Source organism: Catenulispora pinistramenti (genome assembly GCF_018274385.1).
Lineage (GTDB): Bacteria > Actinomycetota > Actinomycetes > Streptomycetales > Catenulisporaceae > Catenulispora > Catenulispora pinistramenti.
This window is the reverse complement of sequence record NZ_JAAFYZ010000037.1, coordinates 1-57,671: the sequence shown is the minus strand read 5'-3', so window position 1 is coordinate 57,671 and position 57,671 is coordinate 1. Positions and strand designations below refer to the sequence as shown.

The 57,671-nt window shown below is 70.3% G+C and carries 48 protein-coding genes (1 of these 48 running past the window's edge); 16 read left to right on the top strand and 32 right to left on the bottom strand.

Annotated features, from left to right (window positions below):
* The 14 genes from KGQ19_RS13720 to purD all read right to left on the bottom strand — a co-directional run.
* On the bottom strand, positions 1-1,597 hold the 5' portion of the coding sequence (locus KGQ19_RS13720; RefSeq protein WP_212009499.1) for a cell wall-binding repeat-containing protein. 1,001 nt of this gene lie to the left of the window's left edge; 1,597 of the gene's 2,598 nt are visible here — the first part of the coding sequence; it begins with the start codon at positions 1,595-1,597; the stop codon falls past the left edge of the window.
* A gap of 166 nt (positions 1,598-1,763) precedes the next feature.
* Positions 1,764-4,145 carry a phosphoribosylformylglycinamidine synthase subunit PurL gene (gene purL / locus KGQ19_RS13715; protein ID WP_212009498.1) on the bottom strand — a complete coding sequence of 794 codons (2,382 nt, stop codon included), beginning with the start codon at positions 4,143-4,145 and terminating at the stop codon, positions 1,764-1,766.
* Entirely contained in the window at positions 4,142-4,846 is a 705-nt protein-coding gene (gene purQ / locus KGQ19_RS13710; protein WP_212009497.1) for a phosphoribosylformylglycinamidine synthase subunit PurQ, read from the bottom strand. The genes purL and purQ overlap by 4 nt, the downstream gene beginning before the upstream one ends.
* On the bottom strand, positions 4,846-5,142 hold the full coding sequence (gene purS / locus KGQ19_RS13705) for a phosphoribosylformylglycinamidine synthase subunit PurS (RefSeq protein ID WP_230418602.1): 297 nt from the start codon (positions 5,140-5,142) through the stop codon (positions 4,846-4,848). The genes purQ and purS overlap by 1 nt, the downstream gene beginning before the upstream one ends.
* A gap of 30 nt (positions 5,143-5,172) precedes the next feature.
* Entirely contained in the window at positions 5,173-6,285 is a 1,113-nt protein-coding gene (locus KGQ19_RS13700; RefSeq protein ID WP_212009495.1) for a TDT family transporter, read from the bottom strand.
* Between the two features lie 97 nt (positions 6,286-6,382).
* On the bottom strand, positions 6,383-7,270 hold the full coding sequence (locus KGQ19_RS13695) for a phosphoribosylaminoimidazolesuccinocarboxamide synthase (RefSeq protein ID WP_212009494.1): 888 nt from the start codon (positions 7,268-7,270) through the stop codon (positions 6,383-6,385).
* Positions 7,271-7,349: 79 nt separating this feature from the next.
* Positions 7,350-8,186: an ABC transporter permease gene (locus KGQ19_RS13690; RefSeq protein WP_212009504.1), complete on the bottom strand. Its 837-nt coding sequence runs from the start codon at positions 8,184-8,186 to the stop codon at positions 7,350-7,352.
* An 11-nt stretch (positions 8,187-8,197) separates the two neighbouring features.
* On the bottom strand, positions 8,198-9,175 hold the full coding sequence (locus tag KGQ19_RS13685; protein ID WP_212009503.1) for an ATP-binding cassette domain-containing protein: 978 nt from the start codon (positions 9,173-9,175) through the stop codon (positions 8,198-8,200).
* 11 nt (positions 9,176-9,186) lie between these two features.
* Complete coding sequence (locus KGQ19_RS13680) at positions 9,187-10,077, bottom strand: DUF4097 family beta strand repeat-containing protein (RefSeq protein ID WP_212009493.1); 891 nt, start codon at positions 10,075-10,077, stop codon at positions 9,187-9,189.
* A 132-nt stretch (positions 10,078-10,209) separates the two neighbouring features.
* Positions 10,210-10,740, bottom strand: a complete 531-nt coding sequence (locus tag KGQ19_RS13675) for a type II toxin-antitoxin system TacA family antitoxin (RefSeq protein WP_212009492.1) — start codon at positions 10,738-10,740, stop codon at positions 10,210-10,212.
* A gap of 328 nt (positions 10,741-11,068) precedes the next feature.
* Positions 11,069-12,379: an adenylosuccinate lyase gene (gene purB, locus KGQ19_RS13670; RefSeq protein ID WP_212009491.1), complete on the bottom strand. Its 1,311-nt coding sequence runs from the start codon at positions 12,377-12,379 to the stop codon at positions 11,069-11,071.
* Positions 12,380-12,580: 201 nt separating this feature from the next.
* On the bottom strand, positions 12,581-14,224 hold the full coding sequence (locus tag KGQ19_RS13665) for a hypothetical protein (RefSeq protein WP_212009490.1): 1,644 nt from the start codon (positions 14,222-14,224) through the stop codon (positions 12,581-12,583).
* 168 nt (positions 14,225-14,392) lie between these two features.
* Positions 14,393-15,841: a M48 family metalloprotease gene (locus KGQ19_RS13660; RefSeq protein ID WP_212009489.1), complete on the bottom strand. Its 1,449-nt coding sequence runs from the start codon at positions 15,839-15,841 to the stop codon at positions 14,393-14,395.
* A 165-nt stretch (positions 15,842-16,006) separates the two neighbouring features.
* Positions 16,007-17,260 carry a phosphoribosylamine--glycine ligase gene (purD, locus tag KGQ19_RS13655; protein ID WP_212009488.1) on the bottom strand — a complete coding sequence of 418 codons (1,254 nt, stop codon included), beginning with the start codon at positions 17,258-17,260 and terminating at the stop codon, positions 16,007-16,009.
* A gap of 61 nt (positions 17,261-17,321) precedes the next feature.
* Here purD and KGQ19_RS13650 point away from each other — a divergent pair, with 61 nt between their 5' ends.
* Entirely contained in the window at positions 17,322-17,834 is a 513-nt protein-coding gene (locus KGQ19_RS13650; RefSeq protein WP_230418600.1) for a MarR family winged helix-turn-helix transcriptional regulator, read from the top strand.
* The gene (locus KGQ19_RS13645) at positions 17,831-19,363 is read left to right on the top strand and encodes an MFS transporter (protein WP_230418599.1); all 1,533 of its coding nucleotides are present in this window, start codon (positions 17,831-17,833) and stop codon (positions 19,361-19,363) included. Before KGQ19_RS13650 ends, KGQ19_RS13645 begins: the two co-directional genes overlap by 4 nt.
* An 80-nt stretch (positions 19,364-19,443) precedes the next feature.
* Here KGQ19_RS13645 and KGQ19_RS13640 read toward each other — a convergent pair whose 3' ends face one another.
* The 11 genes from KGQ19_RS13640 to KGQ19_RS13590 form a co-directional block, all read right to left on the bottom strand.
* Positions 19,444-20,016: a hypothetical protein gene (locus KGQ19_RS13640; RefSeq protein ID WP_212009487.1), complete on the bottom strand. Its 573-nt coding sequence runs from the start codon at positions 20,014-20,016 to the stop codon at positions 19,444-19,446.
* 89 nt (positions 20,017-20,105) lie between these two features.
* On the bottom strand, positions 20,106-21,791 hold the full coding sequence (locus KGQ19_RS13635) for a hypothetical protein (RefSeq protein WP_212009486.1): 1,686 nt from the start codon (positions 21,789-21,791) through the stop codon (positions 20,106-20,108).
* 106 nt (positions 21,792-21,897) lie between these two features.
* Positions 21,898-23,259 (bottom strand): aspartate aminotransferase family protein, encoded by a 1,362-nt coding sequence (locus KGQ19_RS13630; protein ID WP_212009485.1) that lies wholly within the window; start codon positions 23,257-23,259, stop codon positions 21,898-21,900.
* Positions 23,260-23,371: 112 nt separating this feature from the next.
* Entirely contained in the window at positions 23,372-24,655 is a 1,284-nt protein-coding gene (locus KGQ19_RS13625; RefSeq protein ID WP_194893941.1) for an adenylosuccinate synthase, read from the bottom strand.
* Positions 24,656-24,826: 171 nt separating this feature from the next.
* On the bottom strand, positions 24,827-25,930 hold the full coding sequence (locus KGQ19_RS13620; RefSeq protein WP_212009484.1) for a hypothetical protein: 1,104 nt from the start codon (positions 25,928-25,930) through the stop codon (positions 24,827-24,829).
* Positions 25,927-26,457, bottom strand: coding sequence for a SigE family RNA polymerase sigma factor (locus KGQ19_RS13615; RefSeq protein WP_212009483.1), 531 nt, complete (start codon positions 26,455-26,457; stop codon positions 25,927-25,929). Before KGQ19_RS13615 ends, KGQ19_RS13620 begins: the two co-directional genes overlap by 4 nt.
* 116 nt (positions 26,458-26,573) lie before the next feature.
* On the bottom strand, positions 26,574-29,699 hold the full coding sequence (locus KGQ19_RS13610; protein ID WP_212009482.1) for a hypothetical protein: 3,126 nt from the start codon (positions 29,697-29,699) through the stop codon (positions 26,574-26,576).
* An 8-nt stretch (positions 29,700-29,707) separates the two neighbouring features.
* Complete coding sequence (locus KGQ19_RS13605) at positions 29,708-31,687, bottom strand: HSP90 family protein (RefSeq protein WP_268907818.1); 1,980 nt, start codon at positions 31,685-31,687, stop codon at positions 29,708-29,710.
* 83 nt (positions 31,688-31,770) lie between these two features.
* Positions 31,771-31,980 carry a DUF397 domain-containing protein gene (locus KGQ19_RS13600; RefSeq protein WP_212009480.1) on the bottom strand — a complete coding sequence of 70 codons (210 nt, stop codon included), beginning with the start codon at positions 31,978-31,980 and terminating at the stop codon, positions 31,771-31,773.
* A 240-nt stretch (positions 31,981-32,220) separates the two neighbouring features.
* On the bottom strand, positions 32,221-32,427 hold the full coding sequence (locus KGQ19_RS13595) for a DUF397 domain-containing protein (RefSeq protein ID WP_212009479.1): 207 nt from the start codon (positions 32,425-32,427) through the stop codon (positions 32,221-32,223).
* Positions 32,424-33,398, bottom strand: a complete 975-nt coding sequence (locus KGQ19_RS13590) for a helix-turn-helix domain-containing protein (protein WP_212009478.1) — start codon at positions 33,396-33,398, stop codon at positions 32,424-32,426. The genes KGQ19_RS13595 and KGQ19_RS13590 overlap by 4 nt, the downstream gene beginning before the upstream one ends.
* 392 nt (positions 33,399-33,790) lie before the next feature.
* Between KGQ19_RS13590 and KGQ19_RS13585 the strand changes: the two genes are divergently transcribed.
* The gene (locus tag KGQ19_RS13585; RefSeq protein WP_212009477.1) at positions 33,791-33,994 is read left to right on the top strand and encodes a hypothetical protein; all 204 of its coding nucleotides are present in this window, start codon (positions 33,791-33,793) and stop codon (positions 33,992-33,994) included.
* 318 nt (positions 33,995-34,312) lie between these two features.
* On the opposite strand, the gene KGQ19_RS13580 is transcribed toward KGQ19_RS13585, so the two are convergent.
* Together KGQ19_RS13580 and KGQ19_RS13575 are read right to left on the bottom strand one after the other, a co-directional pair.
* The gene (locus KGQ19_RS13580) at positions 34,313-35,356 is read right to left on the bottom strand and encodes a hypothetical protein (protein WP_212009476.1); all 1,044 of its coding nucleotides are present in this window, start codon (positions 35,354-35,356) and stop codon (positions 34,313-34,315) included.
* A gap of 128 nt (positions 35,357-35,484) precedes the next feature.
* Positions 35,485-37,713, bottom strand: a complete 2,229-nt coding sequence (locus tag KGQ19_RS13575) for a (Fe-S)-binding protein (RefSeq protein WP_212009475.1) — start codon at positions 37,711-37,713, stop codon at positions 35,485-35,487.
* Positions 37,714-37,838: 125 nt separating this feature from the next.
* Here KGQ19_RS13575 and KGQ19_RS13570 point away from each other — a divergent pair, with 125 nt between their 5' ends.
* The 3 genes from KGQ19_RS13570 to KGQ19_RS13560 all read left to right on the top strand — a co-directional run bounded on the left by KGQ19_RS13570 (position 37,839) and on the right by KGQ19_RS13560 (position 40,715).
* Complete coding sequence (locus KGQ19_RS13570; RefSeq protein ID WP_230418607.1) at positions 37,839-38,777, top strand: MurR/RpiR family transcriptional regulator; 939 nt, start codon at positions 37,839-37,841, stop codon at positions 38,775-38,777.
* A gap of 100 nt (positions 38,778-38,877) precedes the next feature.
* Positions 38,878-39,393: an ArsR/SmtB family transcription factor gene (locus tag KGQ19_RS13565; RefSeq protein ID WP_212009474.1), complete on the top strand. Its 516-nt coding sequence runs from the start codon at positions 38,878-38,880 to the stop codon at positions 39,391-39,393.
* The gene (locus KGQ19_RS13560; RefSeq protein WP_212009473.1) at positions 39,393-40,715 is read left to right on the top strand and encodes an MFS transporter; all 1,323 of its coding nucleotides are present in this window, start codon (positions 39,393-39,395) and stop codon (positions 40,713-40,715) included. The genes KGQ19_RS13565 and KGQ19_RS13560 overlap by 1 nt, the downstream gene beginning before the upstream one ends.
* An 11-nt stretch (positions 40,716-40,726) precedes the next feature.
* Here the strand turns inward: KGQ19_RS13560 and KGQ19_RS13555 are convergent, their stop codons facing one another.
* A complete protein-coding gene (locus KGQ19_RS13555; RefSeq protein ID WP_212009472.1) occupies positions 40,727-41,152 on the bottom strand; it encodes a hypothetical protein in 426 nt (141 codons plus the stop codon).
* A 146-nt stretch (positions 41,153-41,298) separates the two neighbouring features.
* On the opposite strand from KGQ19_RS13555, the gene KGQ19_RS13550 reads away from it, so the two are divergent.
* Positions 41,299-42,048 carry a hypothetical protein gene (locus tag KGQ19_RS13550; RefSeq protein WP_212009471.1) on the top strand — a complete coding sequence of 250 codons (750 nt, stop codon included), beginning with the start codon at positions 41,299-41,301 and terminating at the stop codon, positions 42,046-42,048.
* A 130-nt stretch (positions 42,049-42,178) separates the two neighbouring features.
* Here KGQ19_RS13550 and hutH read toward each other — a convergent pair whose 3' ends face one another.
* Positions 42,179-43,732, bottom strand: coding sequence for a histidine ammonia-lyase (gene hutH / locus KGQ19_RS13545; RefSeq protein WP_212009470.1), 1,554 nt, complete (start codon positions 43,730-43,732; stop codon positions 42,179-42,181).
* Positions 43,733-43,822: 90 nt separating this feature from the next.
* Between hutH and hutU the strand changes: the two genes are divergently transcribed.
* The 4 genes from hutU (at position 43,823) to hutI (ending at position 49,536) form a co-directional block, all read left to right on the top strand.
* Positions 43,823-45,523, top strand: a complete 1,701-nt coding sequence (hutU, locus tag KGQ19_RS13540) for a urocanate hydratase (RefSeq protein WP_212009469.1) — start codon at positions 43,823-43,825, stop codon at positions 45,521-45,523.
* 65 nt (positions 45,524-45,588) lie between these two features.
* Positions 45,589-46,782 carry an allantoate amidohydrolase gene (locus tag KGQ19_RS13535; RefSeq protein ID WP_230418605.1) on the top strand — a complete coding sequence of 398 codons (1,194 nt, stop codon included), beginning with the start codon at positions 45,589-45,591 and terminating at the stop codon, positions 46,780-46,782.
* Positions 46,773-48,149, top strand: a complete 1,377-nt coding sequence (locus KGQ19_RS13530) for a formimidoylglutamate deiminase (RefSeq protein WP_413562772.1) — start codon at positions 46,773-46,775, stop codon at positions 48,147-48,149. The genes KGQ19_RS13535 and KGQ19_RS13530 overlap by 10 nt, the downstream gene beginning before the upstream one ends.
* Positions 48,150-48,375: 226 nt before the next feature.
* The gene (hutI, locus tag KGQ19_RS13525; RefSeq protein ID WP_212009467.1) at positions 48,376-49,536 is read left to right on the top strand and encodes an imidazolonepropionase; all 1,161 of its coding nucleotides are present in this window, start codon (positions 48,376-48,378) and stop codon (positions 49,534-49,536) included.
* Positions 49,537-49,591: 55 nt separating this feature from the next.
* Here the strand turns inward: hutI and KGQ19_RS13520 are convergent, their stop codons facing one another.
* A complete protein-coding gene (locus KGQ19_RS13520; protein ID WP_212009466.1) occupies positions 49,592-50,986 on the bottom strand; it encodes a cell wall-binding repeat-containing protein in 1,395 nt (464 codons plus the stop codon).
* A gap of 201 nt (positions 50,987-51,187) precedes the next feature.
* Here KGQ19_RS13520 and KGQ19_RS13515 point away from each other — a divergent pair, with 201 nt between their 5' ends.
* Complete coding sequence (locus KGQ19_RS13515; RefSeq protein ID WP_212009465.1) at positions 51,188-51,430, top strand: hypothetical protein; 243 nt, start codon at positions 51,188-51,190, stop codon at positions 51,428-51,430.
* 24 nt (positions 51,431-51,454) lie between these two features.
* Complete coding sequence (locus KGQ19_RS13510; protein WP_212009464.1) at positions 51,455-52,822, top strand: MFS transporter; 1,368 nt, start codon at positions 51,455-51,457, stop codon at positions 52,820-52,822.
* 233 nt (positions 52,823-53,055) lie between these two features.
* On the opposite strand, the gene serS is transcribed toward KGQ19_RS13510, so the two are convergent.
* Complete coding sequence (gene serS / locus KGQ19_RS13505; RefSeq protein ID WP_212009463.1) at positions 53,056-54,333, bottom strand: serine--tRNA ligase; 1,278 nt, start codon at positions 54,331-54,333, stop codon at positions 53,056-53,058.
* An 83-nt stretch (positions 54,334-54,416) separates the two neighbouring features.
* Here serS and KGQ19_RS13500 point away from each other — a divergent pair, with 83 nt between their 5' ends.
* Positions 54,417-54,737, top strand: coding sequence for a rhodanese-like domain-containing protein (locus KGQ19_RS13500; protein WP_368862096.1), 321 nt, complete (start codon positions 54,417-54,419; stop codon positions 54,735-54,737).
* Here KGQ19_RS13500 and KGQ19_RS13495 read toward each other — a convergent pair.
* Positions 54,703-55,407, bottom strand: coding sequence for a glycosyltransferase family 2 protein (locus tag KGQ19_RS13495; RefSeq protein ID WP_212009461.1), 705 nt, complete (start codon positions 55,405-55,407; stop codon positions 54,703-54,705). The two genes, KGQ19_RS13500 and KGQ19_RS13495, sit on opposite strands and share 35 nt — an antisense overlap.
* Positions 55,408-55,437: 30 nt before the next feature.
* On the opposite strand from KGQ19_RS13495, the gene KGQ19_RS13490 reads away from it, so the two are divergent.
* Together KGQ19_RS13490 and KGQ19_RS13485 are read left to right on the top strand one after the other, a co-directional pair.
* The gene (locus KGQ19_RS13490) at positions 55,438-56,064 is read left to right on the top strand and encodes a TetR/AcrR family transcriptional regulator (protein WP_212009460.1); all 627 of its coding nucleotides are present in this window, start codon (positions 55,438-55,440) and stop codon (positions 56,062-56,064) included.
* Positions 56,065-56,245: 181 nt separating this feature from the next.
* The gene (locus KGQ19_RS13485; protein WP_212009459.1) at positions 56,246-57,421 is read left to right on the top strand and encodes a hypothetical protein; all 1,176 of its coding nucleotides are present in this window, start codon (positions 56,246-56,248) and stop codon (positions 57,419-57,421) included.
* The last annotated feature ends 250 nt before the right edge of the window (positions 57,422-57,671 follow it).

Here is a 57,671-nt window from a genome sequence, read left to right as displayed (position 1 = left end):
CGGCGAAGGTGTCGCTGCGGGCCAGCACGACGGCCCCGGCCTGCGCGCGCAGCCGGTCGGCGGCGCCGTGGCCGGCGAAGTTCAGCTGCGAGGCCGCGATGGCGGTGCCGATCCGGTCGGCTCCGGCCTGCCGGACCACGTTCGAGTCGACGACCGGCGGGGTGAAGTCGGGGTCGTCGGCGTCGGGGATGCTGCCGACCGGGGCGCCGCCGGCCGAGGGGATCTCCAGGATCTCGTGGAAGGCCTCGTTGGCGTAGGCCAGGTACTTCCCGTCGCCGGACCAGGCCGGCTTGCTCGCGCCGTTCGGGTCGTGCGAGACCTGGGTGATCCCGCTGCCGTCGGCGTTCGCGGTGAAGACCTGCGGGACCCCGCTGCCGTCCGGCCGCACGAAGGCGATCTTCGTGCCGTCGTTGGAGGAGGCGGGCTGCGACGCGTTCGGGATGAGCTGGGCCGCGCCGGAGGAGCCGAGGTGGTAGACCGACTGCGCGCCGCCACTGTCGCACTCGTAGATCAGCGATCCGTCGGCGCCGAAGCTCGGGAAGTGCTCCTGCTGACAGGCCGCGCCGGTCGGCAGGCGGTAGGCGTCCCCGGCCGTGGTCCCGTCGGTGTTCTCCGAGACCAGGTTCGCCACGGCGCCGCCGTCGCCCTGGACGAAGACCACGACGGACCCGTCCCAGGTCTCCACCGGCTGGGTGTCCTTGGTGGCGACGCCGGGCGGCTCGGTCAGCGGCGCGGCGCCGCTGCCGTCCGGGTGCACCGTGGACAGGCCCGGATCGGAGCTGTAGAGCAGGCGCGTGCCGAGCGGGTTCCAGGTGGTGGCGCCCTCGGCGGCCGAGGAGACCGTCGCCAGCCGCGGGCCGTCCACCGCCCCGGTCGGCGCGGAGATGATCGACGTGCCGCGCCGGAAGGTCAGCGGCGCGACGGTGCCCTGTCCGGCCGGCAGCGGCTGGCCGGTCGGTGCGCCGGGCGGGAGCGGGCCGGTCTCGTTGTAGCGGAACAGGCCGCGGGTCACCGGGCCGCCGTGGCAGGACTGGGTGAACTCCACCTCCATCGACGCGATCTGGCTGTTGACGCCGTTGGTCCAGGTCAGATCGTCGATCTTGACGGTGCCCTTGTCGTCTTCGGCCCCGATGACGCTCGAGGGCCGGCCGCAGGGTCCGGTGTTGAACTGGCTGAAGAAGAACCAGGGCTGGGTGCCGCCGCCGTAGACGATCCCCTCGGTGTTCGTGTACGTCTGCCCGACGGCCCACTGCTGCCCGGTGGGCATGTTGAACGCGAACCCGAACGAGGTCGGGTCGTTGAGGTCGCCGTTGTGGATCGACTGGAAGCTGAGATTGGACACCGGCGGGACCCATGCCGCGTTGTCATTGTTGGCATAGGACTGCAGGGCGTACGCCGAGCCCGTCTCCACACCGGTGAATCCGTTGGTGACCATGTCACCCGGCTGACCTTCGACGATCAGCTCCGTCGCGGGCTCCGGCGTCGTCGCCGGAGACGACGCGGTCGGCGCGGCCGTGGACGCCGTGGACGTGGCGGCCTGAGCCGATACCGCTGTGTAAGGAACCGCCCCCAAAACAGCCAAGGCCCCCACAGCCATGACCGACAATCTCTGCGCGCGCATAGGCGCACCCTCCCCAGGGTGAGAATGACGAGATGAGAGATCGAACGGTATAGCTAAGGGACCCCTGCTGAGCAGGGGTCCCTTAGCGTATTTTGCTACGTCAGACGTCTACCGTCAGGCAGCTGTCATCAGGTACCGATCATCAGGCGTCGACCACCGAGTGCCCGAACAGCTTCCGGAACGGCCCCTCGTGCGCCGTCCGCAGCTCCGTCAGCGGCACCGTGAATTGCCCCTGCACCTCCAGCACCGCCTCACCCGAGAGCACTGTGCCGTCCACGACGCCGACCCGCGCCACGGGCAAACCGCGCGCCACGCACATGTCCGTGAACCGCAGTTCCTCGCTGCGCGGCACCGCGACCACCGCGCGCCCCGCCGACTCGGCGAACAGCGCGACGAACGGGTCCAGCGGGTTCCCGTCCGCGTCCGTCTCCGGCAGGACCAGGCGGGCGCCGTGGCCGCCGCGCAGGCAGCTCTCGACGACCGCCTGGGCCAGGCCGCCGTCGGACAGGTCGTGCGCGGCGGAGAGCATGCCGTCGCGGGAGCCGGCGATCAGGACCTCGCCGAGGACCTTCTCGCGGTGCAGGTCCAGGCGCGGGGGCAGGCCGCCGAGGTGGCCGTGGACCTCGTGCGCCCATTCCGAGCCGCCGAACTCGTCGCGGGTGTCGCCGAGCAGCAGCAGGATCTCGCCCTCGCGCTCGAAAGCGCTGCGGGTGCGGCGGTCGACGTCGTCGATCACGCCGAGGACGCCGACCACCGGGGTCGGGTGGATGTTCACCTCGCCGGTCTGGTTGTAGAACGACACGTTGCCGCCGGTGACCGGGGTCCCCAGCTCCAGGCAGGCGTCGGCCAGGCCGCGACAGGCCTCGGCGAACTGCCACATGACGTCCGGGTCCTCCGGCGAGCCGAAGTTCAGGCAGTCGGTGACGGCCAGCGGCCGGGCGCCGGTGGCGGCCACGTTGCGGTAGGCCTCGGCCAGCGCCAGCTGCGCGCCGGCGTAGGGGTCGAGCTTGGCGAACCGGCCGTTGCCGTCGGTGGACAGCGCGACGCCGAGCGAGGTGCCCGGCAGCGCCGCGTCCAGCCGCACCATGCCGGAGTCCTCGCCGTGGCCGAGGACCGTGTTGCCCTGGACCCGGTGGTCGTACTGCTCCAGGGCCCAGGTCTTGTCGGCCAGGTTCGGCGAGCCGACCAGGTTCACCAGGGTCTCGCGCAGCTCGTCGGCGCTCGCCGGCCGCCGCAGCCGGGCCGCGGTCGGCACGTCGGCCTGGAGCGCGTCCTGCCACTCCGGCCGCGCGAACGGCCGGTTGTACACCGGGCCCTCGTGGGCCAGGGTGCGCGGCGGCACGTCCACGATGACCTCGCCGTGCCACCACATGCGCAGCCGGCCGGTATCGGTGACCTCGCCGAGCGCGGTGGCGGTGACGTCCCACTTCTCGCAGACCGCCAGGAAGGCCTCGACCTTGGCCGGCTCGACCACGGCCATCATCCGCTCCTGCGACTCCGACATGAGGACTTCCTCAGGGGTCAGCGTCGAGTCGCGCAGCGGAGCCCGGTCCAGCCACACGTCCATCCCGCCGGTGCCGGCCGCGGCCAGCTCGGTGGTGGAGCAGGTGAGCCCGGCCGCGCCCAGGTCCTGGATGCCCACGACCAGGTCGGCCGCGAAGATCTCCAGGCAGCACTCGATGAGCACCTTCTCCATGAACGGGTCGCCGACCTGGACGCTGGGCCGCTTGGCCGGGCCGTCCTCGTCGAAGGTGGCACTGGCCAGCACCGAGGCGCCGCCGATGCCGTCGCCGCCGGTGCGGGCGCCGAACAGGATCACCTGGTTGCCGGGCCCCGGGGCCTTGGCCAGCTTGATCTCGTCGGCCCGCATGACGCCCACACACAGCGCGTTCACCAGCGGGTTGCCCAGGTAGCAGGGGTCGAAGACGATCTCGCCGCCGATGTTCGGCACGCCCAGGCAGTTGCCGTAGCCGCCGACCCCGGCCACCACGCCGGGCAGCACCCGCGCGGTGTCGGGGGCCTCGGCCGGACCGAACCGCAGCGGGTCCATGACCGCGATCGGCCGCGCGCCCATGGTGAGGATGTCGCGCACGATGCCGCCGACCCCGGTCGCCGCGCCCTGGTACGGCTCGACATAGGAGGGGTGATTGTGCGACTCCACCTTGAAGGTGACGGCCAGGCCCTCGCCGACGTCCACGACACCGGCGTTCTCGCCCGGGCCGACCAGCAGCGCGGCGGTCTTCGGGGCCTTCTCGCCGAACTGCTTCAGGTGTACCCGGGAGGACTTGTAGGAGCAGTGCTCGGACCACATGACCGAGTACATCGCCAGCTCCGAGGAGCTGGGGCGGCGGCCCAGGATCTCGCGGACGCGCAGGTACTCGTCCTCGGTCATGCCGAGTTCGCGGTACGGCTGCTTCGCTTCCGGCGTCGCGGCGGCCTTGGCGACGGTGTCGAACGCGACCGCGGTGTCCTCGAACACCGAGGTGGTGTCGAAAGGCTGGTCGGAGACGTGACCGGTACTCATGCGGAAACCAAGCTCTTGAGGATCGAGGTGAAGAACGGCAGGCCGTCGGTGCCCGGGACCCTGCGATTCTCGATGAACCCAGCGGGGCCGGTCAGCTCGTCGATGGCGTACTCGGGGTGCGGCATCAGGCCGACCACGTTCCCGGCGGCGTTCGTGATCCCGGCGATGTCCCGCGCGGCGCCGTTCGGGTTGGCCAGGTAGCGGGCCAGCACCCGGCCCTCGGCCTCCAGCGCGTCGAGCGTGCGCTCGTCGGCGACGAAGCGGCCGTCCACGTTCTTGATCGGGATGACCGCCTGCGCCCCGGCCTCGTAGTCCGAGGTCCACGCCGTGCGGTTGTTCTCGATCCGCAGGGCGACGTCGCGGTTGATGAAGTGCAGGTCGCCGTTGCGGATCATCGCGCCTTCCAGCAGGTGCGCCTCGCACAGCACCTGGAAGCCGTTGCAGATGCCCAGGACCGGCAGGCCGCCGCGGGCCGCGTCGATGATCGTGTCCATCACCGGAGAGAACCGGGCGATGGCCCCGGCGCGCAGGTAGTCGCCGTAGGAGAACCCGCCCGGGAGCACGACCGCGTCCACCTGGTGCAGGTCCCTGTCCTTGTGCCAGAGCGCCACCGGCTCGGCCCCGACCGCCGCGGCGGCGCGCAGCGCCTGCTGGTCGTCCAGGGTGCCGGGGAAGGTGACGACGCCGATGCGGGCGGGCATCAGGCGCTCTCGGCCCGGTTGTCGGTGTCGCCGGCGTCGGCCGGGAGCACCGTGACCTTGAAGTCCTCGATGACGGTGTTGGCGAGCAGCTTCTCGGCCATCTGCTCGGCGGTGGCCCGCAGGGTGGCCGGATCGGCGTCCGCGAGCTCCAGCTCGAAGCGCTTGCCCTGGCGGACGTTGGTGACGGAGTCGAAGCCCATTCGAGGAAGTGCGCGCTGCACCGCCTGGCCCTGGGGGTCGAGGATCTCGGGCTTGAGCATGACGTCGACGAGGACGCGGGCCACAGGTACTCCCATTGCTTCAGCGCCGGCACGTCCGCGCCGGGGCTACTGGATGGCGGTGATCCCGATTCTACCGGGGGCGATGCGTGCTTCCGGACGCCTGCTGACGAGCTCACCCGTGAGGGTGCCGCGCACCGTGCGGACCGCCGTCACGGCCCAGAACCCGACGAGCAGCGCGTAGAGCCCGCAGGCCAGCCACGCGTAAGCGGTCAGCCCGGTGTGGTGCCACAGTCCGGTGGCCCCGGTCACACAGGTTCCCACCGGGAAGGTGAGCGCCCACCAGGTCAGTGCGAACGGCAGGCCCCGCCTGGCCACCTCGGCCACGATCAGCAAGGCCAGGGCCAGCCAGATCATCGCGAAGCCGAGCACCGGAACGCCGTAGAGCACGGCGAACGGCTTCAGCGCCGCCGCCAGCTGCGGGCTCACGGCGCCCCGCCCCACGTCGGCCAGGTTGTTCACCGCTGTCACCGACTGCCCGAGCGGGCCGAGGACCAGGAACAGACCGGGGGCGGCGACGGCCGCGCCGACCTTGTGGTGCACCAGCTTGGAGAACACCACCGGCAGGATGATCATGGTCGCCAGCAGGCTGACGCCGAACATCGCGTAGCAGCCCAGCAGCATCGTCTCGCGGAGTTGCCCGGCCGCGACGTGCGGGATCAGCTGCGGTCCGGTGGCGGCCGAGACCATCGGCGCGACGATCGGCAGCAGCCAGGCCGGGGCGGCGCTGCCTTCGGCGATCTGGTGCCGGGTCATCATCAGATAGGGCACGACGACGGTCGTGGCCAGGCCGATCACGGTGCCGACCAGCCACAGCGTCCAGGCCAGCCCGAGCGCGGCCCCGGTGCCGATCCAGTCCCGGCCGACGATCATCGTCCCGGCCGAAACGGCGGTCAGCGCCATCGACAGGCAGCCGTAGAACGGGGCGACCGCCGGGTCGAGGAGGTCGCGGCGGGCTTGGTCGGCGTGCCAGCGCCAGTGCGCGGCGCGGGCGAGCAGAACCATCGCGAGCCAGAGCAGAGCAGCGGCCCAGACCACGGTGACCGCCGTGCGGGGCCAGCCCCGCTGGAAACCGGGCAGCCCGGCCCCGGCGTTGGCGATGATCGCCGTGCCCATGACCGAGGCATACCAGTTGGGGCCGATATGGCGGAAGATGTCCATGCCTCCAGCCTGCCCCGCACGGCCGGGCCGGACTAGACCCCAATCAGGCATGAGGTCATAGAGGTCTTCTATGACCCGGCGCTCTGAGCTGCGATTCCTAGACGAATTCCTCGCCGGTGAGCCGTTCGTAGGCCTCGACGTACCGGGCCCGGGTGGCCTGCACGACCTGCTCCGGCAGGGCCGGCGGCGGGGTGTCGGACTCGCGGTCCCAGCCGGAGGCCGGGGAGACCAGCCAGTCCCGCACGTACTGCTTGTCGAACGAGGGCTGGGCCCGGCCCGGCTTCCACTCGTCGGCCGGCCAGAACCGCGAGGAGTCCGGGGTCAGCGCCTCGTCGGCGAGGACCAGGGTGCCGCCGCGCAGCCGGCCGAACTCGAACTTGGTGTCCGCCAGGATGATCCCGCGCTCCTCGGCGATCTCGCGGGCCCGCGAGTAGACGGCCAGCGTCAGGTCTTTCAGGTGCGCGGCCAGTTCCGGGTCGGCGATCCGCTCGGCCATCACGTCGAAGCTGACGTTCTCGTCGTGCGCCCCGAGCTCGCCCTTCATCGCCGGGGTGAAGATCGGCCGGTCCAGCCGCGAGCCGTCGACCAGCCCGGGCGGCAGCTTCACGCCGTTCGCGGTGCCGTTCTGCTCGTACTCGGCGAGCCCGGAACCGGTGAGGTAGCCGCGGGCCACGCACTCCACTTCCACCATGTTCAGCTTCCGGCACAGCATCGCCCGGCCGCGCAGCTCGTCCTTGTGGGACGCCAGCTCGGCCGGGAACTCCTCGACGTCCGCGGTCAGCACGTGGTTCGGCACCAGATCGGCCAGCTGCCGGAACCACCACATGGACAGCTGGGTCAGGATCCGCCCCTTGTCGGGGATCTCCGTCTCCAGCACGTAGTCGAAGGCGGAGATCTTGTCCGAGGCGACGAGCAGCAGATCGTCCCCGACCGCGTAGAGGTCGCGGATCTTGCCGCTGGCGATGTGGTTCAGGCCGGTGATCACGCGCTCAGCCTACCGGCGGTCCGGGCCGACCCCTCCGCGGCCCGGACCGCCTTACCCTCGCCTCGCCCGCGGCCCGGTCTCAGCCCGCCTTCGGCTCCCGCTCGTACAGCCGCCGCGACCAGGCGTAGGAGAGCACCGCGACGCCGAGGCACCAGGCCAGCGTGATGACCAGGTTGTCCCCGATCCCGGTGCCGGTCAGCAGCCCGCGCAGGGTCTCGTTGACCGGGGTGAAGGGCTCGTACTCGGAGAACCAGCGCATCCCGGTCGGCAGCGAGTCGGTCGGGACGAAGCCGCTGCTCAGGAAGGGCAGGAGCATGAGGAACATCGGCGAGTTGCTGGCCGTCTCCACGCTCTTGGCCGACAGTCCGAGGCCCACACAGAGCCAGGTGATGGCGAAGGTCAGCAACAGGACCACACCGATCGCGGCGAACCACTCGGCCACGTTGGCGTGCGGGCGGAAACCGACGGCGATCGCGGCCAGGGTGACCACGGTGACCCCGACCATCGTCTGGATCGCGGCGGCGACGACATGCCCGGTCAGCACCGACGACCGCGCGACGGCCATGGTCCGGAAGCGGGCGATGATGCCCTCGGACATGTCCTGGGCCACGGCGATCGCCGTGCCCTGAGCCGCCGCGGCCACCGCCATCACGATGATCGCCGGGGCGACGTAGGCGGCGTAGGCCTGGCGGCCGCCGTGCACCCCGACCGGGGTCCCGCTGCCGAGGCCGGAGCCGAGGGTCCCGCCGAAGACGTAGACGAACAACAGCAGGAAGACCAGCGGCATCAGCATGACCATCAGGGTCAGCGACGGATAGCGCTGCAGGTGCCGCAGGTTGCGGCGCAACATGATCCGGGCGTGGATCCAGGCGTATGAACGGGTGTCGACGCTGTCGGCCAGTGTCGTGGCGGTCATGACGCTCATGGTCAGGCTCCCTTCTGGCCGGTCAGGGCGAAGAACACGTCGTCGAGGTCGGGGGTGTGCACCGCCAGCGCCTCGACCTCGACCGAGGCGTCGTCCAGCTGCCGCAGCAGGGTCCGCAGCGTGCCGATCCGGCCGTCTCCGGCCAATTGCAGGGTGAGCGTGTCGTCGTCGCGGCCGATCGAGGCCAGGACGGACGCCGCGGCGTCGAGTTCGGTCCGGTCGGCGAAGGTCAGCTCGATGTGCCCGCCGGGGATGCGCTTCTTGAGCTCGGCCGGCGTCCCCTCGGCGACGATCCGCCCGCCGTCCAGCACGGCGACCCGGTGCGCCAGCTGGTCGGCCTCCTCCAGGTACTGGGTCGTCAGCAGGATGGTCCTACCCTCCGCGGCCAGCCCGCGGATGATGCCCCACATCACCCGGCGGCTGCGCGGGTCCAGGCCCGTGGTCGGCTCGTCGAGGAAGATCACCTTCGGGTCGCCGACCAGGGTCATCGCCAGGTCCAGCTTGCGCTTCATGCCGCCGGAGTAGGTGGCCGCCGTCTTGTCGGCCGCCTCGGTCAGCTCGAACCGGGCCAGCAGGTCCTCGACCCGGCGCCGGCCGACCGCCGGCGGCAGCAGGTGCAGGTCGGCCATCAGCATCAGGTTCTCGCGGCCGGTGAGGTAGCCGTCGACCGCGGAGAACTGGCCGGTGACGCCGATCGCGCGCCGCACCGCCTGCGGGTTCTTCGCCGGGTCGTGCCCGGTGATGCGGATGTCGCCGGCGTCCGGACGCAGGTAGGTGGTCAGCAGGTGGACCGCGGTGGTCTTGCCGGCCCCGTTCGGGCCGAGCAGGGCCAGGATGGTGCCGGCCGGCACGGTCAGGTCGATGCCGTCGAGCACGGCGTTGGCGCCGAAGGACTTGCGCAGGCCGCGGGCGGAGATCGCCGGGGCCGGGTTCGCGGGCGCCGGGTTCGCGGCGGCGGCCGAGCTGTTCTGCGGGGGGATCGTCACGGTCCTCACTCCTCATCCAGGCGCGGGGTCCGGCGGATGGTGACGTCGCCGAGCTTGGTGTCCGCGTGGACCTCGACCTTGTCCACCGGCTCCCCGGCCTCGGGCGCGTCGGCGGTGTCGAGCCCGTTGTAGACCCGGCCGACCCCGGCGTTCAGGTCCAGCCAGGCCGCGCTGCCGTCCCGCACGCCGACCTCGACCGAGCCGTTCTTGGAGGTGGCGGACACCTTGCCGCGCACCACCTCGCCGACCCGCACCTCGCCGTTGGAGGTGGAGGCGGTCAGGTCGGACAGGGCGCGGTCCACGTACACCGCGCCGTTCGAGGACTTCACCACCGCCGGGCCGGTCACGACGCCGACCCGCACCTTGCCGTTGTCGCTGGACACGTCGGCGGTGCCGTCCACCGCGCCGAGCTGGATCACACCGGACCCGCTGCTCACCTCGGCGGCCCCGCTGACCTCGTCCACCGAGGTCTCGCCGAGGCCGTTGCGCAGCTTCAGCGGGCCGGTCTGGGCCAGCCGCACGGTCCCCAGGCCGGTCTTGAGCTGGACCGTGCCGAGCACGCCGACCGACTGGATGTCGCCGATCTCGGCCTCGCCCCGCAGGTCGGAGTCGGTGGGCAGCTCCAGGACCAGGTCGATCGACTCCGGGCGCCGGGAGCTGAAGTTGACGAACCGGTTGCGCGGCTTGCGGCTGACGACGGTCAGCGTGCCGGTCGCCGCGTCGTACTCGACGGTGGTGTTCTCGGCGGCCTTGACGTCGGCGGCCTTGTTCGGGTCGCTCGGACGGACCTCGACCACGGTGTCGGCGCGGTCGGCGGCGGCGATGCGGACGTCGGCGACGTAGAGGTCCAGGACGACGGTGATCGGGGACGGGGTGTCGAAGGTCGACGGAGACATGGGGGAATCCTTTGGTCTGGTGGCTCTGCTGGCTTTGCTGGCTTTGCTGGCTTTGCGCTGATGGCTTTGCTCTTGCCAGGTTGCTCGGCTTGCTCGGGCGGCGCGGGTGGCGCGTACTTCGCCTCGTGAAGGTCAGCGGGCCCAGCCGCTGTAGCTCTCGCCGACGATCCCGCGGGATTTCTGCGAGGAGGAGGGGCGCCCGCCGCCGCGGCCCTCGTTGGCCAGCCCGGCGGCCGCGGCCCGCACGATCCAGCCGTTGACCGACAGCCCGGTGGCCGCCGCCGCGTCCTCGATCAGGCCCTTGAGGCTCGACGGCAGCCGCAGGTTGATCCGCACCATGGCGGCGTCGTCGCCCTCGGCGAGGGGCAGCCGTACATCGGCGGGGACCGCGGGGCCGGGCGCGGCCTCGGGCTCGGCCGCGGCCGGCGGCGTCACGACGAACCCGGCGTTCCCGCCGCGCAGCCGGACGTCCACCGACCCCGGCGCAAGCTCGGCGGAGATCTCCTCGGCAGCCGCGGACAACGCTTCGAGCAGCGTGAGACGCACCGCGGCGTCGAGCGGCGGAAGCAGGCGGTCGGCGAGGTCGCGGGCCGCCTCACCGCCGACCTCAGCCGCTGTCGTCAGCTCCCGGCGGAGGTATTCGACGTACTGGGTGAGTTCCATGGCTCAAATATGGCACCACTTTGGTGCCATTGGCAAGCCATCTTGGCTCATGCTGGCTCGCCCGCAGCTCAGGAGTGGTGCCATCGCTGGTGCCACGGGCGCCACGGAGGTGCCATCGGCGATGTTTCACGCGAAACATCCCTCACAAAATGACCGGCGCCGGGAACGCGAAAGCGGCTGCCAGACACCGTCTGACAGCCGCTTCCCGGCCTGGCACCATTCGCGCCGGACCCCGGCACCCTGGGGCGCTACCCCGAGATCAGCTCACTCACCTCAGCCGACTGGCAGCCAAGCGCCAGTCGCCTACCAGCCGACCACTCACTCGACCTCAGCTCAGCTTCGCCAGCTTCTCGAACATCCCGTCCAGTCGCTGCACGAACCGCTCCGGCCGCGTGGCCTCGTCCAGCCGGGCCTCGTCGATCTCCAGCCCGGCCTCCGCGGCCTCCTCGCGCAGCGTCTCGCGGAAGGGGCGGCCGGTCTCCCAGGTCTTCATCGACGCGCGCTGGGTCAGCGGGTAGGCCTGGGTGTCGCGCTCCAGACCCATCTCGACCAGTTCCAGCAGCACCGTGGAGCTGTAGACCAGGCCGCCGGTGGAGTCCAGGTTGGCCCGCATGCGGTCGGGGTCGACCACCAGCCCGCTCATCAGGCGGATGGTCAGGTTGAGCATGTAGTCCAGGGCGATCGAGGCGTCCGGCAGGGCGATGCGCTCGGTGGAGGAGTGCGAGATGTCGCGCTCGTGCCACAGCGGGATGCCCTCCATCACCGGCACGATCTGGCCGCGGGCGATGCGCGCCATGCCGGCCAGCCGCTCGGAGATGATCGGGTTCTTCTTGTGCGGCATGGCCGAGGAGCCCTTCTGCCCCTTGCCGAACGGCTCCCACAGCTCGCGGACCTCGGTGCGCTGGCCGTGCCGCACCTCCAGGGCGATGGCCTCCAGCACGGTCGCCATGATCGCGATCGCCGACACCCACTCGGAGACCCCGTCGCGCAGGATCACCTGGGTGGAGACGTCGGCGGCGGTCAGGCCCAGCTTCTCGGCCACGAAGGTCTCGATGCCCGGATCGATGTTCGAGTACGTGCCGACCGCGCCGGAGATCGCCATCACGCCGACCGCCTCGCGGGCCCGGCGCAGCCGGTCGCGGGAGCGGGCCACGCCGAAGGCGAAGTCGGCGACCCGGTGGCCCCACACGTCCGGCTCGCCGTGGATGCCGTGGGTGCGGCCGACGCGCAGCGTGGCGCGGTGCGCCAGCGCGTGGTCGCGCAGCACCGCGACCAGCTTGTCGGCCTTGTCCAGCAGCAGGTCCGTGGCCTCGGTGAGCTGCAACGCCAGCGCGGTGTCCAGCAGGTCCGAGGAGGTCATCCCGAAGTGCACGTAGGCGGCGGCCTCGCGCGGCTCGGTGTTGTCGGCCCAAGCGGACAGGAACGCGATCACGTCGTGCTGGGTGACGGCCTCGATCGCGGCCACCGCCTCCGGGGTCGGCGGCGCGGCGGCGCGCACCGGCTCCACGGCCGACTCCGGAATCGTGCCGGCCGCCGCGTGCGCCTCCACGACCAGCGTCTCGACCTTCGCCCACAGCTCGTACTTGTGGGCCTCGGACCAGACACGGCCCATCTCGGGCAGGGTGTAGCGCTCGATCATGGCGGCGGCCTTCCTGGGAGTCAGCGGGAGGTCTTGACACCCGATTCTCCCAGGCGGCTGCGCACCTTTGTAACCGTCGCAGGTCAGGGCCGGTGTGATCTGGGTCCTAGATGATTGATTCCTGGGGGTACCGGCGCGAAACGTCACGCAGCCTCTGGCTGCCAAGGGCACAGTAGCGGCGCCTGGCCGGGAATCAATCATCTAGTGACCGGCCAGATCCTCCCCGACGCTCAGCGAGTCGGTGCAGTCGCCGACCGGCGTGCGCCGCTCGTACCGGGCCTGCCCCGGCACCGCCGACGCGGCGTAGGCCCGCAGCTTCGCCAGGACCGCGGGATCCTTGACCACCGAGTCGCGGATCCAGTCGCTGCTGCCCCTCGGGTCGGCGGGGTCGGGGGCCGGCGGGTAGATCTGCGTGTAGTCCCGCAGCATGCGCGGATCGAATCCGGGCCCGGCCATGAGCTCCGGCGACCAGTCGCCGTGGGTCTGGATGAAGGTCGGCTGCATGGCGTCGAAGATGTAGTCGCGCAGCCCGGTCGGGTTCTTGTCGTGCAAGTAGTCCGCGACCTTCGCGTCGACCAGGCCCGCGGTGTCCCGCAGCCGCAGCCGGCTGGTCAGCGCGGTTCCGCCGAGGTCGGGCAGCAGCAGGCTCCCCTGCTCGACCCCGGCGATGTCCGCGAAGGAGTTGAACAGCTCGCCGTTCTCGTCGGCCACCACGCACAACGGAACCACCGGCCGGGCCGCGCTGTCCGACAGCATCGGCCCGGTGACGCCGTAGGCCAGGTACAGGCCACCGGCGAGCGCCCCGGCCAGCCCGGCCCGCCGCCGCAGCCCCGGCAGGACGACCAGCTGCGCGGCGCAGATCGCGATGGCCAGCGCGGCCAGCGGCCAGACCGGCGTGGAGAACCTCAGCTGTCCCATCCAGTCCTGGTTCAGCACGCAGTACGCCACCAGCGCCAGCGCCAACGGCACCAGCACCGCGGTCAGCGGCCGCCGCACCGCGGGCACCGCCACCAGCCCGGCGACCACGACCGCGATCGCCACCACCGAGAGCACCAGGCCGGGGTACTGCAGCACGTCCGAGACCCGGTTCAGATCGGAGACCGCCGGGCTCGCCTGGGCCTTGGCCACCGCGGTGTTGGGCAGCCAGCGGCCGAACTCGAAGCGGCGCCAGAGCACGTAGACGCCGTACAAGCCGAGGGCCGGTCCGAAGAAGTACGCACCGGGGCGGATCGTCTCCCGGATCCGCTGCCGGTCCACCAGCAGCAGGACGACCGCCGGGTAGACGGCGAAGTAGATCAGGCCGTCCGGCCGGGTGAGCGCGGCCAACGCGACCAGCACCCCGGCGAGCACCGCGGACCGGCGGGACAGCAGCCGGTCGGGGTCGGCCGCCACCGCGCGCAGGAGCAGTACTGCCAGGCTCGTGACCAGCAGCGCGTAAAACGAGTTCTCCAAACCGGAGAACGTCCAGATGACAAACGTCGGCACGAAGCCCAGCGCCGTCCCCGCGACGGCGGTGACCGCCGCGGCGATCCGGCGGCTCGGCAGGACGGCCACGGCCGCGGCGTAGAAGCAGATCAGGATGCCGATGACGCAGAGCAGCGCCAAGGCCTTCGGGAACAGGACATAGTCGGGCACCCCGAACCACGCGCCGTGGTCGAAGAGGCCGAGCAGTCTCCCGACCGTCAGCAGCGCGACCCACGTGGGGTCCGAGTAACCCTCTACCGGAGGCGCTCCCGCCTGCACCACCGGGCCGTGGCCCTCGGCGAGGCTCCGCGCGTAGGCGAAGCTGATCCCGGCATCGTCGACGATCCAGCGGCCCAGCCGCGCCCCCTGGATCCCGACCACGAGCGCCGACCAGGTGACCGCCGCGACGCCGGCCCCATGGCGTCTCAGCTTGGCGAAGCTCGTTCGGCCCCATCCCCGTAATGTCTTCACTACTAGGTGACGGCGATAACATGTTCGAGGTTGGCTACGAAACGGTAACGCTTGCCATTTCTGCGAATTGAGCAGCGATTAGCGGGTAATTCGCGCCAGCCAATCAGACAATCTGGAGACATCTCCGATATCCGCGAGCGCGGTGGCCATATCGTGAATAGGCACCGGATCACCGGCCATATCCCGCAGAACCGGTCCGTCCAGCCAGTCCAGGCCCCACGTCGCCAGCCGCGCCTCGACGAGTCGAACCGCCAGATAAGCCGCGAGGTTGTCGGTATCCGGCTCCGAGGAATGCGCGGGTTGGAGATCACCGGATTCCCCCACGCGCGGACCCGGGATCACCGCGGCCCGCCGGCTGTCGGCACCCCGCGCTTCGCCACCCTGTGTTTCGCCGCCGACCACTTCATCGCCGCGCGTATCAGTGCCCAGCTGTTCCCCACGCCGCGCGCCGGGCACCCCGGCCTCGGCGATCAGGGTGCGTATCCGCTTCGCCGCCGGATGCTCCTCCGGCATCGACGCCGCACGCCGCACCAGCTCCGGCTCGGTGACCGAGGTGACGTACCGCTCCCAGGTCACCGTCCGCTCGATCCGGCGCCCCTCGAACAGCTCCGCGGCCATCAGCGACGCGTCGGCGTCCACGTCACCGGGCTGCTCCAACAGGTCGCACGCGGGCCGCTCGCTCAGGCGGGTGGCCAGCGCGCCGGCCATCCGGTCCCGCCGGCCCAGCGAGGTCAGCGCACCGACCAGGGCGACGTTCAGCCCCACCGGGCAGTACCCCGACTCCCACGCCGGCTGCGCGAGCCGGGTCAGCACCCGGTCCCAGCCGGCGGCGGCCATGTTGATCTGTTCGTGGGCGTAGGCCCGGGCGGCCGGTTCGATCATCCGCGAGGCGGCCACGGCCTCCCAGGCCACGACCCGCTCCAGGACCTCGGCGCGGGCCTCGAAGTACCCTGCCATCCGGCGCCGCCACCCCGGGAACACGTGCGGCGACCGGCCGGGCCGGCCGTGCAGCGCGCCGATGCTCCGGGTGGCGAAGGCCCGGGCCCGCACGATCCGCTCGTCCCCGGCCGCCGCCATCCCGGCCACCAACGGCGCCAACAGTCCCCGGAGTTCGCTGACGCGCAGCCACCACAGGAACGGCGCGCCGATCACCAGCACCGGGCCGCCGGGCCGCGGATCCAGCCAGGCGTCGCAGTCCGGGGACAGCTCGATGCCGGCCGGGGTCGGCACCTGGAGTTGCAGCGCCAACTGCCGGACCAGCAGTTCCAGTTCGGGGGCGGAATCGCCGGTCAGCGGGACGGTCTTCGGGGGCAGAACCGTGGTCCGATACAGGCGGATCGCCGGCAGCGCCCACAGCGCGCACACCACCCCGGCCGCCACTACCGTCGCCGGTCCGACCCCGTCCCAGCCGCGCATTCGGGCCAGCCCGACCAGCGCCGCGAAGGCCCCGGCGGCGCTGAGTGCGTAGGCGCCTATCACCCACGCGCGGACACGCAGTAGCGCGCGAGCCGCCCTGTGAGCGCTCACCCGCGCTGTGGTCGCAGTCACCGTGCTGATGGATCCCCCAAGCGTCCAGGCCGCTTACGAGCCTGTTGCGAAGGCTAGCGCGAATCACCGACAGCGGTTAGCGACGTGGCTTGAATACACACTTTCGGATGGCGGGGTAAGGGATCCGTGCCTCAGCGTGACGTATCAGGCAGCTGTTTCAGCGGCCTTTTCTGCAATGTCGGTGCGGTGCTGCGCGCCGGCGAAACCGATGGCCGCCAAGCCCTGGTACGCCTTGGCCCGAGCGGCCGTCAGACCGTCCGCGACCGCCGTCACCGCCAGGACCCGGCCGCCGGCGGTGACCAGGTCGCCGTCCGCGTTCTGCTTGGTCCCGGCCTGGTTCACCGCGGTGCCCAACCGCTCGGCGGCCTCGACCCCGGTGATGACGTCACCGCCGCGCGGGGTCCCCGGGTAGCCGGCGGCGGCCAGCACGACGGTGACGGAGGCGCCGTCCCGCCACCGGGGCGCCGGGGCGTCGGCGAGGGTGCCGGTCGCGGCCGGGAGCAGCAGTTCGGACAGCGGCGATACGAGCATCGCCAACACGCTCTGGGTCTCGGGGTCGCCGAAGCGCGCGTTGAACTCCACGACGCGCAAGCCCTTGGCGGTCAGCGCCAGACCGGCGTAGACCAGCCCGGCGAACGGGGTGCCGCGCCGGCGCAGCTCGTCTACCAGCGGCTGGATGACCGTGGCGACGACCTCTTCGGTCAACCCCTCCGGCGCCCAGGACAGCGGGCAATAGGCGCCCATGCCGCCGGTGTTGGGGCCGGTGTCGCCGTCGCCGATCCGCTTGAAGTCCTGCGAGGGCATCATCGGGACGACCGTGGTGCCGTCGGTGACGCCGAACAGCGAGATCTCGGGGCCGTCGAGGTACTCCTCGATCACCACCCGGCCGCAGGCCCGCGCGTGCGCCAGCGCGGCGTCGCGGTCCTCGGTCACGACGACGCCCTTGCCGGCGGCGAGCGCGTCGTCCTTGACGACATAGGGGAAGCCCGAGAACTCCTCGAGCGCCTTGGTGTATTCGTCCTCGGTCTCGCAGACGTAGGACTTGGCGGTCGGAATGCCGGCGGCGGCCATGACCTCCTTGGAGAAGGCCTTCGACCCCTCCAGCAGCGCGGCGGCCTTGGACGGCCCGAAGACCGGGATCCCCGCCTCGCGCACCGGATCCGCGACCCCGGCCACCAGCGACGCCTCCGGCCCCACCACGACCAGGTCCACGCCGAGTTCCACGGCCAGGTCCCGCACCGCCGCCGGGTCCATCGCGTCCACCGGCCGCAGCTCGGCGACCTCGGCGATGCCGGGGTTGCCGGGCGCGCAGTAGAGCGCGGTGACGGCGGGGTCGGTGCTGAGTGCGCGGGCGAGGGCGTGCTCGCGGCCGCCGGTGCCGATGACGAGGACCTTCATGGTCGTTAGGGTACCGGCGGGGGAGATAGACAGTCTGGACTGTGCAGTTTAAACTGAAGGTATGGACGCGAAGGCTGAGACGAACTCGACGACCGGTGCCGGTGCCGGCACTGATACCGCTGGCGCAGCCGCTCCTGGTCCGACGGCGCAGGCGCCCGAACCGGCGCACGCCGCGCGCGAGCTGCGCGTGCTGGTCGGCCGGCTGCGCCGTCGGCTGCGCGAAGTGGACGACGTCCACGAACTCACCGCCTCGCAGCTGGCCGTCCTGGGCCGCCTGGACCGCGACGGCCCGGCCTCGACCAGCGACCTGGCGAAAGCCGAGCACGTCCGCCCGCAGTCCATGGCCGCGACCATCGCCGCCCTGGACGAGCGCGGCATGATCGCCCGCCGCCAGGACCCGGCCGACGGCCGCCGCCAGCTCCTCGAACTGACGCCGGCGGCGGACGACGCGGTGCGTGGATCGCGGCAGGCCCGCGACGAGTGGCTGGAGTGCGCGCTGCGGGAGCGGTTCTCGGCGGAGGAGTTGGCGACGGTGGTAGCCGCCCTGGGATTTTTGGAGCGCTTGAGCGAATGACACAGACCACTCCCCACTCCACAGATTCCGCTCTTCCCGCACCGCGCAGGTCCTCCGACTCGGCCACAGCTTCGGCCACCGCTTCGGCCGATGCTTCGGCCGATGCGGCTCCGGCCACCGCAGGTTCCGCTGCGACTCCGAGTGATCCAGCTCCGGCCGCCGGAGCCCCGGCCACCCCCGCCTTCAATCGCCGCCTGATCGTCCCGCTCCTGCTCGGCGCAACCCTCAACCCGATCAACTCCTCGATGATCGCCATCGCGCTGGTGCCGATCGGCGCGGCCTTCGGCGCCTCCCCCGCGTCGACCGCGTGGCTCGTCTCCTCGCTCTACCTCGCGACCGCTATAGGGCAGCCGGTGATCGGGCGGCTCGTGGACCGTTTCGGGGCCCGGCCGCTCTACCTCACCGGGGCCGCGCTGGTCGGCCTGGCCGGGGTGATCGGGACGGCGGCGCCGTCGCTGAGCGTGCTGATCGTGGCGCGCGTACTGCTCGGCTTCGGGACCAGCGCCCAGTTCCCCGCGGCGATGCACACAGTGCGCGGCGAGGCTCAGCGCACTGGTCTGAAGACGCCTAGCGGGATCCTTACAGCGCTCTCCATATCGGCGCAGAGCACGATGGTCATCGGACCGACGCTCGGTGGCGCGCTCGTCAGCGTCGGCGGTTGGCGCTTCGTGTTCGCCGTCAACATCCCTCTGGCGTTGATCTGTATAGCGCTCGGCACGCGGAGTCTGCCTAAGAGCAAGGCCGCGCAGAACGAGAGCCGGATCGATCTGGTGGGCATGGCACTGTTCGCCGCCATGTTGACCAGCCTGCTGCTGTTCCTCATGAACCTACGTATCGGCAACCTGTACCTGCTCGCTGTCGCCGCTGTATTCGCCGCAGTGTTCACCCGTGTAGAGCTCCGTACCGGGGAACCCTTTATAGACCTGCGCATCTTCGGCGGGAACACCCCGCTCCTGGTCACCTACCTACGCCAGACCCTCACGTACATCCTCACCTACAGCTTCATCTACGGATTCACGCAGTGGCTGGAGGAGGGACGCGGCCTCAGCGCTTCTGAAGCGGGACTGGTCGTCCTGCCGACGTCCCTCACAGCGATCGTCGTGGCGTGGTTCAGCGGGCGACGCAGCGGGATCCGCAGCAAGCTGCTCGTGGGCACCGCGTCGATCATCGCGGCGTCCGGGGGACTGCTGATCCTTAATAGGGGGAGCGCTGTATGGGTCCTCATAGCCGTGGGTCTACTAGCGGGCGCCACTCAGGGAATGAACGGGCTGGCCAACCAGAACGCCTTGTTCCGGCAGGCGGACGCGGCGCGCATGGGCACAGCGTCGGGACTTCTGAGAACCTTTCAGTACCTCGGCGCCATCCTGTCCTCCGCCGCCGTGGCGATCGTCTTCCGCACCGGGGCGTCCTCGAGCGGTCTGCACGAGCTGGCCGTCGTCATGATCGGCTGCGGTGTGCTGCTCCTCGCGGTGGTCCTCGCCGACCGCTCGCTGTCCCTGCGCACCGCGAACCGCGAACCGACCCGATAGGAACCCGCGATATGGCGCTGGGCACCCTCGGTCCGAAGGCAGATCTACTACAGGCGTTCTCCAGCGGATCCGGAACCGCTTCAGGGGCTCTCCAGGGGTTCTGACACTTCCTGGAGAAGGCCGTAGCAGAACCGGGCGCGGCGCCGCGCTATTGCGCCGTGTCCGTCGTCGTATCCGTACTCGCTCTGCCAACGCGTCGGGGCGTCCTCGGGGAGATGCCGGACCCGCGGATACATCCGCTCCAGGTCCCCGACCACGTATTGCCACGGCTCCAACGCCTGATCCGTCGGCGGCGCCGGGGGTTCCGTATCGGGAGCCCGTACCAGCCACTCCTGCCAGACCTGACCGCCGGGCCCGACCACGATCTCGAAGCGCAGCTCCGGCCACAGCGGCAGGATCCAGTGGTACAGCCGGCTGACCAGGTCCCCGGTCCGCAGATCCGTCTCCTCATCCGCCGGACCGAGTATCGCCCTAAAGCGTTCCGGACCGCGGGGTGAGGAGCGGGACCGCACATAGCGTTGCCACCACGCGTTCGTATCGCGCATCTCGGTGACGGTGAAACCCAGGCCCTGCCGAGCGTGCTCCACCAAGCCTGGCTGGTAGTCGGCCATCCGGCGGAGCAGGACCAGCTGGAATTCCGAACGCGAGATCACCTCGCGAGCTTAGAACGTGACGCCCACGCAGCGACCCGCCAGGACGAAATCCCGGGCGAGATAAGCGGCGCTCCGACAAGGCGCACCGCTCAGGGCCGCCCCTTCGGCAACTCCGGCGGCTGCCTCCGAGGCTGCCCGCCCGCGGCCTCACCGGGCTGCGACGCCCGCCGTGGCTGCGGCGGCTCAACCCGCCGCAGATCCCCCGGCCGCGGCGCCCGGCCGGAGTCGGTCGGCCCACCATCGCGCGGTTCCGGACTCCCCGGCCGCGGCACCCACTCGGTCCCGGGTGCCGGCACCCCACGCTGTGCCTTGCGCGAACGCTCAGCCTCGGCCCGCTCCCGCCGCGATGGCTTCCGCGGCTGCGACTGCGACTGCGACTGCTCAGCGGGCCGCTCGGCTCGCCGGGGAGCCTTCCGCGGCTCGGGCGTCTTCCCGGCCTGCTTCGCCCCGCGCCGCAACCACCCAGCGCCCGACTCCGATCGCGCCTGCTCGCCAGGCACCGGATCGGCAGGACGCCACAACCGCGCCGAGTCCGCACTATCGACCGGCTCGACACCCCGCGCCGGCTGCCCCGAGCGCTCCGACTGCCGCGGACCCGCCTGCCGCCGGTCCGCATCCCCGCCTCGCCCCGGCTTGTCGGCCCGCCGCAAACGATCGGGACTCGCTAGCGACCCCGAATCCGCACCCGGCCCCTCGCCCCGCGCCGGCTTCCCGACCCGCCGAAGCCGCCCGGAACTCGCCTCGGGGCCGGAATCAGCAGCCTGCCGCCGCTCAGCGTCCTGCTCACCCCGTACCGGCTCTCCGGCACGCCGAAGCCGCCCGGAACCCGACTCGGATCCCGAATCAGCAGCCTGCCGCCGCTCAGCGTCCTGCTCACCCCGCGCAGGCTCCCCGGCCCGCCGAAGCCGTTCGGGACCGGTCAGCGACCCCGAACTCCCATCGGGCCGCGCGCCTGCCCGCTCACCCCGCGCCGGCTCTCCCGCTCGCCGCAGCCGCTCAGGACTCGTCTCCCGCCCCGACCCCGCCGCCGACCGCCGCTCAGTATCCTGCCGCGCCCCGGCCTGCTCACCTCGCGCTGGCTTCCCGCCGCGCCGCAGCCACCCCGCTCCGGCCGATCCGCCCGAAACCGCCCCGCGCGCCGACTGCCCGCCGCGCGGATCGCCGCCCCCAGGCCGCGCATCCGCCACTGGCCGCGGCTCTCGTGACTCCCGCGCCTCCCGCGGCCCACCGTCGCCACGCGCCGACGGCCCCGCCGCCAGCTCCCGGCGCGAGGCGCTGCGCCCGGTGGGCAGCGCGTGGCCGACCGGCACCGGGCCGCGGGCCTGCGTCTGGCCCAGCGCCTTGTCGCGGCCGCGCAGGTATCCCGCGACGAACTTCTCCAGCCCCATCTCGGCCAGCGGCGTGCGTTGCTGCGGGTCGTACGCCGCCAGCCCGGTGTCGGCCTCCACCGCGTGCGCGAAGCGGAACGCCATCGTCGCGGCCATGCGCGCCACCGGGCCGTCGTACCAATACGGCAGCGCGATGACGCCGTCCTCGCCGAAGAACGTGAACCTGAGCCTGGTCACCGGGTGCAGCAGTTCGCGCTGGCCGCGGCCTCGGTACTCCTCGATCTGGCCGAGGATCTCCGCGGCGTGCAGCACGAGGTCGGGCCACGGCTCCAGGCGCGCGGCCACTATCCTCGGGTCCTCCTCGCGGGCCGCCGTGCGCGCGGCGGCCAGGGCCTGGGACCAGGTCTGGCCCAGGATGTGCGGGAGGAACACCACCTCGTGGCTCATGTGGCAACTTTAGTGGTGTCCACCCCTTGATCGATCTCAGGACGCGAACAACCGCGTATCAGCAGATGAGGCGGGTACCCGCCAAGACCGCGTCTCAGCTCGCCTCTCAGCTCGCGTACACGTCCACCACCGCCAGCGCCTCGTCCAGCGCCGCCAACCCCTTGCGCGCGTCCGCCTCGGAGATGTTGCACGGCGGCACCACGTGCAGCCGGTTGAAGTTGATGAACGGCCACACGCCGCGGGCCTTCATCGCCGCCGCGAGCTCGTTCATCGGCGCCGCGTCCGCGCCCGCCGCGTTGTACGGCACCAGCATCTCCCGCGTCTCCTTGGAGCGGACCAGGTCCAGCGCCCAGAACGCGCCGACCCCGCGCACCTCGCCGACGCTCGGGTGCCGCTCGGCCATCGCGCGCAGCTCCGGGCCGAAGACCTCCTCGCCGAGCCACGCCGCGTGCTCGATGGTCTTCTCCTCCCGCATCGCGTTGATGGTCGCGACGATGGAGGCACACGCCAGCGGGTGCCCGGAGTACGTCAGGCCGCCCGGGTACACGCGGTCCTTGAAGGTCTCGCGGATCTTCTCGGAGATGATGACGCCGCCGATCGGCACATAGCCGGAGTTGGAGCCCTTGGCGAAGGTGATCAGGTCCGGGGTGACGCCCCAGTGGTCAATCGCGAGCCAGGCGCCCGAGCGCGCGAAGCCGGCCATCACTTCGTCGGCGATGTAGAGGATGCCGTACTTGTCGCACAGCGCGCGCACACCAGCCAGGTAGCCCGGCGGCGGCATCAGGACGCCGGCGGTGCCGACGATGGTCTCCATGATGACCGCGGCGATGGTCGCCGGGCCCTCGTACTGGATGGTCTCCTCAAGGTGCTGGAGCGCGCGCTCACACTCCTCGGCCTCGGTCGTGGCGTGGAAGTGGGAGCGGTACAGGTGCGGGCCGAAGAAGTGCACGGCTCCGCCGGTGGATTGGCCCACAGCGTCGTTGGCCCAGCGGCGCGGGTCGCCGGTGAGGGAGATGGCCGTCGAGGTGGAGCCGTGGTAGCTGCGGTAGGTGGAGAGCACCTTGGAGCGGCCGGTGTGCAGGCGGGCCAGCCGGACCGCGTTCTCCACGGCCTCGGCGCCGCCGTTGGTGAAGAAGACGTAGTTCAGGTCGCCCGGGGCCAGCTCGGCGATCATCCGGGCGGCCTGCCCGCGGACGTCGTTGGCGAACGACGGCGCGATCGTGCACAGCTTGCCGGCCTGCTCCTGGATCGCCGCGACCACCTTGGGGTGCTGGTGGCCGATGTTGGTGTTCACCAGCTGGGAGGAGAAGTCCAGGTAGCGGTTGCCGTCGTAGTCCCAGAAGTAGGAACCCTCGGCGCCGGCGATCGGGAGCGGACTGATGGCCCCCTGCGCGGACCAGCTGTGGAACACGTGGGCGCGGTCGTCGGCGAAAACCTGGGCGCCGGCCGCCTTGAGGTCGTCAGTCATACCTCAGAACGTACCGTTGCGGCCTCCCGATCGGGAGGCCGCAACCTGTCAAGGGATCGCCACTATGCCCTTACAGGAACGAGCACAGCGCTGAAAAGAACAAGCGCAGCCCTCACAGGAACGAGCGCACCTGGATCGTGGCGTTGCGCTCCGGCCCGACGCCGATCGCCGAGATCGGCGCGCCGGACATGTCCTCCAGCGCCTTGACGTAGGACTGGGCGTTCTTCGGCAGGTCCTCGAAGGTCTTGCAGCCGGAGATGTCCTCGGTCCAGCCCGGCAGTTCCTCGTAGACCGGCGTCGCGTGGTGGAAGTCGGTCTGGGTCATCGGGATCTCGTCGTGCCGCACGCCGTCCACGTCGTAGGCGACGCAGACCGGGATCCGCTCGAAGCCGGTCAGCACGTCCAGCTTGGTGAGGAAGAAGTCGGTCAGACCGTTCACCCGGGAGGCGTAGCGGGCCACCGGCGCGTCGTACCAGCCGCAGCGCCGGTCCCGGCCGGTGGTGACGCCGTACTCGTGGCCGATGCGGCGCAGCGCCTCGCCGTTCTCGTCGAACAGCTCGGTCGGGAACGGCCCGGCCCCGACGCGCGTGGCGTACGCCTTCAGGATGCCGATGGTGCGGGTGATGCGGGTGGGGCCGATGCCGGCGCCGGTGCACGCCCCGCCGGTGGTCGGGTTCGAGGAGGTGACGAACGGATAGGTGCCGTGGTCCACGTCCAGCAGCGTGCCCTGGCCGCCTTCCAGCAGCACCACCTTGCCGTCGTCCAGGGCCTTGTTCACGACCAGCGAGGTGTCGGCGACCATCGGCCGCAGCCGCTCGGCGTACCCCAGGTACTCCTCGACCACCGCCTCGGCACTGAGCGCGCGCCGGTTGTACACCTTCACCAGCATCTGGTTCCGGTCGCGCAGCGCACCCTCGACCTTCTGCCGCAGGATCGAGGGGTCGAACAGGTCCTGGACCCGCACCCCGATCCGGTTGATCTTGTCCGCGTAGGTCGGCCCGATGCCCCGCCCGGTGGTCCCGATCTTGTTCTTGCCCAAGAACCGCTCGGTGACCTTGTCCATGGTCCGGTGATAGGGGGTGATCAGATGCGCGTTCGCCGAGATCAGCAGCCGCGAGGTGTCCACCCCGCGCTGGTCCAGGCCGTCGAGCTCGGCGAACAGCACAGCGGGGTCGATCACCACGCCGTTGCCGATCACCGGCACACAGCCGGGCGAGAGGATTCCGGAGGGCAGCAGGTGCAGCGCGTACTTCTGGTCGCCGATGACGACAGTGTGGCCGGCGTTGTTGCCGCCCTGATAGCGGACGACGTAGTCGACCGAGCCGCCGAGCAGGTCCGTGGCCTTACCCTTGCCTTCGTCGCCCCACTGGGCGCCGACGAGCACGAGAGCGGGCATGGAAGTGCCTTTCCAACGCTTAGACGCCTACTAGCTGCCAGTAGGTCCCTCTAGGGCGACGCGTCTTTGTGTAAAACGACGGAAGCCCCTGGTCGCAAGCGGCGACAGGGGCTCTTGCGGCAAGAGTTTACCGCGTCGTGACCGGGAATGGCCATTCCGGTTGGCCTGTTGTTAGCCGTTCGTGCCGGTCACGGAGGTGATGGAGACCACGGTGGCGCCGGCGGGGACGTAGGTGCCGACAAAGGCGTGGCCGTTCGAGACGACGGGGTTGAGACGCTTGACGGTGCCGTCCTTGAAGGTGACGTCGACGCGGGTGACCCCGCCGGCGGCCTCGCCGATGACGACGCCATCCTTCGGGCCGGGCTTGCCGATGTTGTTCATGTAGGCCATCGGAGGCGTCCCGGAGGCCGGGCACACGGTCGTCGGGACCGAGCCGATCCGGTACAAGAAGCACCGGCCAGACTTTTCCAGGGTCACCTCGATCGACCAGTCGACGCCGCCGGTCGGGCCCTTGGCGACTTCCACGTTCGGCTGTGGGTACAGCAGCGTGCCATCCGGCCGGAACCAGGTGGCGAGGGTCTCGCCGTCCGAAATGTCCTTCCCCCAGTCTGGGGTTTGGCCGATCTCTGTACCGTCCTTGCGATAGGCGACGATCTTCGAAATCGGTGTCGAAGGCGGGGCCGGGAACCAGGCGGTGCGGTGAGTACTGTCGACATCGATGCCGGGCACCGTGACCTGGTCCCCCGTACCGAGCGTCACCACCGCGTAGGCGGTCTCGGGACCGTACTCCAGCGTGTAGAAGTAGTAATCGCTTCCTGGGCCCTTCACGTCGTCCATATACAAGTCGACCGGTGTGGTGACGGGAGATTCGCCGACGCCGATCACCATGCCCATGCAATCGCCATTGGGCAATGACTGTCCGAAGCCGCAGCTAGGGAGTAGCTTCAGCGACCACTTCTTGCCGTTGAACAGGCCAGAGAGCAGGAACCCATCGTGGGCGCTCCCCGTCGGCCGGTTCACCACGATCCTGGGGCCCGACGCCGCCGACACCTCCTGGCCGCGCCCCCAGGCCAGTCCCACCGGCACCGCGATGGTCAGCGCCGCCGCCACCGCCAGCAGCCCGCTGCCGACCACGCGCCGCCGCCGGCGGATCGCCTTGCCCTGCCTCAGCACGGCATCGACCGGGATCGCGCCGGTCTGGAAGCGGCCCAGGTCGGTGAACAACTCGGCCTCGTCAGGCTCGCCAGGCAGGCTGATCAGCTCGTCCTCGCTCACAGTGTCAAACTCCCGTCCTGAAGCTGTGCACTGGCCCGTAGCTTCGCCAGCGCCCGCGAGGCCTGGCTCTTCACGGTGCCGACCGAGCAGCCGAGCACCGTGGCGGCCTGAGTCTCCGTCAGGCCGTCCCAGTAGCGGAGCACCACGACCGCGCGCTGCTTGGGCGGCAGCTCCATGAGGGCCGACATCAGTGCCTCGCGTTCGTCGAAGGCGCCGGTGTCGTCGGCAGCGGTCAGGCCCTGGAGGACCTCGACCGGCACGTCGCCGGTGCGCTCCTCGACCCGGCGCTTGCGGAAGCGGCGGTGGTTGGCGTTGATCAGGATCCTGCGGACGTAGGCGTCCGGGTCCTCCGCGCGCCGGACCCGGGACCAGGAGGCGTACGCCTTCGCCAGCGCGGTCTGGGCCAGGTCCTCGGCGTGGCCGCGGTCGCCGGTCAGCCCGTAGGCGAACCGGACCAGGCCGCCCCAGCGACTGACCATGTACTCGCGGAACTCCACGTCGTAACCGTCGGTGTCGTCACCCCGCACCCGGACCCCCCGCTTCGTGCTTCATGCCGCTGAAGAGGACCGGTCGGGCCCGGATCGTTGCATGAGAAAGCAGGGTAATTTGTCGGCCGCGGTGCCGGCACGCACAGTGCACCGGCTCAGTCCGAGAGCTGCTCCAGGAACGCCGTGCACCGCACCGCCTCGACCCCGGCCTCCGTGCACGCCGCGATGGCCTCGCGCAGCCGCTCAAGCGCCGCGTCCCGGCTCCCGTACCGGTCCAGCAGCCAGGCCACCATCTGCTCGGAGAAGTCGTAGTCCATCGCGCTGTGCGGCAGCAGGGCCCGGAAGCCGACGGCGGCGCGCTCGGCGTACGGCATCGCCTTGTCGGCGAGGTCGGCGTTGAGGTGCAGCCGGGCCAGCTGGTCGTCGGTCTCGGCCAGTTCGTAGGCGATCACCTGGGCGTCGCGCTCGTACTCGCCGGACGCCTCGGCCGCCTCCAACACCTGCGCCGCCTCCGCGAACAGCAGCAGCACCTGGTCCAGGACGTCCTCGCGCTCGCTGTCGTGCGCGGTGTCCTCCGACTCGCCGAACGTCACCCAGGCCAGCGCCCTGAGGGTCTTGGCCAGGTTGATCGGGTCCGGCAGCACGCGCAGCAGGATCACGGCCCGGTCGAACGCCCGGCGCGCCTCGTCCGGCAGTCCGGCGGCCCGCAGCGCGTGCCCGGCGGACGCGGCGAGCATCGCGTGCCCGCCCTGCTGCGGGAAGTGCTCGGCGATCGCCGCGGCCAGCAGGTACTGCTCGGCCGCGCCCCGGTAGTCCTCCAGGCGGCCGAGGCAGCGGGCCAACGCCCAGCGCGCGTTGACCACGGTCGGATCGTCGAGGTGCCGGACCATCTCCGGCAGCGCGGACTCCAGGATCGCCGCGGCGTCCGCGTCCCGGCCCAGCTGTTCGTAGGCGAACGCGAGGCTGTGCCGGGCGCTGGCGGCCAGGTCCGGGACACCGTACCGGTCGGCCCACGCCACGGCGTGCAACGCGTGCTCGGCGCTGTCGTCGTAGCGGCCCTGACCGCCGGTGGCGTTGGCCAGCACCTGGCGGGTGTAGCCGGCCGGGAAGCGCTGTTCGGGCCAGCGGTCGGCGATGTCCAAGGCGGCCAGCCCGGCCCGCTCGGCGTCGGCGTCGCGGTCGGAGGCGAGGTAGGCCTGCGCGAGGAGCATGTTCGGGTGCAGATTCGCCCACGGACGCTCGGCGCGGTCGTACAAAGCTATGGCCGCCAACAGCTCCGGCACCGACTCCTCCGGCCGGCCCTGGCGCTGGGCGATCTCGGCGCGCATGGTGTGCGCGGCCGCCGCGCGGGCCGGGACGTCGAACTCGATCGCGTCGGCCAGCAGGGCCTCGACGCTGGCCGCGAAGACTTCGAAGGCTGATTCGCGGTCACGGTCGATGTCGGTGTCGATGTCGGTGTCGGTGTCGATGTCGGTGTCGAGACCGGTATCGAGATCGGTGCCAGTGTTGCGTCCGCCGGTATCGCGGTCGCGGTGGTCATCGCCAAGTACATCGCGGTCGTCATCGCGGTCGCCGCCACCGTCGGCCACAAGATCGACAGCCGGATAGGTCTCGGTCGTCCGGCGCGCCTCAAAAGCCTGCGCCCGCCGGACAGTCAGGATGTCCTCCGGCTCGGCCAGCCCCCGCGCGTGCAGCACCCGAGCGGTCGCGTAAAGCTCGGCCAGCGCCGGCTCCGGAATCGGTTGGTACGTCCGCTGGGTCAGCGCCTCGGCCAACAGCCTCCGCGCCCGCACCGCGACGGCGCGCCCCTCCCACCCCCCGGCCTCGTAACGCTCGACCGCCTCACCGAGCAGTGTGACGGCACGTTCCAGATCCTCGCGTTCGAGCGCGTCGGCGGCCCGCTCCTCGGCGAGCTGGGCCCGCGCCTCCAGATCCAGCTCGATGCCGCGGCGCTCGGCGGCCATCGCGACCCGTTCCCACATCTTCATCGCGCCGGGGTGGGCCACATTGAACAGCCGGCGGGCCTCGGCGAGCAGTTCGTCGAAGTCGACGTCGGCGTCCGGGTCGGGCGGCTCGGCGACCGGCCCGCGCTGCGCCGGCAGCACGAGGTGCGGCATCAGCTGCGGCGGGACGGTCGGACGCGGCAGGGGGACGGTCAGCGTCAGCTTCTCGATCAGCGGCGTCTGCGCGAGCGTGGCGGCCACGCGCGAGCTCACCGCGTCGTTGCCGTTGCGCGCGTCGAAGCGGGCCGTGAGGCCGTCGAGCTCAGACCGCACGCGGGCCGACAGCGCCGCGAGCGGCCAGTCCCGCCCCTCCGGCCCGGCCACGATCTGGTCTGAGGCCGAGACGTGGCCGCGCAACAACAACGCGGTACACGCCAAGAACTCCAGGTAGTCCAACGGTTCGAAAGGCGGATCGAACAGCCGCCGATTCTCCGCAAGGATCTCCAGGCCCCGGGCCCCGTTGCCGGTCAGCGCACAGAACTCGAGGTGCCATCCGAAGGCGGCGCGCAGCTCGACATGACCTTGGAGCAGGCGATAGCCCCGCAGGTGATTAGAGCGCGCTTCGTCAAAGCGCCCCAACCGCAGCAGCGGCTTGAGCGAGGCGGCCAGCGTGCTCGCGGGCTCGTCCAGACACGCGATCTCGTTCTCGACGGTCGGCCGCCACAGCCGCAGCGCGGCGACGTCGTCACCGCGCTGCGCCCGCCAGACCCCCTGCGCCAGGTGCTCGCAGGCCCGGCAGTCGCTCATCGCGTCGCGCTCGGCTGCCAGCCAGCGTCCGAAGTGCTTCTCGGCCTCGGCGACGTCGCCCAGGTGCTGCGCTATCCGGAAACGCTGGTCGTGGACGGCGCGCAGGCCGTAGCCGGCCAGGCGATAGCGGCGTTCCATCTCGTCCACGAAACCGTGGACCGTCGCCAGCGGGACCTCCGGGACCGAGAGCAGGTCCGAGGTCATCCACTTGAAGACCCAGTGCGTCTCGTACTCCAGGCGGCTGGCGTCGCGCAGGGTCTTGCCGTGGCGGTCCCACAAGCGCAGGAGCCGGGAGAACAACACCGGCGAGCGGAAGCTCTCGCCGCCTCGCTCGTAGGCTTCGATCACCGTGTGCAGCGCACAGATCTGGGTCTCGGGATCGGCCAGCTTGTCGGCGGCGGCCAGCAGCGCCTCGGCGCGTACCGAACGGGCCCGGCCGGCCGGCTCGTTCTCGTTCGCTTCGAGAGCGGCGCGCAGTTCCTCCGGTGTCCAGGCCTGGCGCTGGAACGCCGCCTCGCTCGTGCTGGCCATCGCCGGACTCAGCCTTCTTCTTCGGCCTGGATTGCCGGCCGCTGCCCCACCGCGTGCGCCAGCAGGCCCAGGAAGGCCCGGTTGAGCAGGGCCGACTCGCCGGAGCGGATCGGGCGCTTGGACAGCAGGAGCGCCTGGCCGTAAACGGCCTCGATGCCGGTGGCGGCCAGTTCGGCGTCCTCCAGCTCGATCAGGCCCTGGATCAAGGGGCTGCGGTGGTTCAGCACCAGCCGGGCCCGCGGCCCGACGCTGCGCAGCGCGCCGAGGATCCCGGCCCACAGGTCGTCGCCGTCGGCGGCGGCCTCGGCTTCGGCGTCGACCCGGGCCCGCTCGTGCCGGGCCTCGCGGCCGTCGAGCAGCAGGGCGGGGATGGTCACCGGATGGTAGGCGCGCAGGGCCGCGTCGCAGTCCAGGGTGTCCAGGACCCGGCGGGCCGTGGCCAGCAGCGGGCCGGCGGCCAGTTCCTCGGCCGGGTCGACCGTGTCCAGGTGCGCGGCGATCGTCTCGGGGTCCAGGTCCACGACGGTGACGCCGGGCAGCGCCCGCGGCAGCTTGCGGACCAGGTCGGCGTCGTAGGTGTAGCCGCCGTTCACCACGCCCAGGCCGGCGGCCGCGGCGATCTGCGAGACCTGCTGGAACTCCTCGTCGCCGGCCGTCAGGTGGACGACGCGGTGCTGGTCGGCGAAGGCCGTCAGCGGCATGCGGCCGGCCGTGGTCTCGAACGGGAGCCAGGGCAGGGTGAGGGCGAACAGGTCGTCGTCGAAGCGGGCCAGGGCCTTGACGCCGAGGTAGTGCACGGCCAGCAGCCGGTTGAGGCGCGGCGGGTCGGTGGCGGCCAGCCCGGCGAGCCAGTCCCGGACCCGGTCGCCGAGCGCTTCGCGCACCGCGGCGAGCCGATCGTCCTCGTACAGGGCCTCCCGGGAGGCGGTCGGGCGCAGCGCGTCGGTGTCGATGACGCAGCGGACGAAGAACGCCCAGTCCGGCAACAGGCCGCGGGCCTGGTCGGTGAGCAGCATGCCCTTGATGTGGACGCGGTGCCCGCCCTGCTCCGAGGTGGTGGCCGCGGTGGGCAGGATGTAGGCGGCGCCCTTGATCCCCAGCAGCGGGATGTTCAGCTCGATGATGTCCAACGGCGCGAAGCCGAGGATGTCCTGGCAGTACGCCGCCAGCGCCTCGTAGCGCGTGCCCGGCGAGGGGTACTCGCGGTCCCACACCGGCGGGGTCTCGGTGATGCGATAGGTGTAACCGGCCTCGTCTTCGAGGACTGTCTCATAAGGCAGGAGGCTGCCGAAGTCCCGCGCCAGTTCCACGACGCGCGGCGCCTGGAACCAGAATTCCTTGCCGGGACTGGGCTTCAGGGTGACGGTGGTGCCGGGCTGGGCGGGCGACTCCTCGGGGGCCAGGATCCTGATGTCGTAGTGCCCGTCCGCCGCCCCCCGCCACTCGACGGCCGGCGCCGCGACGTCGACCGCGGACTTCGTCACGACGGAGATCTCGTCGGCGACCACGAAGCAGGCCAGCAACCCGATGCCGAACCGCCCGAGGAAGTCACCGCGACCCCGCTCCAGCAGGCTCTCCGCATCCCCGAAGCCGCCGAGCCCGTCCCCGAAGACAGCGCCGTCGGCCACCCCGGCCGCACCGGCCACGCCGACCACCCCCGCCACGCCCCGCTTCGAACTGCGCCCGATCGTGGCCAGGAACCGGTGCACCTCGTCCTCGGTCAGCCCGATCCCACTGTCCCGCACCTGCACCTGCGCCCCGTCCGCGATGACGTGCACCACAGCGGGCGCGCCGGGATCGACCACCCGCCGCGCGGTGATCGCGTCCACCGCGTTCTGCAGCAGTTCCCGCACGAACACCCGCGGACTGGAGTAAAGATGGTGCGACAACAGATCGACGATCCCGCGCAGATCCACCTGGAAGGCGTGCACAGACGGAAGACCACGCCCACCGGCATCACTGGCGGCGGACGCGGACTTGGAGACCAGCGGCTTCTCGGACGACGACACGGGCTCGATGCTACGCACCCGCGGCGACACCCGACGCCGGAATGGCCGCAACCGCGACGGATTCAGACGATCGCGTCGAACTCCCCGGCCTTCACCCCGGCGACGAAGGCGACCCACTCGGCCTTGGTGAAGGACAGGATCGGGCCTTGCCGATCACGGCTGTTCCGGACGAGGATCTCGTCCGCGCGAATGCTGCTGGTCTCGACGCAGGCGCCGCTTCCCTGAGACGCGCTGGCCTTGATCCAGCGCGCCGTACTCTGATCGACCTCCATAGGAACTCCCTCCCGATTGTTGCGCCGTACCGGGAGTTCTTACTACCCGCTGGTACAAGGCCCGAATCGGCACAAGTCTCCTATTACCAAGACTTTGCCGAGGTAGAAGGCATGCGGGAGCAGCCGTCGAGTGATCGCGAAGACAAGCGAACGCCCCGTGCCTCGTGAGCGTGGAGCGTTCGTCAACACCCCGGCCAGGGTCCGGCCGAGGGTGGATGGGTGCTGGTGTGGCGTCGCCGATCAGGCCAGGTCGTCGAACTCGCCGCCCCTGGCGCCGTCCAGGAACGCGGCGATCTCCCTTCGGGTGAAGGTCAACACGGCCCCCTGGGGGTCTTTCGAGTCACGCATATAGACCGCACCAGTAGAGCCGGAAGCCAGCTCCACGCAGGCTCCGGTCCCACTGCTAGCGGCGGCCTTGCGCCATTGCAGGCCGTCGATTTCGATCATGACATCGCTACCTTTCCTAAGCCCGCCGACCCCGTTGGCCGTGCGGAGGACCAGTGTTCGTAGTTGCCCCGGAGCAAGCGCATCAGAAACTTCCTGGTGCCCGCCGGGCTGAGCGCGATCTCTGACATGGCCTCGAACTTCCCGGCGATGGAGGCGATCTCGCTGTGGCTGCGCATGAAGAGCTCACGGAAGACGCCCTCGATGTAGCAGGCGCTGCTTGACTTGGGGCCCGAATCAAGGTTGAGCAGATAGATCGTGGAACCTTCCATCCCCTGATAGAACCCGGCCGTGTAAGGCACGATCTGCAAGGTGACGTGCTCGAGGAAGGTCGCCCGGATGAGTCGGTCAATCTGCTCCTCGCGCATGGCACGCGTTCGTGGGTCGACCCCCGCCGGGCGCCAGATCACGTTCTCATCGATGATGAAGTGAGCCTGCAACAAGTTCTCTTCGCCCCAGATCCGCTTCTGCCGATCCATCCGCATTTGAACCCGTTGCTCCACGTCCTCGACATCTTCGACCTCGCCGTTGTGGGTGATCGTCTCCCGCGCGTAGAGCTCGGTCTGCAGCAGTCCGGGGACGAAGGAAGCCTCGAAGTTGCGCACACTCCGGGCCTGCGTTTCCAGTGCCAGGTACGTTGAGAACTTGGCCGCGATGGTGGGGCTCGTCGCGTTGTCGGCCGCCACCGCCTCCCGGCTCAGCCCCATCAGCTGATCCCGCCGCTGCGCCGGAACCCCGTACAGCTTGCACAGGTCCCGCACGTCCCGGGCCACGGCGCCGCGTTGCCCGTTCTCCATCCGGCTTATCTTCGCGTCGGAGCACTCCAACCACTTGGCCGCGTCGGCGATACTCTTGCCCGCGGCGAGCCGGAGAGTGCGCAACTCGTTGCCGAGTTCCCACCGTAGGACGTTGATTCCGGTCACCGGCTGGGTCCGCTGGTTGGCTCGCACGTCGGCCTCCTTGCCGTCGGGCATGTTCCGTATGCAAGTTCTGTGGGCACATTCATCAGGCAACCACCGTGTGGTAGATGCCTGTTGCAGGTTCACCTAGAAAGTGCGCCTGGCAATTGACAGCCCTGTCGAACGAGGAGCATCGTACAACTAAGACAGGGGTACGCGACAGGGCTCTGCTAAGAAGCCACCCGCCTGGAGCAATGAGAAAGCCGGGTCGACGTAGTGCGGCGCCGACCCGGCGAGAGAGGCCCCCAGCCGATATCACTCGAGAGAACGGGAGGAACCTCGTGGAGATTTCTACCCCCACGCCCCGTGACCAATCACCGTCCGCCGGCCTGGAGGAATGCCCGCGGTGTGTGCGGGGCCGGATCGGGAAGGCCCGGTTGACCTGCACCTTGTGCTTCGGTGCTGCGATGGTGCAGCCCTGGGTCGCCGACCAGGAGCGGACGCAGCAGGCCAGTTGGGCCGCGTACCTGGCCGGCCGAAGGGACGCGGTGCCCGACGGCGCCGATCCGGAACTGGGCCGGTGCGCCCGGTGCTGGCCGTCCCGATGCCCGCAGTGCCCGTGGATGCCGCCGGCGGACTCCGCCGACGGCGAGCTCGGGCTCGCGGCCTGAAGCGGTGGGAGGTGAGGACCCCTTTGGAAGTACTGATCATCTTCGGTGGCGTTTTCTCGGCGTACCTCATAGGACGCCTTCTCCAGTACCTCTCCGACGCCAAGCACGTACTCGGCAGAGGCATCGACCGTGATGGGAAGCGGTAGAGACCGCATCCCGGCTATCCGCGTCTAGACAACTGAACAGCTAGTCACCAATACAGTAAGACAGCAAGACAGCAAGACCACTACCCAGCAGAACCGCTGGACGGCAGAAACGGCGCGCCTCCCGAACGGATCGGGGGCGCGCCGCGTGGCGTCTACGGCGAGCAGCCGGGGCTCAGCCGGCCGCCTGGATCTTCGCAGTGTTCTGCACCACGTTCACCTGGATGTTGTGCGTCGAGTTCTGATCCTCGTGCACCGGTCCGGTCAGATCCTGCGTGATGTCCCCGCTCGCCCCGGTGCAGTGCCCCGCGGGGACACACGAGATCCGATACCCGCCGGCCGGCACGGTCAAGGTCACCTCGGCCGGCTGCCCGGCCGTCACCCGGATGTTCTGGATGTTGGCGATGTCCCCGGCCACCCCCAGGTCTATCTTGTCCCCGATCGGTGCGAAGACCTCCAGGTTGGCCGCGCTCACATCCGTGGCCTCCACCTGCCCGTTGGCCGTCACGCTCACGTCGGAGGTGGTGGCCAGGTGGTTCATCGTGACGTTGCCCCGCCCGGTGAACAGCCGCACCGCCGCGGACAGGCCGGTGGCGCTGATGTCCGCCTGGTCGCTGGAGTGGTCCATGATCGCGTCCACCGACATGGAGCGCGGGACCTGGATGTCGTACTTGGAGGAGCACTCGTTGTTCGGGCAGTGCACGCTCACGATCAGCCAGCCGCCGCTGCTGATGATCTGCCGCTCCACCGGCTCCAGCAACGTGCCCTTGTCCACCGCCTTGACGGTGACCTGCTCGGAGTCCGTGCCGGTGATGTTGATCGAGCCGTTGCCGTCCACGGCGACCAGCAGCTGCTGCACGTTCGAGTACGAATACGTGTGCCGGCTGGTCCGCGGGTAGTGGTTGATCAGCACGTCGCCGATCGCCGCCAGCCCGGCCAGCACCAGGACGGTGAACGCCAGTGTGCGGGTGAACCGCCACACCCGGCCGCCCCGCTGCCGCCACCGCGAGGGCGGGTCCGGCGGCGACACCGGCCGGCTGCGGGTCGGCAACGGCGTGGTCGGCTCGTTCTCCGAGCCGGAGCGGCTGACGCCACCGGTGTCGTAGTCATAGTCGTCGTCGGCCGGGTCGGGCAGCGCCGGAGTCGGATATCGGGAGCCCTCGTCCCGCGTCCGGGCCAGGTCGTCCAGGTAGTCGTCCCCTGGCTCGTCGAAAGACACTGAAGCCCCACCTCCGCGGTATCCCATACCCTGCGGAGGCGAGGCTAGCAGCGTCGAACTGTTGATCGTCTACAGGTCGCGGTTCTTTGTCACGCCTTTACCGGCTGATCATCGCCTGCGCCGACGGCTCAGGCGTTCGCCGGGGCCGGCGCGGGCTTGACCGAAGTCAGCAGCAGCTGCGCGACGTCCACGACCTCCATCGACTCCGGCACCTCGCCGGCCTGCTTGCGAGCGGTGATCGAGTCGCCGAGCATCACCAGGCAGTACGGGCAGGCCGTGGAGATCACGTCGGGGTTGGTGGACAGCGCCTCGTCCACGCGCTCGACGTTGATCCGCTTGCCGAGCCGCTCCTCCATCCACATGCGCGCGCCGCCGGCGCCGCAGCAGAAGCCCTTCTCCTTGCAGCGGTGCATCTCGGTGTTCTTCAGGCCGGGCACCTTGGCGATGATCTCGCGCGGCGGGGTGTAGACCTTGTTGTGGCGGCCCAGGTAGCAGGGGTCGTGGTAGGTGATGTTCTGGTCGATCGGGGTGACCGGGGTCAGTTTGCCCTCGGAGACCAGGGTGTCCAGCAGCTGGGTGTGGTGGATGACCTCGTACTCGCCGCCGAGCTGCGGGTACTCGTTGGCCAGCGAGTTGAAGCAGTGCGGGCAGGTCGCCACGATCTTGCGCTTCTCCCGCGGGGTGTCCTCGCCGAAGACCTCGTTCAGCATCTCGACGTTGCCCTGGCCGAGCATCTGGAACAGGAACTCGTTGCCCAGGCGGCGGGCCGGGTCGCCGGTGCAGGACTCCATGCCGCCCAGGACCGCGAACTTCACCCCGGCGATGTGCAGCAGCTCGGCGAACGCCTTGGTGGTCTTCTTCGCCCGGTCCTCCAGCGAGCCGGCGCAGCCGACCCAGTAGAGGTATTCGACCTCGGAGATGTCCTCCAGCGTCTCGCCGAAGACCGGCACCTCGAAGTCCAGCTCGGCGATCCACTCGGTGCGCTTCTTGGGCTGCATGCCCCAGGGGTTCTGCGCCTTCTCCAGGTTCTTCAGCATGGTCCCGGCCTCGGACGGGAACGAGGACTCGATCATCACCTGGTAGCGGCGCATGTCGACGATGTGGTCGACGTGCTCGATGTCCACCGGGCACTGCTCGACACAGGCGCCGCAGGTGGTGCAGGACCACAGGATGTCCGGGTCGATGACGCCGTTCTCCTCGGCGGTGCCGATCAGCGGCCGCTCGGCCTCGGCGCGGACCAGGTCCGGCAGAGAGAGCCACTTCTCCTCGGCCAGCTTCTCGTTGCCTTCGAGGTCCTTGCCGCCGTCGGCGAACAAGTACGGCGCCTTGGCTGCCGCGTGGTCGCGCAGGCCCAGCATGAGCAGCTTCGGCGACAGCGGCTTGTCGGTGTTCCAGGCCGGGCACTGGTCCTGGCAGCGGCCGCACTCGGTGCAGGTCGAGAAGTCCAGCAGGCCCTTCCAGGTGAAGTCCTCGACCGCGCCGACGCCGAACTTCGCGTCCTCGGCCGGGTCCTCGAAGTCGATCGGCACGCCGCCGGAGACCATCGGGCTCAGCGCGCCCAGCGCGGTGCCGCCGTCGTCCTTCTTCTTGAACCAGATGTTGGGGAAGGCCAGGAACCGGTGCCAGGCCACGCTCATCGTGGAGTTCAGGCCGATGGTGATGGCCCAGATCATCGAGATGACGATCTTGATCATCGCGACCGTGTAGATGCCGTTCTCCAGCGCACCGCGCGACATGCCGTCGAAGGCGTGGATCAGCGGGTAGCTGACCGGGTAGTGCGCGCTGTAGGAGAGGTGGCGGCCCAGTGCGCCCTCGAAGCCGCGCAGCAGCATGATGCACACGCCGATGAGCAGGATGACCCACTCGACGAAGTAGCCCTGCCACATCGTGGAGCCGAAGAAGCGCGAGCGCTTGCCCTTCTCCTTCGAACCGGCGCCCGCCGGGCGGTTGCGCAGCCGGACCCCGATCAGCCCGATGATCGCCAGGATCATCACGAAGCTGACCACTTCGGTGACGAACTCGAACGGCCACCAGCGGCCGATCAGCGGGATCGCGAAGTCGGCCGAGAACAGCTGGCCGTAGGCGGTCACTAGAGTGAAGAACAGCAGACCGAAGCCCACCATGACCACCCAGTGCATGGCCCCGATCCAGCGCTTGCCCTTGCGGGCCAGCCGGGTGTGGATCGCGAACTCCCGGAAGAGGGTCTTGGTGCGTTCCAGCGGCTGGCCGCTGCGCGCGCCGGGCGCGGTCGACTGCCCGAGCTTCACGAACTGGTAGATGTAAACAGCGGTCCGGCCCAGCAGACCGAAGCCGATGACTGAGATCACCAGCGAGACGACGATGGCTGCGAGCTGCATAGCCTCGGTCTCCTCCTACACGTGCGTATCGACGGACACATCCCGATCACCGTCCGTACGGAGGGTACGGTAGTCGAGGCCCCAGATTATCCTACTGACGAGTAACTTCTGGCGCGCCACAAGTGATGTTGGCAGTCGCGCAGGGAGGAGGGAAGGCTGTGACGGCTCCTGACGCTGTGACTCCTACTACATCGCCTATAGCGCGGCCGACCTCCTCGCTCCCACCTGCGGACGAGCTGCTGGCGCTGTTGGACGGCCGACGACTGTCGCCGGCGCAGCGGCGGATAGCGCATTACCTTCTGGAGAACCTTCCAGAGGTCGCATTCCTGTCCAGCATGGAGCTCGCGGAGCGGGTCGGGGTGAGCCAGCCGTCGGTGACCAGGTTCGCCGCCGCGTTGGGCTTCTCGGGTTACCCGGAGCTGCGGACCGCGCTGCGGCCGATAGCACTCCGGGCCCCCGAACAGGGGTTCCGCGGAGAGCAGCTGGCAGGGAACGAACTGCACTCCGCGCTGGCGAGTGACCAGGCGAACCTGGAGGCGTTGCACAAGTACGCCGCCGACCCGGCCCGGTTGGCCCGACTCGGCAGTGACCTCGCCGGCTCGGAGCCGCTGTCGGTCATCGGGCTGCGGATGTCCGGCCCGATCGCCTCGTACTTCGCCTACGGAGCCGCCCGCATCCACCCCGACGTACGGGCCATCGACACTCCGGGATCGCCGGCCCATGAGGCGCTGCTTCAGGCGAAGGCGGCTGGCGGTACCTGGCTCGTCGCCTTCGTACTGCCGCGCTATTCGGCGGAGTCTGTAGTCGTTCTGCAGAACGCCCGAGAACTCGGGCTTAAGACAGCTGTAGTGACCGACGTGCCGCTGGTGCCATTCGCCCATTTGGCGGACGTGCTGCTGCCGGTCGGCGTCGGATCGCGGTCCGTCTTCGACTCGCACGCGGCGCCGATGGCGTTCGCAGCCCTGCTGCTCCAGGCGCTGGCCGACGCCGCGCCGGAGCGGACGCAGGAACGCCTGGAGGCGTACGAAGCACTGGCGGAGACCCGCGGCTTCTACGTCAAGTAAGCGACGTAGGCCAACAAAACCACCCATCGCGCGGACGTTCGCACGATCAGATGGTCAAGAACCCTTGACCAACGGTCAAGACTCCTTGACCATAGGACCCGTGACCGCTTCCGAAGATCCCGACAGCATCCACATCCAGAGCGACGAACAACTGCGCGCCATCGCCAGCCACACCCGGCACCGCATCCTGCGCCTGCTCCGGGACAGCCCGGCGACCATCACGCAGATCGCCGAGCGGCTCGGCATCGCCAAGGGCAGCTCCAACCACCACGTGAAGGTACTGGCGAAGGCCGGGCTGGTCGCGGTCGTCCAGACGCGCAAGGTCGGCGGCGTCACCGAGCAGTACTACGCGATGACCGGACGGCGGATCGAGCTGCCGGATCCCGGGCCCGGACAGCCCGAGACGCTGATGCGGCACGCGCTGGCCGACGTCGAGGCCGCGCCGCCGAGCGACCAGAAGCGGATGTTCCTGAAGCACGCCCGGCTCAGCCCGGCGGCTTGGGAGGAGTTCAACAACCGGATCACGGCTCTGGTCGAGGAACTGCACGAGGCCTCGGACCCCTCGCAGCCGGCGGCCGACCTGTTTCTCGCTTTCTACCGACCGAAGGACGTCTGATGGCCTCGAAGCTCCCCGCACAGTTCCACCGGATATGGACCGCCTCGGCGGTCTCGTCGATCGGCGACGGCATCTACTTCGCGGCGCTGCCGCTCCTCGCCCTGACCATGACGCACAACACGGTGCTGCTCGGCACCCTGGAAGCCTGCGCGATGCTGCCCTGGCTGTGTTTCGGGATGCTCGGCGGCGCGCTGGTGGACCGCTTGGACCGGCGGCGCACCATGGTGGCCGCGGACCTGTGCCGGTTCTTGTTGCTGGCCCTGGTGACGGCGCTCGTGACGGCCGGCGCCGCGGACCTCTACCTGCTCTTCGCAGCCGCCTTCCTGCTGGGGATCGGGCAGGTGTTCTTCGACACGGCCTCGACCGCCCTGCTGCCGGAACTGCTGGACCGCGACCTGGACACGTTGCAGCGGGCGAACGCCCGGTTGCAGGGCACGCAGCAGGCGTTCGGCGGCTTCGTCGGGCCGCCGACCGGGTCGCTGCTGTTCGGGCTGGGGCGGGCGGTGCCGATCCTCGGGGACGCGCTGTCGTTCCTTGTCAGTTCCCTGACGATCTGGACGCTGCCCAAGTCGGCGCCGAAGCCGCCGCAGCCGCGCGGCTCGCTGCTGCGCGAGGCGCGCGAGGGTGCGGCGTACCTGTTCGGCAATCGGCTGCTGGTGGGGCTGGCCCTGCGGCCCGCCTTGGGGAACTTCGCCTTCATGGGCGCCAACGCGGTCCTGGTGCTGTTCGTGAAGCAGACGCTGCACCTGGGCTCCTCCGCCTACGGCGTGTACCTGACGGCCGGCGCGGTCGGCGCGCTGGGCGGGTCGTTCGTGGCGGCGTGGCTGGCGGCCCGGATCGGCACCGGCGGGACGCTGACGCTGACCGCCATGGTGGAGGGCGTGGCCCTGTTGGGGATCGGGCTGTCGCCGAACGCGTGGATCGCCGGCATCGGTGAGATCGCCCTCGGCATGGGCATCGGCACCACGATGGGCGTGGGTCCGGCGGTACGGCAGGCGATCGTGCCGGACCACCTGATGGGCCGGGTCGCCGCGACCGGACGGTTGATCGCGCTGTGCGCGGGGCCGGCGGGCGCCGTGTTCGGCGGGTGGCTGGCGCACGTCGCCGGACTGCGCGCGCCGTTCATCGTGGGGGCCGGGATCCTGATGTCGATGACGGTGGTCGCGGCCCGGCTGACGAGCAACAAGCGGATCGAGGCCGCGCTGGCCGAGGCCGCGGAACGGCGGGAACGGGAGGCTGCGGACGCTCCGGCGGATGGCGACCATGCGGCCGACGCTCCAGCGGTCAGCAACCAGGCGGCCGACGTACTCGCAATGGCCTGACACCACTCTTCTCAGACGTCGTACCAGCGCGCGGTCTGCCGCGCGATCCCGGCGCACGCGGCGGCCAGCGGTATCTCGAACACCACCGCCAGCACCAGCGCCTGGGCCAGGTCCCCGCCGCTGCTGGACAGCATCACGTCGAACCAGGCGTCCATGCCGAACAGCGTCGCGGCCACGGTGGCGGCGGTGCGGGCCCGGTGGTCGTGCCGCACCAGCAGGATGCCGAGGGTGCCCAAGGCCAGCGCCTCCATGGTGTCCAGCCCGATCCACACGGTCGACCAGTGGCTCACCACCGCCCGGCCGTGCAGGGTGCTGGCCAGGAACACCATCCAGCCGACCAGCACGATCGCCGAGCCGACAAAGGCGATCGCCATCTTGTGCCGGGCCGCCTGGGACGCCATCAGGGTCCTGGCCCACACCGAAAATCTCAGCCGCATGAGTCCATGATCGGGTGACCTGGGTACACCCTGCCATGACGGTCGCCCCCGAGCCCTGGTAGTGCCAGCCCTACCCCACATCGGGCGAGCAACCCACGCCCGTGGTCACACGTCGTAACAGGCATCACTGTCGAACGGGGAATTCGATGATGGAGACACCACGGTTCCGCACCACCGCCCTCGCAGCCGGCTGCGCGATCGCGCTGAGCGCGCTGCTCGGCGCGTGCTCAAGCGCGGTCTCTGCCGGGTCGCCAATCGCCAAGAGCCCGACCATCGGCACCAGCACCACGAGCACGAGCACGAGCATCACCGGCACGAACACCGGCTCGACAGCGACCAGCGCCTCCGGCTCCACCGCCTCATCGCCGAGCGCCACACGCGCGCCGGTATCCACCCCGACCGCGGCGAGCCCGCCGAACAGCGCGCCCGCCCCCGTCACCGCCGAGTTCCTGCGGCAGAGCAGCCTTCCCGACTGGCCGGTCTACCAATGGACGGCACCGCAGCTCTGGGAACTCAACGTCGAGCACCCGCTGCCGACCGTCTGCGGCAACGCATTGGGGACGCAGCTGACCCACGGAGTCTGGGAAGGCGTCTACCACTCAGCGAACAGCCAGACCATGGCGACCGAGGACATCTACACCTTCGACTCGGCGAGCGACGCGGCGAAGCAGATGACGCTGTCCACCCCGAAGTGCGACCGCGTCACGGTGCAGACGACGACCAGTTTCGCCTGGCAGGCCCCCGAAGCACAGGGCAACGTCACCCACACCCTGTTCGTCCTCCAGGGCGCCAAGATCGCGGCGCTCACACTCCGCATGAGCAGCGACCACGACTACAACCCCGCGCTCGACGCCTCGCTCCTGGAGGCGATGGCGCAGCGCCTCTCCGGCAGCTGAAACAGCACCGGCAAGAGCGCGAAGGCAGCGCTTGAGAACCTGCAGACGCAGCACCGGCGAGAAAAGCGGCGCGCGCCAGCGGGGCTGGAACCCACGGGCGCGCGCCGGTCTAGGTGAGGCGGGAAGAGCCTCAGTTCAGCGGCCCCACGGCCGTCTCGACGGCCGCGACCACCGCGCCGGACTTCACCGCGTCCTCGGCGGCGCGCAGCTCCGGCGACAGGAAGCGGTCCGGTCCGGGGCCGCCGACTCCGGCGTCCCGCAGAGCCCGCACAGCCGCCGCGGTACCGGCGGCCGGCTTCAGCGGCGCGCGCAGCTCCAACGCCCGCGCGGCGGCGACGAGTTCGACGGACAGGATCCGGCGCAGGTTGTCGACCGCGGTGCGCAGCTTGCGCGCGGCCGACCAGCCCATGGAGACGTGGTCCTCCTGCATCGCCGAGGACGGGATCGAGTCCACCGACGCCGGGACCGCGAGCCGCTTGTTCTCGCTGACCAGGGCGGCCTGCGTGTACTGCGCGATCATCAGGCCGCTGTCGACGCCCGGGTCGTCGGCCAGGAACGGCGGCAGGCCGTGCGAACGCGCCACGTCGAGCATCCGGTCGGTGCGGCGTTCGGCGATGGAACCGAGGTCGGCGGCGGCGATGGCGAGGAAGTCCAGCACCAGGGCGACGGGGGCGCCGTGGAAGTTGCCGTTGGACTCCACGCGGCCGTCGGCCAGCAGCACCACCGGGTTGTCGATGATCGAGGCGAGTTCGCGTTCGGCCACGGTCGCGGCGTGCGCCATGGTGTCGCGGGTGGCCCCGGCGACCTGCGGGGCGCAGCGCAGCGAGTAGGCGTCCTGGACCCGGGTGCACTCGTTGGGCTCGCGGTGCGATTCCATGATCGGCGAGCCGTCCAGCACCTTCAGCAGGTTCGCGGCCGAGGCGGCCTGGCCGGGATGCGGCCGGATGGCGTGCAGTTCGGCGCGGAACACCTTGTCGGTGCCCAGCAGCGCCTCGACCGACATCGCCGCCGAGATGTCGGCGGTCTTCACCAGTTCGGTCAGGTCGCCCAGGGCCAGGATCAGCATGCCGAGCATGCCGTCGGTGCCGTTGATCAGCGCCAGGCCCTCCTTGGGGGCCAGCTCCACCGGTTCGATGCCGTGCTCGGCGAGCACCGGGCCGGCCGGGACCGCCGAAACCCCGTCCGCACCGACGACCTCGCCCTCTCCCATCAGCACCAGCGCCACGTGGGACAACGGGGCCAGGTCGCCGGAACAGCCCAGCGAGCCGAACTCCCGCACGGCCGGCGTGATCCCGGAGTTCAGCAGCGCGGCCATGGTCTCGGCGACCACCGGGCGCACGCCGGTGTGGCCGGTGGCCAGCGTCTTGAGCCGCATCAGGGTCAGCGCGCGGATCACCTCGGGCTCGACCAGCGGGCCCATTCCGGCGGCGTGCGAACGGATCAGGGAGCGCTGCAACTGCGCGCGCATCTCCGGATCGATGTGCCGGGTGGCCAGCGCGCCGAAGCCGGTCGAGATGCCGTAGGCCGGGGTCGGGGCCGCGGCCAGCCGCTCCACCACGGCACGGCCCTCGGCCAGCGCCTTCAGCGCGGTCGCGGACAACTCGACGCGGGCACCGCCCCGGGCCACGGCGACGACGTCACCGAAAGTGAGATCCGCCTCACCGAGCACCACTGTCTGGCTCATTGCCGCCCTGCTCCCTTGTCGGGTACCGACTCCGTCTGAATGAATGAGATCATACGGTCGATCGCCCGCATGAATGAGAGGGGTCCAGGAATGACCGCGACCAGTGGTCCGCGCCCGGTGCGCGCCGCCCGTGGCACGAGCATCACCGCGCAGGGCTGGCAGCAGGAAGCCGCTATGCGGATGTTGATGAACAACCTCGACCCGGAAGTCGCCGAGCACCCCGACGAACTGGTCGTCTACGGCGGCACCGGCAAGGCCGCGCGCAACTGGGCGTCGTTCGACGCGATGGTGCGCACGCTGCAGACGCTGAAGAACGACGAGACGATGCTGGTGCAGTCCGGCAAGCCGGTCGGCGTCATGCAGACCCACGAGTGGGCCCCGCGCGTCCTGCTGGCGAACTCCAACCTGGTCGGCGACTGGGCGAACTGGGAGGAGTTCCGGCGGCTGGAGGCCCTGGGCCTGACCATGTACGGGCAGATGACCGCCGGTTCCTGGATCTACATCGGCACGCAGGGCATCCTTCAGGGCACGTACGAGACGTTCGCCGCTGTCGCAGCCAAGCTGAGTCATAAGGGCTCCGCTATCGCGACCGCAGTCAACGACACCTTGGCCGGGACCATCACCCTGACCGCCGGTCTGGGCGGCATGGGCGGCGCGCAGCCGCTGGCCGTCACGATGAACGGCGGCGTGGCGGTCTGTATCGACTGTGACGAGCGCTCCATCGACCGCCGGGTCGAGCACGGCTACCTGGACGTGAAGGCGAACTCGCTGGACCACGCGCTCCAGCTGGCGACCGAGGCCCGGGACAAGCGCGAGCCGCTGTCGATCGGCGTGCTGGGCAACGCCGCCGAACTGGTCCCGCAGCTGCTGGCGATGGACGCGCCGATCGACATCGTCACCGACCAGACCTCGGCCCACGACCCGCTGGCGTATCTGCCGCTCGGCGTGGACTTCCACGACATGAAGCAGTTCGCCAAGGACAAGCCGGCCGAGTTCACGCAGCGGGCCCGCGAATCGATGGCCAAGCACGTCGAGGCGATGGTCGGCTTCCAGGACAAGGGCGCCGAGGTCTTCGACTACGGCAACTCGATCCGCGGCGAGGCGCAACTGGCCGGCTACACCCGGGCCTTCGACTTCCCCGGCTTCGTCCCGGCCTACATCCGTCCGCTGTTCTGCGAGGGCAAGGGCCCGTTCCGCTGGGCGGCGCTGTCCGGCGAGGCTTCGGACATCGCGAAGACGGACAAGGCGATCCTGGACCTGTTCCCGGAGAACGAGTCGCTGGCCCGGTGGATCAAGATGGCCGGCGAGCGGGTTCACTTCCAGGGCCTGCCCGCGCGCATCTGCTGGCTCGGCTACGGCGAACGGGACAAGGCCGGGGCGCGGTTCAACGACATGGTCGCCTCCGGGGAGCTCGCCGCGCCGATCGTGATCGGCCGCGACCACCTGGACGCCGGCTCGGTGGCCTCGCCCTACCGGGAGACCGAGGCGATGGCCGACGGCTCCGACGCGATCGCGGACTGGCCGCTGCTGAACGCGATGGTGAACGTGGCCTCCGGCGCCTCGTGGGTGTCGATCCACCACGGCGGCGGCGTCGGCATGGGCCGCTCGATCCACGCCGGGCAGGTGACCGTCGCCGACGGGACCAAGCTGGCCGGGGAGAAGGTGCGCCGGGTGCTGACCAACGACCCGGCCATGGGGGTGATCCGGCACGTGGACGCCGGATACGACCGGGCCGACGAGGTCGCCGACGAGCGCGGCGTGCGGGTGCCGATGCGTGAGGGTGACGCGTAACAGTGTCTGTGCAAAACGTTATCCACAGGGCTGTGGATGAAGCGGAGGCGAGCCGCTACACCGAGATGTGGCGCTCGCTTCTGCCCTACGGCCTGGACTCCGACACCGGCGGCTACCGCCGATTCGCTTGGAACACCGCGGATCTGGCCTGCCGTGACTGGTTCCGCTCCGAGGCCGCCGCGCGCGGCCTGGAGGTGGAGACCGACCGCAACGGCAACCTGTGGGCCTGGTGGGGGCCCAAGGGTCCCGGCGCCATCGTCACCGGATCGCATCTGGACTCGGTGCCGGACGGCGGCGCGTTCGACGGTCCGCTCGGCGTGGTGTCCTCGTTCGCGGCGGTCGACGTGTTGCGGGCCCGCGGCTTCAGCCCGGCCAAGCCCTTCGCAGTGGCCTGTTTCTCCGATGAGGAAGGCGCGCGGTTCGGCATCGCCTGCGCCGGATCGCGGCTGATGACCGGCGCGCTGGACGCCGACAAGGCGCGCGGGCTGCGCGATCTGGACGGCGTCCCGATGGCCGCGGCGATGGAGCAGGCCGGACAGGACCCTGAGACACTGGGCCGCGACGACGAGCGGCTGGAAGGCATCGCCGCCTACGTCGAGCTGCACGTCGAGCAGGGCAAAGCGCTGGCCTTCACCGAATCGCCGGTCGCGGTCGCCTCGGCGATCTGGCCGCACAGCCGCTGGCGCTTGGACTTCACCGGCGAGGCCAACCACGCCGGCACCACGCGGCTGGAGGACCGGCACGACCCGATGCTCACCTACGCGAACACCGTGCTGGCCGCGCGCAAGAAGGCCAAGCTCGGCGGTGCGGTGGCGACCTTCGGCCGGCTGGTGGTCGAGCCCAACGGCACCAACGCGATCCCCTCGCGGGTGCGGGCCTGGCTGGATGTCCGCGCCCCGGGCGAGGAGATCCTGGCCGCGGTGACCGAGGAAATCATCAAGGCGGCCGACGAACGGGCCGGCCGCGACGGCACCGTATTGAGCACGGAACGGGAGTCGCACACCACGATCGTGGAATTCGACCACGTTTTGCGGAACCGACTGGCGGGCAGTCTTCGTCAAACCTTCGGCGCCGTTCCCGTGCTGCCGACCGGAGCCGGGCACGACGCCGGAATCCTGGCTGCGGCCGTACCGACCGCGATGCTGTACGTCCGCAACCCCACCGGCGTGTCCCACGCGCCCGGCGAGCACGCGGACGACCGCGACTGCCTCGCCGGGGTGACCGCACTCGCCGACGTGTTGCAGGAGCTGTGCCAGTGACTTTCCCGGAGAACCCGCCGACCCCGAAACAGTTCTGGTGTGAGCTGGCCTGGATCGGCGGCGAGATCAAGACCAAGGTCCTCATCGAGGTGGCGGCGGGGCGGATCTCGTCGGTCACCTGTGGCGTGAAGCCACGGCCCCAGGACGCCGAGAAGCTGTCCGGACTGACCATCCCGGGCCTGGCGAACGTCCACTCCCACGCCTTCCACCGAGCCCTGCGCGGCCGCACCCAGGTCGAGTCCGGCACGTTCTGGACCTGGCGCGAGCGCATGTACGCCGCGGCCGCGCACCTGGACCCGGACTCCTACCGGGAACTGGCCACCGCGGTCTTCGCCGAGATGGCCCTGGCCGGGGTCACCGCGGTCGGCGAGTTCCACTACCTGCACCACTCGCCCAAGGGCGGCCTGTATCAGGACCCGAACGCCATGGGCCACGCCCTGGCCCAGGCCGCCCAGGCGGCCGGGATCCGCATCACGCTGCTGGACACGTGCTACCTGGCCGGCGGCTTCGACACCGAGCTGAACGACGTCCAGCGCCGCTTCTCCGACGGCGACGCCGCCCGCTGGGCCGACCGCGTCGAGGCGCTGCGCAAGGCGTATGCGGGCTCTGACACAGTGCGCGTCGGCGCCGCGGTGCACAGCGTCCGCGCCGTCCCGGTGGACCAGCTGCCCCCGGTGGTGGCCTTCGCGGCGGAGAACGAGATGCCGTTGCACGTCCACCTGTCCGAACAGCGCGCGGAGAACGATGCCTGCCTGGCCCGCCACCACAAGACCCCCACGGAACTGCTGCACACGGTCGGCGCGCTCGGCCCCCGCACCACGGCGGTCCACGCCACGCACCTGTCGCAGATGGACATCGATCTGCTCGGCACCTCCGCCACGGCGGTCTGCATGTGCCCCACCACCGAACGCGACCTCGCCGACGGCATCGGCCCGGCCCACGCGGCGCACCTGGCCGGCTCCCCGGTCAACCTCGGCTCGGACTCCCACGCGGTGATCGACCTCTTCGAAGAGGCGCGCGCCGTGGAACTGGACGAGCGCCTGCGCACCGAACGCCGCGGCCACTGGCTCGCCGCCGAACTCCTCCAGGCGGCGACCGAATCCGGCCACGCCTCCCTCGGCTGGCCGTCCGCGGGCCGCCTGGAAGCCGGCGCGCTGGCGGACTTCACAACGATCGCCCTGGACACCGTCCGCCTGGCCGGGGTGCAACCCGCCCACGCCGCCGAATCGGTGATCTTCTCCGCCACCGCGGCCGACGTCCGGCATGTCGTGGTGGCGGGGCGCTTCACGGTGCGCGATCATCAGCACGCGCTGGTGTCGGACGTGCCGGGGCGGCTGGCCGGGTCGATCGGGGCGATCTTCAAGTAGCGGTGGCGCCGGGGCGCATTGTGTTATGGGAGATTCGCCCCACTTGTCAGTATCGCCGAGCCCACCGACAGGCCTTTCGGGCTCGGCGGCTAGCAGGCCTTCCGGGCTCGGCGCGGCAGGCCCTTCGGCTCGGCGCGGCAGGCCTTCCGGGCTCGGCGGCGCACTTGTCAGCGCGATCGGCGACACTAGCAACTGGGGCGAATCGCCCATAACACAATGGAGCAGCGTGACCACCACCCTCCTGACCGGCATCGCCGAGCTCACCACCCACGCCGAAGCCGACGCCCCCGGCCCCCTCGCCGACGCCGCCCTCGTCATCGCCGACGGCCGCGTCGCCTGGACCGGGCCCGCGGCCCAGGCCCCGGATGCCGACGAGCGCGTCGACCTCGGCGGGCGGGCGGTGATCCCCGGCTTCGTCGACAGCCACGCGCATCTGGTCTTCGCCGGCGACCGCGCGCAGGAGTTCGCCGCGCGCATGACCGGCACGCCCTACAGCGCCGGCGGCATCCGGACCACGGTCGCGGCCACCCGGGCCGCGTCCGACGACGCGCTGCGCGCCAACCTCAGGCGGCTCACCGAGGAGATGCTGCGGCAGGGCACCACGACCGTCGAGTGCAAGTCCGGCTACGGCCTCACCGTCGAGCACGAGGCCCGGGCCCTGCGGCTGGCGCGCGAGCAGGTCGAGGCCGTCACCTACCTCGGCGCGCACGTCGTGCCCGCCGAGTACCAGGACCGCCCCGCCGAGTACGTCGACCTCGTCAAGGGCCCGATGCTCGACGCCTGCGCGCCCTACGCCGACTTCGCCGACGTCTTCTGCGAACGCGGCGCCTTCGACGCGGAGCAGACCCGCGAGATCCTGACCGCCGCCCGCGCCAAGGGCCTTGACCTGCGCCTGCACGCCAACCAGCTCGGCAACGGGCCCGGGGTGCAGCTCGCCGTCGAGTTCGGCGCGGCCTCGGCCGACCACTGTACGTTCCTGGACGAGAAGGACATCGAGGCACTGGCCGGATCGCAGACTGTCGCGACGCTCCTGCCCGGCGTCGAGTTCTCGACGCGCTCGCCCTACCCCGACGCCCGCCGGCTCCTGGACGCCGGTGCGACCGTCGCGATCGCCACCGACTGCAACCCGGGGTCCTGCTACACGAACTCGATGCCGTTCTGCATCGCGGTCGCGGTGCGGGACATGCACATGTCCCCGGCCGAAGCGCTGTGGGCCGCGACCGTCGGCGGGGCCGAGGCCCTGCGCCGGGACGACGTCGGCCACCTCGGCGTCGGGGCCCGCGCCGACCTGGCCGTGCTGGACGCCCCGAGCTTCATCCACCTCGCGTACCGGCCGGGCGTCCCGCTCGTCCACAGGGTGTGGAAGAACGGGACGCCCGCCGGGTGAAGCACTGATTCAGGTTACTGATCCAGTTGGTTCGATCCAGGTCACGCGGAACAGATCACGGGTTGTACTGGCCGCTGTGCGCCGCGTCCGTGATCTGCCCGTACACGTGGTCGGTGATCGCCTTCGGCCCGCCGAACACGTCGACGAACGCGACCCCGGGCTGCTTGCCCATCGCGTCGAAGTACCCGCCGATCGGGTCCGGCAGCGTGTTCGGGTCGGTCAGCAGCAGCGGCTGCTGCACGTTGGCCACGTACGCGGCCCCGGTCAGGGCGTCGGCGAAGGTGCTGCCGCTGGCCACCCCGACCAGGTAGGTCAGCGAGAACTCGCCGAACACCTTGGCAGAGGTCTGATACCGGTCGGCACCGGACAGCTCACTGTGGCACTGGCCGGCGGCCAGTGCGCTGAGCGCGTGCACCGCCGCGCCGCCGACGGCGGTCACCGCGTCGCAGTTCTTGGTGCCCAGCTTGCTCTTGACGTAGGCCGAGGTGGTCGGGTCGAAGAACGACGAGCCGTTGGTCAAGATGATCGCGGCCGGCTGCGGGGCCTGGCCGGCGACCTCGGTGGCCCGGGGGCCGGCGGCCAGCGGACCGGCCGACAGCGCGTCGGGGAAGTCGGCACCGGTGGCCACCACCACGTTCGACGGGTCGCCCAGGCCGAACTTCGCGACCTGCAGCGCGGTGTCGAACCGGGTCTGGCCGGCGAAGCGCTGGACCTTGTAGCCCTCGTTGATCAGCTCCTGGTCCACCGACGGCGCCACCGCCGAGTAGCCGCCGAGGATGAAGACGGTGCGGCCCTTGGGCACCACCCGGTTGATCTCGTCGTTGGCCGGGCCGTACAGCCCGGCGTTCGGCGGAGTCAGCAGCAACGGGCCGCGCTTGTAGGAGGCCAGCGGCACGCCGGCCAGCGCGTCCGGGAACGTGCCGGAGGTGGCGATGACCGCGGTCTGCGCCTGGCCCCAGCTGCTCTTCGGGTCCGCCGTGAGCCACTGCTTCTTCGAGATCTGCACCGCGGTGTCCAGCCGGTCGGTACCGGCGATCCGGTTGACCTGCGCCTGCCCCGCGGCGCCGCCGATCAACAGGTGACCGCTCTCGACGGCCGGGGAGTAGCCCGGCCACTGGAGCGTCAGGGTCACGCGATAGTCGCCGGGGTTCTGGTAGGTGTGCACGACGTCGACGTCGGTGGACAGCGAGGCCTGCTGGCCGTCACCGAAGTCCAGCGTGGCGGTGCAGCCGTTCCCCGGGTCGACGGTGTTCCCGGCGACCCGGATGGTGATCGGCGCGGGCGCCACCGCACCGGGCGGGTTGAAGCTGATCGGGCCCTGCTTCTCCAACCCCGAGGCACAGGTCCCGGAGTCGGTCGCGGCGTGCGCCGGCGCGACGGCCAGCGCCGAGGCGCCCGCGCCCGAGACCAGCGCGACGGCGGTGAGCAGGCTGGATGTTCTGCGTTTCATTGGCGAAGAGCCCCCAGCAGACGAGATGGGACGGAGGGTGTCGTCGCCGAGCTTCGCGTATTCCGCGTCCGTCATCAAAGGTCAGACGGCGTATAGACAGTCGCTAAAACGCTGTGGGTAAATGTGCCGTCGCTATTGCCGAGCGGGTATTTTGTGGCGAGGGGGAACAGCACGTGGGGCCAGGTTAGCGGGGGAGGACGGATGAAGACCATCATCAACCGGGATTTCACCCGGTTATGGTACGGACAAGCGGTCTCGAAGGTCGGCGACTACGTCTTCAATACGACGCTGATGCTGTGGATCGCCACGAAACTGGGCTACCACAAGAGCTGGGCCGCGGGCGCGGTGTCCGGTGTGTTGCTCTCGCCATCCTGGTCGGCGGGCTCGCCACAAAGGAGTACCGAAGCTCGCAGAGGCCTGACAACTCTTACTACCCTTAGCTAGCAACGCCACCGCCACGGGGGGACCATGAAGACCATCATCAACCGGGACTTCACCCGGCTCTGGTACGGGCAGGTCGTGTCGAAGGTCGGCGACTACGTCTTCAACACGACGCTGATCCTGTGGATCGCCACGAAGCTCGGCAACGGCAAGAGCTGGGCCCCGATGGCGGTGTCCGGGGTCCTGCTCGCGGGGTTGGTGGCGGCGTTCGCCATCGCGCCGGCGGCCGGGGTGTTCGCCGACCGGTGGAACCGTAAGCGCACGATGCTGCGGATGGACGCCGTGCGGGCCGTGCTGGTCGGCGGGCTCGCCGCGGTCGCCTTCGTACCGACCGACAAGCTGCCGGTCGGGGCGTGGCTCACGGTCATCTACGTCGTCGTCTTCGCCGTCAACGCGGCGGGGATGTTCTTCGGACCCTCGCGCATGGCGGTCGTGCCCGACGTGGTCGACGGGCCCGACGAGATCGCGAAGGCGGCCGGCATCACCCAGTCCACCGACGCGCTGGCCGGGATGCTCGGTCCGCCACTGGCCGCGCCGCTGTTGTTCGCCGCCGGCGTGCAGTGGGCGGTCATCATCAATGCCCTGTCTTATGTGGTGTCCTTCCTGGCGATCCGGTCGGTGCCGATCCCGGACAACACCGCGAGTGCCACCGAGCGGAACCAGTCGGGGTTCTGGGCCGACTTCAAGATCGGGATCGCGTTCTTCGCCAAGACCCGGGTGCTGGTGGTCCTGATCGTCGCGGCGTGCATCGCCAACTTCGGCGCCCAGGCCATGAACACCCTCGACGTCTTCTTCGCGACCCGGAACCTGCACGCCGCGCCGAGCCTCTACGGCCTGCTGGGCATGGCCTTCGGCGCCGGGGCCATCATCGGCGCCCTGCTGTCCGTCCGCGTGGTCCGGCGGATCGGGCTGGTCAACGCGATCTGGCTGCCCGTCGTGCTGGCGGGCCTGATCATCATGGGCTACGCCCGGCAGACCTCGATCTGGGCGGCGATCCCGCTCATCTTCGTCTACGCGCTGCCGATCTCCGTGGTCAACGCCGTGCTGGAGCCGCTGGTCATCCAGGTGACGCCACGCAAGATGCTGGGCCGGGTGATCTCCGTCTTCATGCCGATCATCAGCATCACCCAGCTCGGCTCGACGATGCTGATCGGCTGGATGTTCAGCACGGTCATGCTGCACTTCCACGCGAACGCCGGCGGACTGCACATGGGACCGATCGACACCATCTTCACGGCCACCGGCCTGCTGTTCCTCGCCGCCGCGGCCTACGCCTTCATGCTGCTGCCACGCAAGGGGATCGCCGCCGCCGAACCGGACGGCGAACCAGAAGACGAACCGAACCGCGAATCGGACACCGAATCGGAAGACGAACCGGAAACCGCACGCACCTGAGAACCGCTGCGCGATCCGATGCAACCTCCTGGCCCCGGGCGCACTCTGAAGCGGCTGTCATGAACGACAGCACACCACGGAGGGCGGGGATCCGGTGAAAAGGCGGCGACCAGCTGAGTCCAAGTCAGCTGGCCGCCGCCATTGGCATTCTGTCAGCCGGGGCCTTCGGAAATCCCCCGGCCTTTCATCGGTCCCGCCATCAGTCCCGTCATCGGCTCCGCGAGCAAGGTCCCTCAGGCCGTGACCGGCTCCAGCTTCTCGCGGCCGCCGAAGTACGGCCGCAGCGCCGCCGGCAGCGTCACCGAACCGTCGGCGTTCTGGTGGTTCTCCAGGATCGCGACGATCACCCGCGGCATCGCGCACAGCGTGCCGTTCAGCGTGGCCAGCGGCTTCACGCCGTCCTCGCCGCGCACCCGGATCTGCAGGCGCCGGGCCTGGAACTCGGTGCAGTTCGAGGTCGAGGTGACCTCGCGGTACTTGCCCTGGGTCGGGATCCAGGCCTCGCAGTCGTACTTGCGCGCCGCCGAGCTGCCCAGGTCGCCGGCCGCCACGTCGATCACGTGGAACGGAAGCTCAAGCGCCGTGAGGAACTCCTTCTCCCACTCCAGCAGCCGCAGGTGTTCGGCCTCGGCCTCCTCCGGCAGGACGTAGGAGAACATCTCGACCTTCTCGAACTGGTGCACCCGGATGATGCCGCGGGTGTCCTTGCCGTAACTGCCGGCCTCGCGGCGGTAGCAGGACGAGTAGCCGGCGTAGCGCAGCGGCAGCTTGGCGGCGTCCAGGATCTCGTTCATGTGGTACGCCGCCAGCGGCACCTCGGAGGTGCCGACCAGGTACATGTCATCCTCGGGGAGCCGGTAGACGTTCTCCGCGGCCTGCCCCAGGAAGCCGGTGCCCTCCATGGCCTCCGGCTTCACCAGCGACGGGGTGATCATCGGGATGAAGCCGTACTTGGTGGCCTGGGCCATCGCCAGGTTCAGCAGCGCGATCTCCAGCAGGGCGCCGGCGCCGGTCAGGTAGTACTGCCGCGCGCCGCCGACCTTCGCGCCGCGCTCCAGGTCGATGGCGCCGAGCAGCCGGCCGAGCTCGACGTGGTCGCGCGGTTCGAAGCCCTCGGCTGCGAAGTCGCGCGGGGTGCCGATGGTCTCGCGCAGGACGAAGTCGTCCTCGCCGCCCTCGGGGACGCCGTCGATGACGACGTTGGAGATGGCCAGCTGGAGCTGCTTGAGAACGGTGTCGGCCTCGTGCTGTTCGGCCTCGGCCGCCTTCACCTCCTCGGCCAGCTTCTTGGCCTGCTCCAGGAGCGCTGCCTTCTCCTCGCCGGCGGCCTTGGGGATCTGCTTGCCGAGCAGCTTCTGCTCGTTGCGCAGGGTGTCGAAGCGGGAGACGGCCGCGCGGCGCGCCTCATCCGCAGAGAGCAGCGCGTCGACGAGGGTCGGATCTTCACCTCGGGCGCGCTGCGAGGCGCGGACACGCTCCGGGTCTGTGCGGAGGAAACGCAGGTCAATCATGGACCAAGGCTAGCCGGTCCGACCGGCCCGGCCGTAATGCTTTGATGGATGTCCCAAGCCGGACCGAAGGAGTACTACCGATGTTGGCCACGACTGAAGTGAACGCCCTGCCCGAGGGCGGCCTGCTGCTCGACGTCCGGGAGGACGACGAGTGGGCGGCCGGGCACGCGCCGACCGCGAAGCACATCCCGATGTCGGAGTTCGCGGCGCGTAAGGAGGAGCTGGGCACGCCCGAGGGCCCGGTCTACGTGATCTGCCGTGCCGGGAGCCGTTCGGCCCAGGTCGCGCAGTACCTGATCCAGAACGGCGTCGAGGCGGTCAACGTCACCGGCGGCATGCAGGCCTGGGCCGCGGCCGGCAAGTCGGTGGTCACGGACTCCGGCGCTGCGGGGACCGTGATCTGAGCGCGAGCATCACGTCCCGGTACTGGCGGGCCCGGTGCAGTTGGGACCGGAGGTCCTCGCCGGTGACCCGGTGCCTGATATCGGCCGGGATCTCGGCCACCCGGTAGCCGGCCTGGAGCAGGTCGACGGTGAGCCCCGCCTCGACGCCGAAGCGGGGCGCGTAGTCGACCGCCCGGGCCGCCGCCACCGTCAGGCAGCGCTGCCCGGACAGCGGGGCCTGGGCCTCGAAGCCGGTCAGTCTGCTGATTCCCTCGCGGGCCAGCCCCACCACGAAGCCGCGGCCGCCGGCCCCGGGCTGCGCCGGGGGGATCGCGACCGCCATGTCACAGGAGCCGGAGCGGACCGCTTCCAGCAGCGGCGCGGCGTTGGCGGCGGTGCCTTCGAGGTCGGCGTCCAGGAACAGGACATAGCGGGCCTGTTCGGGAAGTGCCTTGACCCCGGCGGCCATCGCCGCGCCCTTGCCGAGGTTGTGGCGCGTGGTGAGGACCCGGGCCCCCGCCCGGCGAGCCCGGCGGGTCGTGGCGTCCCGGGAGCCGTCGTCCATGACCAGGACGGTGCCCAGCTCGGCGGCGGCGCGCACAGTTGCGGCGATCCGTTCCTCCTCGTTCCATGCCGGGATGATGACGAAGACGTCACTCGATGTGACCTCCGTGACAGGTTCCGCCTCCATGCCCCGAGCCTAGAGGTAGCGTGACGGACGATGGACCGCAGCCGACACAGCGACGACAAGATCCTCGACGCCGCCCAGAGCGCGGTGCTGGACCTGGGACTGCGCAACACCACGCTGGCCGAGGTGGCGCGCCGGGCGGGCGTGTCCCGGATGACCTTGTACCGGCGCTATCCCGACATCGACGCACTGCTGACCGAAGTGCTCGGGCGGCAGCTGATCCGGGTGGTGCGGCGCAACGCGGGCCTGCGGGAGGAGGCCGGCGGCGGCCGCAGCGCGCGCCAGCTGCTGGTCTCCGGGACGGTCGAGGTGGTGCGGGCGTTCCACGGCGACCTGCTGATGCACAAGATCCTGGAGTCCGACGCGGAGTTCCTGCTGCCGTATCTCACTCGCGAGTTCGGCCCGCTGCAGCACTACGCACTGGACCTGCTGTCGGTACGGCTGGAACAGGGGCACGAGGACGGGTCGATCCGGGCGGGTTCGGTGGCGTTGCAGGCGCGGACGGTGCTGCTGACGGCCCAGTCGTTCGTGGTGTCGGCGCGGGCGGCCGGTCAGGTGCCGATGGACCGATTGCTGGAGGAGCTGACCGAGATGCTGGACGCATATCTGCGGCCCGGGGAAGACCGTCCCGAGGCGTCCGACCCCGAGCACAGTGTGTAATAGTCGCTGCCGCGCTGGTAACTAGACGCCCGGGCGCTGGCGACGGGGGATACACCAGCGACCGGGCTGGAAGCACAGTACCCAGGCCGATCGTTCGACGCAAAACAAGAATGTTCGAGACGCGAATCGGCGGCGGGCGAAATGCCGGATCCGCCGTCGATCGTGCGATTTCATGTCCGGCATGGCACTTACACGCACCGTCCCGCCGCGCGCCGTGGCCCTGGTCTCGGCCGCCGCCGCGGGTGGGACGGCACTGGTCGGCACGGGTCTGCCGGTCACCGCCGCGGCCACCCCCAACGGCACCGCCGCCGCCAACGCCGCCACCACTCACGCGGCCGCGAGCACGTTGATCACCCTGACCGTGACCGGGGTCCCGACCCTGTCGCTCAACGCCTTCGAGGGTTCCTACGCGACCAGCACCATGGCCCAGAACGGCGGCGACAGCTCCGCCGACGGCTCGCAGGACCCCACCGGGGTGCTCGACCGGGTCACCCTGGACCAGCCGGCGCAGTCCAAGACGCACTCGGATCCGGCGAAGAACTGGGCGGACGCGCAGCCGGCGGTGGAGTACTCGCTGCACGGGAAGAAGCTCTACTCGATCTCTTCAGTGGACTCGCATGCCGAGTGCGTTCCGGCTTCTACAGGGGCCACTACTTATGTGCACACCGCCCCCGACTCTGTGACGGTGCTAGGGACGAATCTGACCACGGGTAAGACCACGCTTCCGGTGACCGGGGCTCAGCTCGGGGTCACGGGGGTGGATCACGGCAGTCTCGAGGTCACGTACTCGACAACGGCTGCGCAGGAACAGCAGACATCTGCGACATCCGCGCATGCGCATTTGGACTTGAGTATTAGCGGGGTCTTCTACGACAAGGCTGGGAAGCAGCTCTATAGCGGACTGGTGCAGAAGCTGCGGCTGGGCGATGTGCAGGTCGCGTGTCAGAGCTCGGGGACGGCGTCGCCGAGTCCTACTCCGAGCCCCACCGGGACGCAGCCCACGCCGGGCAGTCCTATTACGGTTGCCGGGAATCCTCCGGTGGCTCCGGGCCCGGGTGTGGGTCCGGAAGGGCCGGCGGTGGTGGAGGGCGAAGACGGCGGTCCCGATTCCGCCACGTATGTTCCCGCTGCACATCAAGGTCGGCACTCCGCTCATAAGCGGAGCCGGAGCAAGTCCGAACCGGGAGCCGGTGGCCCCGCAGAGGGCCCGACGTTGCCCGCCGCGAACGTCAGCAAGGCGGTGGCGCCGGACAACGGGGACGGTTCGATCTGGTGGGCACTGCTGTCAGTGCTCGGACTCGGTGGGGGAACGGGTTTGTATTTCGCTACGCGGCGGGGTCGGGGGCGGCATCAGTAGTACCTGGCGGGTACGGCCTCGGTGTTGTCGGCCGGTTTGGGGCGTGCGGGTTCGGATCTTCTTTGAGAGCTGGAGTTTGCGGACCGGGTTGCGGTTAGCCTGTGGGTTGAAAGGCGATTTTTAGGCGCTTCTGACCTATGTGTGGGTCACGGAGTGTGGCGGGAGTGGGGCACGCCGTCTCTGGCCTAGGGTTTTGGACTGTCTAGGTTCAAAACAGCAGGTTCGGAGAACGGCGTGCGAAACAAGAGCA

Bases quoted from the DNA above. Each gene is read 5' to 3' on its own strand.
- purL (WP_212009498.1), bottom strand. From the start codon at position 4,145: ATGAGTACCGGTCACGTCTCCGACCAGCCTTTCGACACCACCTCGGTG.
- purQ (WP_212009497.1), bottom strand. From the start codon at position 4,846: ATGCCCGCCCGCATCGGCGTCGTCACCTTCCCCGGCACCCTGGACGAC.
- purS (WP_230418602.1), bottom strand. From the start codon at position 5,142: ATGGGAGTACCTGTGGCCCGCGTCCTCGTCGACGTCATGCTCAAGCCC.
- KGQ19_RS13700 (WP_212009495.1), bottom strand. From the start codon at position 6,285: ATGGACATCTTCCGCCATATCGGCCCCAACTGGTATGCCTCGGTCATG.
- KGQ19_RS13690 (WP_212009504.1), bottom strand. From the start codon at position 8,186: ATGACCGCCACGACACTGGCCGACAGCGTCGACACCCGTTCATACGCC.
- KGQ19_RS13680 (WP_212009493.1), bottom strand. From the start codon at position 10,077: ATGTCTCCGTCGACCTTCGACACCCCGTCCCCGATCACCGTCGTCCTG.
- KGQ19_RS13675 (WP_212009492.1), bottom strand. From the start codon at position 10,740: ATGGAACTCACCCAGTACGTCGAATACCTCCGCCGGGAGCTGACGACA.
- purB (WP_212009491.1), bottom strand. From the start codon at position 12,379: ATGATCGAGCGCTACACCCTGCCCGAGATGGGCCGTGTCTGGTCCGAG.
- purD (WP_212009488.1), bottom strand. From the start codon at position 17,260: ATGAAGGTCCTCGTCATCGGCACCGGCGGCCGCGAGCACGCCCTCGCC.
- KGQ19_RS13650 (WP_230418600.1), top strand. From the start codon at position 17,322: ATGGACGCGAAGGCTGAGACGAACTCGACGACCGGTGCCGGTGCCGGC.
- KGQ19_RS13645 (WP_230418599.1), top strand. From the start codon at position 17,831: ATGACACAGACCACTCCCCACTCCACAGATTCCGCTCTTCCCGCACCG.
- KGQ19_RS13635 (WP_212009486.1), bottom strand. From the start codon at position 21,791: ATGAGCCACGAGGTGGTGTTCCTCCCGCACATCCTGGGCCAGACCTGG.
- KGQ19_RS13630 (WP_212009485.1), bottom strand. From the start codon at position 23,259: ATGACTGACGACCTCAAGGCGGCCGGCGCCCAGGTTTTCGCCGACGAC.
- KGQ19_RS13625 (WP_194893941.1), bottom strand. From the start codon at position 24,655: ATGCCCGCTCTCGTGCTCGTCGGCGCCCAGTGGGGCGACGAAGGCAAG.
- KGQ19_RS13610 (WP_212009482.1), bottom strand. From the start codon at position 29,699: ATGGCCAGCACGAGCGAGGCGGCGTTCCAGCGCCAGGCCTGGACACCG.
- KGQ19_RS13600 (WP_212009480.1), bottom strand. From the start codon at position 31,980: ATGGAGGTCGATCAGAGTACGGCGCGCTGGATCAAGGCCAGCGCGTCT.
- KGQ19_RS13595 (WP_212009479.1), bottom strand. From the start codon at position 32,427: ATGATCGAAATCGACGGCCTGCAATGGCGCAAGGCCGCCGCTAGCAGT.
- KGQ19_RS13590 (WP_212009478.1), bottom strand. From the start codon at position 33,398: ATGCCCGACGGCAAGGAGGCCGACGTGCGAGCCAACCAGCGGACCCAG.
- KGQ19_RS13585 (WP_212009477.1), top strand. From the start codon at position 33,791: ATGGTGCAGCCCTGGGTCGCCGACCAGGAGCGGACGCAGCAGGCCAGT.
- KGQ19_RS13575 (WP_212009475.1), bottom strand. From the start codon at position 37,713: ATGCAGCTCGCAGCCATCGTCGTCTCGCTGGTGATCTCAGTCATCGGC.
- KGQ19_RS13570 (WP_230418607.1), top strand. From the start codon at position 37,839: ATGTTGGCAGTCGCGCAGGGAGGAGGGAAGGCTGTGACGGCTCCTGAC.
- KGQ19_RS13560 (WP_212009473.1), top strand. From the start codon at position 39,393: ATGGCCTCGAAGCTCCCCGCACAGTTCCACCGGATATGGACCGCCTCG.
- KGQ19_RS13555 (WP_212009472.1), bottom strand. From the start codon at position 41,152: ATGCGGCTGAGATTTTCGGTGTGGGCCAGGACCCTGATGGCGTCCCAG.
- KGQ19_RS13550 (WP_212009471.1), top strand. From the start codon at position 41,299: ATGATGGAGACACCACGGTTCCGCACCACCGCCCTCGCAGCCGGCTGC.
- hutH (WP_212009470.1), bottom strand. From the start codon at position 43,732: ATGAGCCAGACAGTGGTGCTCGGTGAGGCGGATCTCACTTTCGGTGAC.
- hutU (WP_212009469.1), top strand. From the start codon at position 43,823: ATGACCGCGACCAGTGGTCCGCGCCCGGTGCGCGCCGCCCGTGGCACG.
- KGQ19_RS13535 (WP_230418605.1), top strand. From the start codon at position 45,589: ATGTGGCGCTCGCTTCTGCCCTACGGCCTGGACTCCGACACCGGCGGC.
- KGQ19_RS13520 (WP_212009466.1), bottom strand. From the start codon at position 50,986: ATGAAACGCAGAACATCCAGCCTGCTCACCGCCGTCGCGCTGGTCTCG.
- KGQ19_RS13515 (WP_212009465.1), top strand. From the start codon at position 51,188: ATGAAGACCATCATCAACCGGGATTTCACCCGGTTATGGTACGGACAA.
- KGQ19_RS13510 (WP_212009464.1), top strand. From the start codon at position 51,455: ATGAAGACCATCATCAACCGGGACTTCACCCGGCTCTGGTACGGGCAG.
- serS (WP_212009463.1), bottom strand. From the start codon at position 54,333: ATGATTGACCTGCGTTTCCTCCGCACAGACCCGGAGCGTGTCCGCGCC.
- KGQ19_RS13495 (WP_212009461.1), bottom strand. From the start codon at position 55,407: ATGGAGGCGGAACCTGTCACGGAGGTCACATCGAGTGACGTCTTCGTC.
- KGQ19_RS13490 (WP_212009460.1), top strand. From the start codon at position 55,438: ATGGACCGCAGCCGACACAGCGACGACAAGATCCTCGACGCCGCCCAG.
- KGQ19_RS13485 (WP_212009459.1), top strand. From the start codon at position 56,246: ATGGCACTTACACGCACCGTCCCGCCGCGCGCCGTGGCCCTGGTCTCG.